Source organism: Aeromonas veronii bv. veronii (assembly GCF_000820225.1).
Taxonomy (GTDB): Bacteria; Pseudomonadota; Gammaproteobacteria; order Enterobacterales; family Aeromonadaceae; genus Aeromonas; species Aeromonas veronii.
This window is the reverse complement of the sequence record NZ_CDDK01000016.1, coordinates 1-56276: the sequence shown is the minus strand read 5'-3', so window position 1 is coordinate 56276 and position 56276 is coordinate 1. Positions and strand designations below refer to the sequence as shown.

At 60.7% G+C, this 56276-nt stretch carries 54 protein-coding genes (1 of these 54 running past the window's edge); 33 read left to right on the top strand and 21 right to left on the bottom strand.

The genetic code is table 11. The annotated features are described in order from the left end of the window. The 3 genes from BN1139_RS06155 to BN1139_RS06145 form a co-directional block, all read left to right on the top strand. On the top strand, positions 1 to 428 hold the 3' portion of the coding sequence (locus BN1139_RS06155; RefSeq protein ID WP_013723492.1) for a DUF2861 family protein. 337 nt of this gene lie to the left of the window's left edge; the window shows 428 of its 765 coding nt (coding positions 338-765); its start codon lies off the left edge, out of view; the stop codon is at positions 426 to 428. 108 nt (positions 429 to 536) lie between these two features. Beyond that, on the top strand, positions 537 to 2738 hold the full coding sequence (locus BN1139_RS06150; protein ID WP_005354451.1) for a glycoside hydrolase: 2202 nt from the start codon (positions 537 to 539) through the stop codon (positions 2736 to 2738). A gap of 95 nt (positions 2739 to 2833) precedes the next feature. Then, a complete protein-coding gene (locus BN1139_RS06145; RefSeq protein WP_041915403.1) occupies positions 2834 to 3364 on the top strand; it encodes a GNAT family N-acetyltransferase in 531 nt (176 codons plus the stop codon). A gap of 88 nt (positions 3365 to 3452) precedes the next feature. On the opposite strand, the gene glnE is transcribed toward BN1139_RS06145, so the two are convergent. The 3 genes from glnE to BN1139_RS06130 form a co-directional block, all read right to left on the bottom strand. Then, positions 3453 to 6326 (bottom strand): bifunctional [glutamate--ammonia ligase]-adenylyl-L-tyrosine phosphorylase/[glutamate--ammonia-ligase] adenylyltransferase, encoded by a 2874-nt coding sequence (glnE, locus tag BN1139_RS06140; RefSeq protein ID WP_005354448.1) that lies wholly within the window; start codon positions 6324 to 6326, stop codon positions 3453 to 3455. A gap of 159 nt (positions 6327 to 6485) precedes the next feature. Then, positions 6486 to 6932, bottom strand: coding sequence for a GNAT family N-acetyltransferase (locus BN1139_RS06135; RefSeq protein WP_005354447.1), 447 nt, complete (start codon positions 6930 to 6932; stop codon positions 6486 to 6488). A gap of 83 nt (positions 6933 to 7015) precedes the next feature. After that, a complete protein-coding gene (locus tag BN1139_RS06130) occupies positions 7016 to 8266 on the bottom strand; it encodes a methyl-accepting chemotaxis protein (RefSeq protein ID WP_005335445.1) in 1251 nt (416 codons plus the stop codon). Positions 8267 to 8367: 101 nt separating this feature from the next. Here BN1139_RS06130 and BN1139_RS06125 point away from each other — a divergent pair, with 101 nt between their 5' ends. The 11 genes from BN1139_RS06125 to BN1139_RS06075 all read left to right on the top strand — a co-directional run bounded on the left by BN1139_RS06125 (position 8368) and on the right by BN1139_RS06075 (position 22425). Next, a complete protein-coding gene (locus BN1139_RS06125) occupies positions 8368 to 9120 on the top strand; it encodes a potassium channel family protein (RefSeq protein WP_005354446.1) in 753 nt (250 codons plus the stop codon). A 146-nt stretch (positions 9121 to 9266) separates the two neighbouring features. Then, positions 9267 to 9872, top strand: coding sequence for a TIGR04211 family SH3 domain-containing protein (locus tag BN1139_RS06120; protein ID WP_005335443.1), 606 nt, complete (start codon positions 9267 to 9269; stop codon positions 9870 to 9872). A gap of 314 nt (positions 9873 to 10186) precedes the next feature. After that, entirely contained in the window at positions 10187 to 13351 is a 3165-nt protein-coding gene (putA, locus tag BN1139_RS06115; RefSeq protein ID WP_005354445.1) for a bifunctional proline dehydrogenase/L-glutamate gamma-semialdehyde dehydrogenase PutA, read from the top strand. 221 nt (positions 13352 to 13572) lie between these two features. Beyond that, positions 13573 to 14352: an NAD(+) diphosphatase gene (nudC, locus tag BN1139_RS06110; RefSeq protein WP_005354438.1), complete on the top strand. Its 780-nt coding sequence runs from the start codon at positions 13573 to 13575 to the stop codon at positions 14350 to 14352. Between the two features lie 182 nt (positions 14353 to 14534). Further along, on the top strand, positions 14535 to 15602 hold the full coding sequence (hemE, locus tag BN1139_RS06105; protein ID WP_005354434.1) for a uroporphyrinogen decarboxylase: 1068 nt from the start codon (positions 14535 to 14537) through the stop codon (positions 15600 to 15602). A gap of 111 nt (positions 15603 to 15713) precedes the next feature. Then, positions 15714 to 16643 (top strand): ROK family protein, encoded by a 930-nt coding sequence (locus tag BN1139_RS06100; RefSeq protein WP_005354429.1) that lies wholly within the window; start codon positions 15714 to 15716, stop codon positions 16641 to 16643. 60 nt (positions 16644 to 16703) lie between these two features. Beyond that, positions 16704 to 17714 (top strand): erythrose-4-phosphate dehydrogenase, encoded by a 1011-nt coding sequence (epd, locus tag BN1139_RS06095; RefSeq protein WP_005335438.1) that lies wholly within the window; start codon positions 16704 to 16706, stop codon positions 17712 to 17714. Positions 17715 to 17775: 61 nt separating this feature from the next. Next, complete coding sequence (locus BN1139_RS06090; RefSeq protein ID WP_005335436.1) at positions 17776 to 18939, top strand: phosphoglycerate kinase; 1164 nt, start codon at positions 17776 to 17778, stop codon at positions 18937 to 18939. A gap of 115 nt (positions 18940 to 19054) precedes the next feature. Then, positions 19055 to 20134: a class II fructose-bisphosphate aldolase gene (fbaA, locus tag BN1139_RS06085; RefSeq protein WP_005354425.1), complete on the top strand. Its 1080-nt coding sequence runs from the start codon at positions 19055 to 19057 to the stop codon at positions 20132 to 20134. Between the two features lie 159 nt (positions 20135 to 20293). Further along, positions 20294 to 21598 carry an NAD(P)/FAD-dependent oxidoreductase gene (locus tag BN1139_RS06080; RefSeq protein ID WP_005354421.1) on the top strand — a complete coding sequence of 435 codons (1305 nt, stop codon included), beginning with the start codon at positions 20294 to 20296 and terminating at the stop codon, positions 21596 to 21598. A gap of 236 nt (positions 21599 to 21834) precedes the next feature. Further along, complete coding sequence (locus BN1139_RS06075; protein WP_005354418.1) at positions 21835 to 22425, top strand: hypothetical protein; 591 nt, start codon at positions 21835 to 21837, stop codon at positions 22423 to 22425. Between the two features lie 55 nt (positions 22426 to 22480). Here the strand turns inward: BN1139_RS06075 and BN1139_RS06070 are convergent, their stop codons facing one another. From BN1139_RS06070 to cutA, 4 genes are all read right to left on the bottom strand, one after another. After that, complete coding sequence (locus tag BN1139_RS06070) at positions 22481 to 22894, bottom strand: hypothetical protein (RefSeq protein WP_005354404.1); 414 nt, start codon at positions 22892 to 22894, stop codon at positions 22481 to 22483. Between the two features lie 70 nt (positions 22895 to 22964). After that, on the bottom strand, positions 22965 to 23456 hold the full coding sequence (locus BN1139_RS06065; protein WP_005354401.1) for a GNAT family N-acetyltransferase: 492 nt from the start codon (positions 23454 to 23456) through the stop codon (positions 22965 to 22967). Continuing rightward, a complete protein-coding gene (locus BN1139_RS06060) occupies positions 23446 to 25245 on the bottom strand; it encodes a protein-disulfide reductase DsbD (protein WP_005354398.1) in 1800 nt (599 codons plus the stop codon). The genes BN1139_RS06065 and BN1139_RS06060 overlap by 11 nt, the downstream gene beginning before the upstream one ends. Beyond that, a complete protein-coding gene (cutA, locus tag BN1139_RS06055) occupies positions 25242 to 25559 on the bottom strand; it encodes a divalent-cation tolerance protein CutA (RefSeq protein WP_005354395.1) in 318 nt (105 codons plus the stop codon). The genes BN1139_RS06060 and cutA overlap by 4 nt, the downstream gene beginning before the upstream one ends. Positions 25560 to 25803: 244 nt before the next feature. Here cutA and BN1139_RS06050 point away from each other — a divergent pair, with 244 nt between their 5' ends. Next, on the top strand, positions 25804 to 26160 hold the full coding sequence (locus BN1139_RS06050; RefSeq protein ID WP_005354392.1) for a hypothetical protein: 357 nt from the start codon (positions 25804 to 25806) through the stop codon (positions 26158 to 26160). A gap of 162 nt (positions 26161 to 26322) precedes the next feature. Here BN1139_RS06050 and BN1139_RS06045 read toward each other — a convergent pair whose 3' ends face one another. After that, entirely contained in the window at positions 26323 to 26769 is a 447-nt protein-coding gene (locus BN1139_RS06045) for a PACE efflux transporter (protein ID WP_005335423.1), read from the bottom strand. A gap of 125 nt (positions 26770 to 26894) precedes the next feature. Between BN1139_RS06045 and BN1139_RS06040 the strand changes: the two genes are divergently transcribed. Next, on the top strand, positions 26895 to 27776 hold the full coding sequence (locus BN1139_RS06040) for a LysR family transcriptional regulator (protein WP_005335421.1): 882 nt from the start codon (positions 26895 to 26897) through the stop codon (positions 27774 to 27776). Positions 27777 to 27782: 6 nt separating this feature from the next. Here BN1139_RS06040 and ygfZ read toward each other — a convergent pair whose 3' ends face one another. After that, a complete protein-coding gene (gene ygfZ / locus BN1139_RS06035; protein ID WP_005354387.1) occupies positions 27783 to 28691 on the bottom strand; it encodes a tRNA-modifying protein YgfZ in 909 nt (302 codons plus the stop codon). A gap of 111 nt (positions 28692 to 28802) precedes the next feature. Here ygfZ and BN1139_RS06030 point away from each other — a divergent pair, with 111 nt between their 5' ends. Both BN1139_RS06030 and BN1139_RS06025 read left to right on the top strand, forming a co-directional pair. Then, complete coding sequence (locus tag BN1139_RS06030; protein ID WP_005335417.1) at positions 28803 to 29072, top strand: FAD assembly factor SdhE; 270 nt, start codon at positions 28803 to 28805, stop codon at positions 29070 to 29072. A 19-nt stretch (positions 29073 to 29091) separates the two neighbouring features. Next, on the top strand, positions 29092 to 29484 hold the full coding sequence (locus BN1139_RS06025; protein WP_005354384.1) for a protein YgfX: 393 nt from the start codon (positions 29092 to 29094) through the stop codon (positions 29482 to 29484). Positions 29485 to 29638: 154 nt separating this feature from the next. On the opposite strand, the gene nadB is transcribed toward BN1139_RS06025, so the two are convergent. Further along, positions 29639 to 31246, bottom strand: coding sequence for an L-aspartate oxidase (gene nadB, locus BN1139_RS06020; RefSeq protein WP_005354382.1), 1608 nt, complete (start codon positions 31244 to 31246; stop codon positions 29639 to 29641). Between the two features lie 182 nt (positions 31247 to 31428). Here nadB and rpoE point away from each other — a divergent pair, with 182 nt between their 5' ends. The 10 genes from rpoE (at position 31429) to pdxJ (ending at position 40195) form a co-directional block, all read left to right on the top strand. Then, positions 31429 to 32010 (top strand): RNA polymerase sigma factor RpoE, encoded by a 582-nt coding sequence (rpoE, locus tag BN1139_RS06015; protein WP_005335411.1) that lies wholly within the window; start codon positions 31429 to 31431, stop codon positions 32008 to 32010. Positions 32011 to 32032: 22 nt separating this feature from the next. Then, entirely contained in the window at positions 32033 to 32635 is a 603-nt protein-coding gene (locus BN1139_RS06010) for an RseA family anti-sigma factor (RefSeq protein WP_005335409.1), read from the top strand. A gap of 21 nt (positions 32636 to 32656) precedes the next feature. Then, positions 32657 to 33637, top strand: coding sequence for a MucB/RseB C-terminal domain-containing protein (locus tag BN1139_RS06005; RefSeq protein WP_005335407.1), 981 nt, complete (start codon positions 32657 to 32659; stop codon positions 33635 to 33637). 93 nt (positions 33638 to 33730) lie between these two features. Beyond that, positions 33731 to 34192: a SoxR reducing system RseC family protein gene (locus tag BN1139_RS06000; protein ID WP_041202805.1), complete on the top strand. Its 462-nt coding sequence runs from the start codon at positions 33731 to 33733 to the stop codon at positions 34190 to 34192. Positions 34193 to 34308: 116 nt separating this feature from the next. After that, a complete protein-coding gene (gene lepA, locus BN1139_RS05995; RefSeq protein ID WP_005335396.1) occupies positions 34309 to 36102 on the top strand; it encodes a translation elongation factor 4 in 1794 nt (597 codons plus the stop codon). A gap of 3 nt (positions 36103 to 36105) precedes the next feature. Then, a complete protein-coding gene (gene lepB, locus BN1139_RS05990) occupies positions 36106 to 37029 on the top strand; it encodes a signal peptidase I (RefSeq protein ID WP_005335395.1) in 924 nt (307 codons plus the stop codon). Beyond that, positions 37030 to 37701: a ribonuclease III gene (gene rnc, locus BN1139_RS05985; RefSeq protein WP_005335394.1), complete on the top strand. Its 672-nt coding sequence runs from the start codon at positions 37030 to 37032 to the stop codon at positions 37699 to 37701. Between the two features lie 61 nt (positions 37702 to 37762). After that, the gene (gene era, locus BN1139_RS05980; protein ID WP_005335393.1) at positions 37763 to 38662 is read left to right on the top strand and encodes a GTPase Era; all 900 of its coding nucleotides are present in this window, start codon (positions 37763 to 37765) and stop codon (positions 38660 to 38662) included. Continuing rightward, the gene (recO, locus tag BN1139_RS05975) at positions 38663 to 39373 is read left to right on the top strand and encodes a DNA repair protein RecO (RefSeq protein ID WP_005335391.1); all 711 of its coding nucleotides are present in this window, start codon (positions 38663 to 38665) and stop codon (positions 39371 to 39373) included. A gap of 84 nt (positions 39374 to 39457) precedes the next feature. Next, a complete protein-coding gene (gene pdxJ, locus BN1139_RS05970; RefSeq protein ID WP_005340919.1) occupies positions 39458 to 40195 on the top strand; it encodes a pyridoxine 5'-phosphate synthase in 738 nt (245 codons plus the stop codon). Positions 40196 to 40315: 120 nt separating this feature from the next. Here pdxJ and BN1139_RS05965 read toward each other — a convergent pair whose 3' ends face one another. From BN1139_RS05965 to kbaZ, 8 genes are read right to left on the bottom strand one after another with little or no spacing between them, the layout of a single operon-like run. Then, the gene (locus BN1139_RS05965; RefSeq protein WP_005354373.1) at positions 40316 to 41170 is read right to left on the bottom strand and encodes a tagatose bisphosphate family class II aldolase; all 855 of its coding nucleotides are present in this window, start codon (positions 41168 to 41170) and stop codon (positions 40316 to 40318) included. Continuing rightward, positions 41161 to 42360 (bottom strand): N-acetylglucosamine-6-phosphate deacetylase, encoded by a 1200-nt coding sequence (gene nagA / locus BN1139_RS05960; protein WP_005354372.1) that lies wholly within the window; start codon positions 42358 to 42360, stop codon positions 41161 to 41163. The genes BN1139_RS05965 and nagA overlap by 10 nt, the downstream gene beginning before the upstream one ends. Further along, the gene (gene agaF, locus BN1139_RS05955; RefSeq protein WP_005354371.1) at positions 42360 to 42800 is read right to left on the bottom strand and encodes a PTS galactosamine/N-acetylgalactosamine transporter subunit IIA; all 441 of its coding nucleotides are present in this window, start codon (positions 42798 to 42800) and stop codon (positions 42360 to 42362) included. The genes nagA and agaF overlap by 1 nt, the downstream gene beginning before the upstream one ends. Positions 42801 to 42848: 48 nt before the next feature. After that, the gene (gene agaE / locus BN1139_RS05950) at positions 42849 to 43727 is read right to left on the bottom strand and encodes a PTS N-acetylgalactosamine transporter subunit IID (protein WP_005354370.1); all 879 of its coding nucleotides are present in this window, start codon (positions 43725 to 43727) and stop codon (positions 42849 to 42851) included. After that, the gene (gene agaW, locus BN1139_RS05945) at positions 43717 to 44490 is read right to left on the bottom strand and encodes a PTS N-acetylgalactosamine transporter subunit IIC (RefSeq protein WP_005354369.1); all 774 of its coding nucleotides are present in this window, start codon (positions 44488 to 44490) and stop codon (positions 43717 to 43719) included. Before agaW ends, agaE begins: the two co-directional genes overlap by 11 nt. Positions 44491 to 44505: 15 nt before the next feature. Next, positions 44506 to 44979, bottom strand: a complete 474-nt coding sequence (agaV, locus tag BN1139_RS05940; protein WP_005335358.1) for a PTS N-acetylgalactosamine transporter subunit IIB — start codon at positions 44977 to 44979, stop codon at positions 44506 to 44508. Next, positions 44979 to 46148 (bottom strand): SIS domain-containing protein, encoded by a 1170-nt coding sequence (locus BN1139_RS05935; RefSeq protein ID WP_005354367.1) that lies wholly within the window; start codon positions 46146 to 46148, stop codon positions 44979 to 44981. The genes agaV and BN1139_RS05935 overlap by 1 nt, the downstream gene beginning before the upstream one ends. 12 nt (positions 46149 to 46160) lie before the next feature. After that, positions 46161 to 47474, bottom strand: a complete 1314-nt coding sequence (gene kbaZ / locus BN1139_RS05930) for a tagatose-bisphosphate aldolase subunit KbaZ (RefSeq protein WP_005354365.1) — start codon at positions 47472 to 47474, stop codon at positions 46161 to 46163. Positions 47475 to 47748: 274 nt separating this feature from the next. Here kbaZ and BN1139_RS05925 point away from each other — a divergent pair, with 274 nt between their 5' ends. Together BN1139_RS05925 and cysQ are read left to right on the top strand one after the other, a co-directional pair. Continuing rightward, entirely contained in the window at positions 47749 to 48609 is an 861-nt protein-coding gene (locus BN1139_RS05925) for a DeoR family transcriptional regulator (RefSeq protein WP_005354364.1), read from the top strand. 47 nt (positions 48610 to 48656) lie between these two features. Further along, a complete protein-coding gene (cysQ, locus tag BN1139_RS05920; protein WP_005354353.1) occupies positions 48657 to 49412 on the top strand; it encodes a 3'(2'),5'-bisphosphate nucleotidase CysQ in 756 nt (251 codons plus the stop codon). A gap of 80 nt (positions 49413 to 49492) precedes the next feature. Here the strand turns inward: cysQ and BN1139_RS05915 are convergent, their stop codons facing one another. The 3 genes from BN1139_RS05915 to BN1139_RS05905 all read right to left on the bottom strand — a co-directional run bounded on the left by BN1139_RS05915 (position 49493) and on the right by BN1139_RS05905 (position 51991). Beyond that, entirely contained in the window at positions 49493 to 49789 is a 297-nt protein-coding gene (locus BN1139_RS05915; protein ID WP_005354350.1) for a YciI family protein, read from the bottom strand. Between the two features lie 24 nt (positions 49790 to 49813). After that, positions 49814 to 50377: a septation protein A gene (locus tag BN1139_RS05910; RefSeq protein WP_005354349.1), complete on the bottom strand. Its 564-nt coding sequence runs from the start codon at positions 50375 to 50377 to the stop codon at positions 49814 to 49816. A gap of 90 nt (positions 50378 to 50467) precedes the next feature. Beyond that, positions 50468 to 51991 carry an aminotransferase class V-fold PLP-dependent enzyme gene (locus tag BN1139_RS05905; protein ID WP_005354348.1) on the bottom strand — a complete coding sequence of 508 codons (1524 nt, stop codon included), beginning with the start codon at positions 51989 to 51991 and terminating at the stop codon, positions 50468 to 50470. 175 nt (positions 51992 to 52166) lie between these two features. Between BN1139_RS05905 and trhA the strand changes: the two genes are divergently transcribed. The 3 genes from trhA to BN1139_RS05890 form a co-directional block, all read left to right on the top strand. Next, positions 52167 to 52802 (top strand): PAQR family membrane homeostasis protein TrhA, encoded by a 636-nt coding sequence (trhA, locus tag BN1139_RS05900; protein ID WP_005354346.1) that lies wholly within the window; start codon positions 52167 to 52169, stop codon positions 52800 to 52802. 127 nt (positions 52803 to 52929) lie between these two features. After that, a complete protein-coding gene (locus BN1139_RS05895; protein WP_005335335.1) occupies positions 52930 to 54591 on the top strand; it encodes a putative transporter in 1662 nt (553 codons plus the stop codon). A 231-nt stretch (positions 54592 to 54822) separates the two neighbouring features. Beyond that, the coding region (locus BN1139_RS05890) for a retention module-containing protein (protein ID WP_041980287.1) at positions 54823 to 56276 on the top strand (1454 nt) is incomplete at its 3' end.

Below are 56276 nucleotides of genomic sequence, written 5' to 3'. Positions count from 1 at the left end.
GTGACCGACTGGCAGGTGCCCAGTGGGAGGCGGAAGAGAACTCCGGAGTCAGGGTTGTCGGGTCCGATCTACCGACGCCTTTGCCAGCCGGGCTCTATCAGCTGCGGCTGACGGTGGCGGGCCAGCGTTGGCAGGTGGCGCTGCCACTGCCTGCGGTGCAGGATCTGGACTGGCTCTCCCGCTCGCCGCAGGCGGTGGCCAATCCCCCCGCCAATCCCGCTTCCTGTACGCCGCTCTGGCTCGATCAGGCGGTACTGGCCCGCCCGCAATTCTCCCTGCTCTGGTGGCACCGCATTGCGCCCGATGAGCCGGTGAAATGGCCAGCCATTACCCCCAACAGCTGGCGCACCCTCTCACTGGTGCAAACCAGCCAGCGCGGCCAGCTGGTGTTGCAGCTGAGCCACAGTCAGGCGGGGCCGGTTGAGTAATGGTCGTCGTGATGGTCAGGTGCACGCAATCCTGACATTGGCCTGACAATCGCAGGCGGCCAATCTGCTGAAATGGCGATTCCCGTGTGTTATCAGGAATCACCGACCATGACTCTTCTTCCCGTGCTAACGAGCCGGATCCGCCCGCTGCTGCTGTTGGCGCCGCTGTTCTCCCTGCCTGCCGAGGCGCTGACCCTTGCCAACGATCAGTGGCGCATCGAGCTGGATCCCGCCACCCTGGCGGCCGAGGCTGTGCTGCCATCGGGCAAGCACCTTCTCATCTCTTCCCCCGGCCCGCGTCAGCCGGTCACCGTGCTGCAGCAGGAGGGGGAGCGTGCCAGCTGGCTGACCCGTGCCGATGGCGAGGTGCGGGCCTTGGCTCGCCTCGAGGGCAACCGTCTGATCCTCACCCTGAGCCGTGCGAGTGCTGGCGAGCTGGTGTGGCCGCGGGTACCGGCAGGGGCGCAGGCGCTGATGCTGCCGATCCACGAGGGATTCCGCATTCCGGCTACGCACACTGCGTGGCGCAAGGCGCTGGCGCAGGAGTATCAGGGGATCAACACCACGGATAATCTGACCCTGCCGGTGGTTGGGCTGGATCACGGCGATCAGCAGTTGGCGATCCTCTTTGCCAACCCTTTCAACAACCGGCTCACCTTTGCTCCGAAGAAAGATGGCATTGCCCTCACGGCGACCCACAGCGTCAATCGCCTTAATCAGGCTGCCCCCTATGAGGTGGCGGTGTCGCTGCAGCCGGGCAACGACTGGCTGGCGGCGGGCAAGGCCTATCGCCACTGGTTGCAGGCTCGGGGCGAGCTTGTCTCGCTCGAAAGCAAGCTGGCGGCAGTAAAGGATGGCAGGCGGTTGATTGGCGCCTCTCACCTCTACCTCTGGGGCGAGCGACTGCTGGTGCCACAGGATGTGAAGAGTTGGCCCGCTCTGCGCCGCCTGATCCCTGCCGACTGGCTCAAGGGGGAGAGCAAGCGTGCGCTGCAAGCGCCCGATCTGGCCCGCAACCGCTACCTGCAAAACCGGGTGCTGGCCGGAGTTGAGCAGGCGCTGGCGCTGCGCCATCCGGGTCAGCAACCGGCTGATTTCGCTGCCCGGCGCGCACTGGCGGCCAGGCAACTGGGGGCTGCGCTTAACGAGCCGCAGAGTTGGGGTGATGGCAGCTCGGCCAAGATGATCTATGCCCTCAAACAGGCAGATCTTCCCAGACTTTGGCTGGGGCTGCCCCAGTGGACCGCCGGTTTTGCTGCGTCAGAGGGGATTGAACTTGCCAAAGCGGCGGGCTATCTCATCGCTCCTTACGACTCCTACGATACCGCGCTGCCGGAGGGGAATCGCCAGCAGAGCTGGCTCACCGCCCAGATGGGGCAGGATATCTACCTGCGCTGCGGCATCATGCAGGAGAACGGGCGGCGCAAGAGCGGCTTTCAAAACAGCGGCGTCTACACCAATCAGGCCTGTGTGCGCCCGGTGATGGAGCAGCGAGTGCCCAAATTGCAGCAGGCGAGCCACTACAACAGTTGGTTCCTCGATGTGGCGGCGACCGGCATGGTGTTTGACGATTTCGACCCGGCCAAGCCGACCAGTCAGGCGCAGGATGCACAGAACCGGATGGCGGGAATTGCGTGGATTGCCAGGAGTCAGGGTGTACTGGTGGGCTCCGAGGAGGGCGGCTCGGTTGCCAACCGCACCGCGGCCTTTGCCCACGGCCCCCAGACCAGCGGCTTTGGCTGGCAGGATCCCGATATGCGCCGCAACAAGCGCTCTCCCTACTATCTGGGGGTCTGGTATCCCGACTATCAGCCTGCATTTTTCTTTCGCCAGAGCCACCTAAAACCTGAGTATCAGGGGCTCTACTTCGATCCGGCGCTGCGGTTGCCGCTGCTCCAGAGCGTCTTTCACGACAGCATAGTGACCACCCACCACTGGACGATGGACAGCCTCAAGTTCAGGGAGAGCCGTCAGGTGACCGAACTGTTGCAGCAGCTCTACAACGTGCCGCCGTTGCTCAACATGAGTCTGGATAGCGCCAGCGTGCGCATTCCCTACCTCAGGAGGCTCGATGCCTTCTTCCGCCCGCTGCATGAGCGGCTCTACAACCAGCCCCTCACCGGTTTTCGCTGGCTCGATAAAAGAGGTGTGGTGCAGCAGAGCGAGTTTGCCGATGGCACCAGATTGGTGGCCAACTTCGGCCCGGCCACCGAGCTGGCGGGGATAAAACTGGCCGCTCAAAGCGTGTTGGCGCTGTTGCCCGATGGCAGCCAGCAGCAGTTTGTCTCGCAACCGGATGGCGCCCGCTAATCTGGCGTTCTGGCTTTTATTTCATTAGAGGATGATGTGGCGGAACTTTTTATGTATAGATGAACGTTCTGCAAAATGGATTAGAGGTAGTTCTGATGATTGAGAGTGAAGTGATTAGAGAGGTAAACCATCCGGCGTGGCCGCTGGTCTGGCAGATCTATGGCGAGAGTTTTCCCCGCTACGAGCAGCGCCAGTCACAGCATCAGCCCCAGAAGATGCGGGATCCTCGCTATCACTGCCAAATCTTTTATCAGGACGGCCTGCTGCTCGGTTTTATCTTCTGGTGGGCGTGCGGCGAGCAGATCTATATCGAGCATCTGGCCATCAATCCGGCGTTGCGCGGCCGCAACTACGGCAGTCGCCTGCTGGCCGAATTTTGCGAGCAGGCAGGCAAAACCGTCATTCTCGAGATCGATCCGCCAGAGGATGAGATTGCCATTCGCCGTCTGCGCTTCTATCAGGGGCTGGGTTTTTGTCTCAACGACTATGCCCATGTCCACCCGCCCTATCATCCTGATTATCAAGGACATACGCTGAGGGTGTTGAGCTATCCGGGGCTCCTTGAGGAAGAGGCCTATCAGCGTTTCAACAGCATGCTGGTGGAGACGGTGATGGATCACGGCTGAGCAGCCGCAAGAATGCTGTTTTACCGATAAGAGAAGGGCCCGCCTGAAGCAATTCAGGCGGGCCCTTTTTCATTGCCGCTGGCGGTAATTACTCCCCCAGCAGGGTTCGCCAGACGGCGAGTACATGGCTGCGTTCACTCTGCAGCTGATCGTCGCTCACCTTGCGGGAGATCTCCGAGAGGTTGAGGCGATGGCCGAGGTTGCGGATCTCCAGATAGGCCTGCTTCAGCCCCTCCGCCTGCTCCAGGGTCAGCACCCCCGCCATCACGCACTCATCGAAGATGCGCACGTTATCGGACCAGCGGGTGAGGGCATCGGGTTCGCCGCAGGCGTGGGCCAGCACCAGATACTGGGCGATAAACTCGATATCCACCATGCCGCCGGGGGATTGCTTGAGGTCGAACTCGCCGGCACCGGCCTTGAGCAGGTGGTCCCGCATCTTGTGGCGCATCTCGCGCACCTCGCGGGCCAGAGTCGGCAGATCTCGCTCCTTGGCCAGCACATCGCGGCGGATACGGGCAAACTCGGCAACGATGGCGTCATCGCCATAGATGGGGCGAGCCCGTACCAGCGCCTGATGTTCCCAGGTCCATGCCTCGTTTTGCTGGTACTGCTCATAGGCCGACAGCGACGAGACCAGCAGGCCGGAGTCGCCGGAGGGGCGCAGCCGCATATCGATCTCGTAGAGAATGCCGGAGGGGGTGCGGGTGCTGAACAGGTGCAGGATCCGCTGTGCCAGACGCAGGTAGAACTGACGGCTGTCGATGGGTTTGCGCCCATCTGTGTAGCTGTTGGGGTCGCCGCCGTGCAGAAACACCAGATCGAGATCCGAGCCGTAGCCGAGCTCGATGCCGCCCAGCTTGCCATAGGCCACCACCGCGAAACCGCGCTGGCCGCTCAGCGCCACCTCGGGCGGCACCCCGTAGCGCTCGCTCATCTGGGCCCAGGCCTGATTGACCACCTCTTCGGTGATCGCCTCCGCCAGCCAGGTGAGGTGGTCGCTCACCTTCATCAGCGGCAGGGCGCCAGCGATATCGGCCGCCACGATGCGCAGCAGCTGCACCTGCTTGAACTGGCGCAGCGCTTCCATCTGCTGCTCCACGTCCTCTTCGGGGATGCGCAGCAGGAACTGGCGCAGCTGGGGTTTGTACTGATCGAGCGGGGTGGGGTGGTACAGGTGCTGGGGATCGAGCAGCTCGTCCAGCAGGATGGGGTAGCGGGCCAGCTGCTCGCTCACCAGATGGCTGGCGTCGCACAGCCGCACCAGCTGGCGCAGGGCGCCAGGGTTCTCCGCCAGCAGCTGCAGATAGGCGCTGCGGGTGAAGATGCGGGTCAGCAGCTCGCATACCCGCTCGAACAGGCGGGAAGGTTGCTCGCTGGCGACCACCAGCCGCAGCAGCTCTGGCATCAGCCAGTCCAGCGCGATGCGTCCCTGCGGCCCTACCTGACGGCGCTTGTACTCCTCCTTGAAACGCAGCAGCGCGGCGCAGAGTGGGGCGGGCTCGGCCACCCCCTGCGCAGTCAGCAATTTTTCCAGCTCGGCGGCGTCGAGCTCGGTGCGCCAGAGATCGAGCCAGAGCTGCTCCAGATGGGCGGGTGCCTCTTTCTCTTCCCCCACCACGGCGGCGAACTCCTGATGGACGGCCGCCATCTCCTCATCGAGATGAGCCATAAAGGCGCCCCAGTCAGCAAAACCGAGGGCGGCGATCAGCCGCTGGCGATCCCGCTCCTCGGTGGGCAGGGTCTGGGTCTGTTGATCGCCGATCTCCTGCAAGATGTTTTCGACCCGGCGCAGGAAGCGATAGGCATCCAGCAAGCGATCGCAATGGGCAGATTCGAGGGCGCCACATTGGGCGATGGCGGCCAGTGCTTCGGGCAGGTGACGCACCCGCAGTGCAGGTTCACGACCGCCGCGAATAAGCTGCAGCGCCTGGGCGATAAACTCCACTTCACGAATGCCGCCAGCCCCCAGCTTGATGTTGCCCTCCAGCCCCTTGCGGCGCACCTCGGCGGCGATCATCGCCTTCATCTGGCGCAGGCCGTCGATGACGCCAAAGTCGATATAGCGGCGAAACACGAAGGGGCGCAGCATCTCGGCCAGCTCCACCGCGTGCTCGCACTGGGGGCCCAGTACCCGCGCTTTGACCATGGCGTAGCGCTCCCAGTTGCGGCCGTGGTGCTGGTAGTAATCTTCCATGGCGGCGAAGGAGATGGCGAGCGGCCCCGCATCGCCAAAGGGGCGCAGTCGCATATCGACCCGGAACACCTGACCATCCTGCGTGGGCTGGTGGAGGGCGTTGATGATGCGCTGGCCCAGCTTGATGAAGAATTGCTGGTTGGCGAGCTCGCGTCGCCCGCCAACCGTGTAGCCGTTCTCGGGGAAGGTGAAGATAAGGTCGATATCCGAGGAGAAGTTGAGCTCGCCACCACCCAGCTTGCCCATACCGAGAATGAGCAGCGGCTGCGGGTTGCCATTGCCGTCCATCGGGGTGCCCAGCTCGCCACACTGTTTGGCGTAGAGCCAGTCGCGAGCAGAGCAGATGAGGGCATCCGCCAGTTTGGTGAGGTGGATAAAGCTCTCTTCCACTTCAGAGTGGCCCAGCAGCTCGCGCCAGGCGATCACCAGCATGCGGCTGCGGCGGAACTGGCGCAGGATGCGCTTGAGCGCCTCTTCATCGCTTACCTCGGCGAGCAGGGCGGTCAGAGCGCGCTGGTAGGCGGGCCAGCGTTCGGCCTGTTCAAGATCCCCGGAGGCGAGCAGTTCGGTCAGCAACTCCGGCTGTTTGAAGAGAGAGTCGGCGACAAAATCGGAGAGGCCAAGCAGGGTCAGCAGGGTCTGGCGAACGGGCTCGGGCAGCGAGCCATAGTCGGGGGCTAGCTCGACCAGTCGCTGCCATTGGCGCTCGGCCTGTTCTTGCAGCAGGGGGGAGAGGGCGGAGAAAGAGGGAGAGTGCTGGGCCACGGTTGCCGTCCTTGTGGTTCACGACAGAGGGTTAACGACACGAGGTTAACAACGCTGCCGGTTCAAAATGGTGGCTGCCAATCTAGCACTGTCAGGCCCCCGCGTCACAGCGCAGGGGCGAGAAGCATGATCCGGTGGGAATTATTGGCCGCCAGTCAATCAGGTGCGCTGGTAGATGGCAGGGTTGTAGATCTCCATCAGGCTGTCTGGACTTGCTGGGGGCGCAAAGCCAAAACCGGCATAGAGGCCGTGAGCATCAGAGGTGGCGAGAGCGAGACGCCGTAATCCCTGCAACTCGGGATGGTCGACAATGGTTGCCACCAGTGCCTTGCTGTAACCCCGGCCGCGGTACTCAGGCAGCACGAAGACATCGGCCAGATAGCCAAAGGTGGCCTTGTCGGTGATGACCCGGGCGAAGGCAACCTGCTGACCATCGACATAGCCGCCAACGCAGAGGGAGTGGTTGATGGCCCGCACCACAGTGCTGTGGGGAATACCACGGCACCAGTAAGCCTCTTGGGAGAGAAAACGGTGGATCAGCGGCACATCGAGCTGCCCCTTGTCGTCACTGAGCTCGAGTGGTGGGTGCGTTGCATTCTGCTGCATATTGGCTCCTTGCCGTGCGCTGGAAATGAGAAAGGCCCCCTCAAGGGGCCTTCCAGTCTAACCGGATTGGGGCATGAAAACAGTCAGACGAGTTTGAAGGACTGGATCTGGCTGTCGAGCTCCTTGCTGTGCTGCTCGACCAGTTCGGAGGCCTCTTGCAGTTCGCGCAGCACCACGACGGAGCCTTCGGCGATCTGCTTGACCTGCTCCAGATTGCCGCGCATCTCTTCGGCGACCGAGCTCTGCTGCTCGGAGGCCGCGGCGATGTGGCGGTTCATGTCGGCGACACCCTGTACCCGCTGCACTATGGTGGCGAGCTGGGTACCGGCCTGGGTCACCTGTTCCACCCCCTTGTCGGCCTGCTGTACGCTTTGGGCCATCAGCTCGCCAGCCTGATGGGCATTGCCCTGCAGCTGTTCGATCATCTTCTGGATCTCGACGGTGGCGGCCTGAGCCCGGTTGGCCAGCTCGCGCACTTCGGAGGCCACCACGGCAAAGCCACGACCCGCTTCACCGGCGCGAGCCGCCTCGATGGCGGCGTTCAGTGCCAGCAGGTTGGTCTGCTCCGAGATGCCGCGAATAGTGTCGACCACAGAGCCAATGCGCTCGACCCCCTGCTCTACTTCGTTGACCACGGTGGCGGAGCGCTGGATGTTGCCGGAGAGGGTGTCTATGGTGCTGACGGTGTCGGCGACGCAGCGGCTCCCCTCTTCCGCCAGCTGGCTGGTTTCGGCGGTGGCGTGAGAGGCCTGATCCGCATGGGCGGCCACTTCGCGAATGGCGCCGACCATCTGGCTCATGGCGCTGGCCAGCTGTTCGATCTGGGTGAACTCTTCGTTGATCGCTTCGTTGGCCTCTTCCATGCAAAGGGTCACCTGGGAGGCGATGTCGTTGAGCTCCTTGCAGGCGGCGCGCTGGTTGCCAAACACCTCTTTGAGATTCTCCTGCGAGTGGGAGACCGCCTTGGCGATGTCACCGAATTCATCACGAGACTTGAGCAGTACCTTGTGGCTGAGGTCCCGCTTGGCGAAGCGCTCCAGCAGGCCCACCAGATAGTGCACCTGCTTGACCATCAGGCGGGAGCCGGTGAGCAGCAGGATCACGAACAGCAGCCCCATGATGGCGGTCTCCATCAGGCCGGTCCAGAGCAGGCGATTGGAGATCGCATCCGCCTTGGCGGGATCGAGCCCTTCGCTGAGCAGGGTCGCTTCCAGATTGTTGGCGTCAAACCAGAGTTTTGTCAGTAGCAGGAGGGTACTGAACACCATCAGCAGCACCACTTTGGGTACCAACCGGATGTTGCTCATTCTTTTCTCCAGCAGGTTCAGCTGCATTGTCATTCTCCTTTTAAAAGCCGTTTTTTCCTTTGCCCTCAGGACTATCGGCATTATCTTCTCTTTTATTAATTTGCACTGTGCTTAAAGTTGGAAAATGTATGCGACATCACTTAACTCATCTGCGGGCGATGGATCTGCTGATGGCATTTCTGTCGATTATCTCGGTTGTGCTGGTGACGGCCCGCTGGTGGGGCCATGAGAGCCTGACACCACAGACTCTGCAGCTCTTCTATGACCTCGACAGTCTGATCTGCTACTTCTTCCTCGCGCACTTTGCTTATGGCTGGATCCGGGCCTCCGATCGCAAGGCCTATTTCAAGGCCAACTGGATCTATCTGCCGGGTAGCCTGCCGATGGCGGAGCAGCTGCGCTGGGCGCGGTTGATCCAGCTGTGGCGGGTCTATCAGCTGTTCAAGGAACACCCGGATCTCTGGGCCATGTTCCGTCGCGAGCGCAACGAGACCACTCTCTCCGGCATCCTGTTTCTGTTCTTCCTGCTGCTGGGGGTGGGGTCCGGCGTCATGTACTGGATTGAGTCAGGCCAGCCCGGCAGCCAGATTGAGACACCCTATGACGCGTTCTGGTGGACTCTGGTGACCCTCTCGACAGTGGGTTACGGGGATCTGGTGCCCAAGACCGAGGAGGGGCGGTTTGTCGCCAGCTTGCTGATCCTGTTCGGGGTCGGTCTGTTCGGTGCCATCAGCGGTTTTATGGCCAGCCTGTTTTTGCAGCCCAACAAGGGGGATGGCGAGACCGACAAGTGGCGCCATCACTACAACAACCAGCAAGAGGAGCTGCTGCGGGAGATCCGCGCCCTGCGCAGCGAGGTGCAGGAGCTGAAAAACAAGTGAGACCGCAGACGGGCAAGTTGCGAGGTGACTCGCAACTCTGCGCTCTTTAATCCGGGGGAGGTGCTTTTTCTTCGCTTGTCCTTTAACCTGCTGGCGGCTTAACATTCAACCTCTTGTCCAAACCTGAAAAAGAGAACCGATCGACCATGCGCGCCCTTCTCGGGATTTTGATCTGCTTGTGTGCCCAACAGGCACTGGCCGATACCCGTTATGTTTCAGACAACATCTTTACCTATATCCACAATGGCCCGGGTACCCAGTACCGGATCCTTGGCAGCGTCAAGGCTGGTGAACCGCTGGAGGTAAAGGCGGTGAACAGCGAGGCCGGTTTCACCCAGGTGGTGGACGGTCGTGGCCGCGAGGGGTGGATCAAGAACAGCGAACTGCAGAGCCAGATCAGCCTGCGCGAGCGTCTGCCCCAGGTGGAAAAAGAGCGCGATGAGCTTAAAGATCGCCTGCAGAACCTTAACGGTGACAACGAGAAACGCTTCACCGAGAAGGATGGTCAGATCGCTGCCCAGAGCAAGGAGATCGCCGCCCTCAAGGCCCAGCTGGTCAGTCAGGGTGAGGAGATGAGCAATCTCAAAGAGCAGAATGATGCCCTGACCCAAAGCTACGACAACCAGGAGCACGACATGCAGATGGACTGGTTTATCCGTGGTGGCGCCATGGTGGGTGCCGGTATCCTGCTTGGCATCCTGCTGCCCATGCTGCCCCGTCGTCGCAGCCGCGGCGATCGCTGGATGAACTGACAGCATCTGGCTGAATGAATTGTTGAGAAGGGTCGCCGTGGCGGCCCTTCTTTTTTTGGGGTGTATTGGGCGGAATGCGTGGCTGCTTTGCGATAGAGCGGCGGCAGATCGTATACAAAATGAAGTCAGATGACCCTCACGCTTGCTGGCGTATTGGCTTCAAAAGGGAGTTCATGGGGTGAATGAGCGATCTTTGTTAAAGAATGGCAACAAATTCATTTCATATAGGGTGCAACATTGTATACATTATCGGCGTTTCGGCGGCGCGTCCGCCTTTGTCGATATCAGCCCTAGGGCGTACAGGAAGACCCCATATGTTCAAAGCTACTCAAGTGCTTGCCGCTGACTATATCCCCTCCGATCTGGCCGCCCTGCGCGAAGCCATCACCCAGAACTACGTGGTGGATGAAAATGCCTATCTGGCCGAACTGTCGGCCATGCTGCCGGGGGATGGCGCCTCGCTGGAGCAGGTGACCCAGCGTGCCCGTACTCTGGTGACCAAGGTGCGCAAGGAGAGCGGCTCCGGTGACGGTATCGACGCCTTCCTGCAGGAGTACAGCCTGGATACCCAGGAGGGGATTATCCTGATGTGTCTGGCCGAGGCGCTGCTGCGCATTCCCGATGCCGAGACCGCCGACGCCCTGATCAAGGACAAGCTCTCCGGCGCCAACTGGTCCTCCCATTTCCGCAAAAGCGACTCTACCCTGGTCAACGCCTCCACCTGGGGGCTGATGCTGACCGGCAAGATCATCAAGCTCGACAAGAAGCTCGACGGCAACCCGGCCAACCTGCTGGGGCGCATGGTCAACAAGCTGGGGGAGCCGGTGGTGCGCTCCGCCATGTATGCCGCCATGAAGATCATGGGCAAGCAGTTCGTGCTGGGGCGCGACATGAAGGAGGCGCTCAAGGCGAGCCGCAAATCCCGCGAGCTGGGCTACACCCACACCTACGACATGCTGGGCGAATCGGCGCTGACCATGCAGGATGCCGACAAGTATCTAACTGATTACCGCAACGCCATCGAGGCGGTGGGCAACGAGCGGATCAGCGACGGCGGCCCGGCCCCCTCCATCTCCATCAAGCTTTCGGCGCTCCATCCGCGCTATGACGTGGCCAACCGCGAGCGGGTGCTCGGCGAAATGTGCGAGCGGCTGGTGGGGTTGGTGCGTCTCGCCCGCGACAAGGATGTGGCCATCAGCATCGATGCCGAAGAGATGGACCGCCTCGAGCTCTCTCTCGATCTGTTCGAGCAGCTCTATCGCTCCGACGCCAACCGTGGCTGGGGCAAGCTCGGCATGGTGGTGCAGGCTTACTCCAAGCGCGCGCTGCCGGTACTCTGCTGGCTCACCGCGCTGGCCCGCGAGCAGGGTGACCTCATTCCGGTGCGACTGGTAAAAGGCGCCTACTGGGACAGCGAACTGAAATATGCCCAGCAGGCGGGCCTGCCCGGCTACCCGCTGTTTACCCGCAAGGCGGGTACCGATATCTCCTACCTCGCCTGCGCCCGCTACCTGCTGAGCGAGCCGACTCGCGGCTTTATCGCCCCCCAGTTCGCCACCCACAACGCCAATACCGTGGTCAGCATTCTGGAGATGGTGGGTGATCGCCAGTTTGAATTCCAGCGTCTGCACGGCATGGGGGAGGAGTTGCACAACGCCGTGCTGAACGACAATCCCGGCCTGCACTGCCGCATCTATGCGCCGGTCGGCGCGCATAAGGATCTGCTGCCCTATCTGGTGCGCCGCCTGCTGGAGAACGGGGCCAATACCTCCTTCGTTCACAAGCTGGTGGATCCCAACACCCCGGTGGACTCGCTGGCCGAGCATCCGCTGCGCACCCTCAAGCGCTACTCCGGCTTTGCCAACGACCGCATTCCGCAGCCGGTGAACCTCTTCACCGACCGCAAGAATTCCAGCGGCGTCAACATGAATATCCTCTCCATCCAGCGCCCCTTCTTCGCCCGCTTGAAAGAGCTGGAGAGCAAGCAGTGGCTGGCGGGCCCCATCGTCGATGGCGAGACCCTCAAGCGCAGCGAGGCACGCACCGTGCTGAGCCCGCAGGATGTGAGCCTCACCGTCGGCAAGATCCACTGGGCCGACGAGCAGGCGGTGGAACAGGCTTTGGCATCTGCCCACGCCGCCTTCCCGCGCTGGCGCGAAACCCCGGTGAGCGAGCGTGCCGCCGCACTGGAGAAGCTGGCAGATCTGCTGGAAGCGAACCGCGAGCAGTTTGTCTCCCTCTGTACCCGCGAGGCGGGCAAGCTGCTGCAAGATGGCATCGACGAGGTGCGTGAAGCGGTGGATTTTTGCCGCTACTACGCGGTGCAGGCCCGCAGCCTGATGGGGCAGGCGACCCTGCTGCCCGGTTACACCGGCGAGCAGAACGAGCTGTTCCTGCAGGGGCGCGGCGTCTTTGTCTGCATCAGCCCGTGGAACTTCCCGCTGGCGATTTTCCTCGGCCAAATCGCCGCTGCGCTGGCCACCGGCAATACCGTCATCGCCAAACCGGCGGAGCAGACCGGCCTTATCGCACATCTGGCGGTGACGCTGGCCCATCAGGCCGGTATTCCGGGCGACGTACTGCAATTGTTGCCCGGTGACGGTGCTACCGTGGGGGCCAAGTTGACAGCCGATCCGCGCATCGGCGGCGTCTGCTTCACCGGCTCCACCGAGATCGCCAAGCTGATCAACATGACTCTGGCCCAGCGCGATGGTGCCATCCTGCCGCTCATCGCCGAAACCGGTGGTCAGAACGCCATGATCGTCGACTCCACCGCCCTGCCGGAGCAGGTGGTGCGCGACGTGGTGAGCGCTGCCTTCCAGAGCGCCGGTCAGCGCTGCTCGGCCCTGCGGGTGCTCTATCTGCAGGAGGAGATTGCCGAGCGGGTGCTGGAGATCCTCACCGGCGCCATGCAGGAGTTGAAAGTGGGCAACCCGGCCGAGCACAACACCGACGTCGGCCCGGTGATCGATGCCGATGCCAAGGCGGGGCTGGATGCCCATTTGGCCCGGATGATCCCGCGAGCTCGCCTGATTGCCCAGGCGCCGATGCCCGCCGCGACCATGGAGGGACACTTCGTCCAGCCGACCGCGCTGGAGATTGGCTCCATCCGCGAGCTGGCCAAGGAGCAGTTCGGCCCCATCCTGCACGTGGTGCGCTACGCCACCCGGGATCTGGACAAGGTGATCAGCGACATCAACGGCACCGGCTACGGTCTGACGCTCGGGATCCACAGCCGCAACGAATCCCACGCCGAAGAGCTGGCGAGCCGCATCAATGTCGGTAACGTCTACATCAACCGCAACCAGATCGGCGCCATGGTCGGGGTGCAGCCGTTCGGCGGCCAGGGGCTCTCCGGCACCGGCCCCAAGGCGGGTGGCCCCCACTATCTCGGGCGGTTTGTTACCGAGAAGACCCGTACCATCAACACTACGGCGGTGGGCGGCAACGCCTCCCTGTTGGCGATGGGCGATGCCTGATCCGCGTCGATAGAGGCCGGATAAGGGATGCCGGATAACAACGGGCCGCCTTCGGGCGGCCTCTTTATTTGCACCATCCGTTTTTTACGAATGGGACAATCGGCCACAGCGGGGTCGTCAGCGACCCGTGCTGGTCGTAAGATGGGAGCCATTCGCGTGGCGTTTGCCCCTTGGCGGGCCCGCCGTAGCCAGGGTTTTGTTTTAACGAGAGTGTTTATCTGATGTCATTAACCGAACAAGCCCGCTGGTTCGTGCTGGGGGGCGATCATCTGGTACTGCTCGATCAGCAGGGAGAGGTGCCACAAGGAAGTAAAGCGTGCCTGCCCACAGCGCTGGCTGACGCCCATTTCGAGCGTTTTGATGAGTGGCAGGGGCTGCCCTGCTATCTGCTCGATCTGGGTGATGAGGCCGACACGAGCGCTATGAGCCCGCTGCGCCAGCTGATGGTGGCGGGGGATGAAGAGGGGTTTCGTCTCGCTGGCCGCGCCTGGCAGCTCGCCACCTTCCGCCGCACCCACCGCTTCTGCGGCGAGTGCGGCGCTCCCATGACCCCGAAGGCGGGGGAGTGGGCGCAGGTGTGCCACCTCGGCCACACGGCCTATCCGCGTATCTCCCCCTGCATTATCGTGGCGGTGCGCAAGGGGCCGGAGATCCTCTTGGCGGCCCATCGCCGTCACTATCAGGCGGACGATCCCATGTATACCGTGCTGGCCGGCTTTGTGGAGGCGGGAGAGAACCTCGAGCAGTGCGTGGCGCGGGAGGTGTTCGAGGAGAGCGGCATCCGGGTGCGCAATGTGCGCTATGTGGCGAGCCAGCCCTGGCCCTTCCCCCACAGCCTGATGATGGGCTTTACCGCCGACTACGAGAGCGGCGAAATCCGGGTGCAGGATGACGAACTGGTCGCTGCCGATTTCTTTACCGCCGACCGCTTGCCGCGTTTGCCGCCCCACGGCACCATCGCCCGGCGGCTGATTGAGCGTTCGCTGGCGGGCGAGGGGTAACGAGGCGCTTATCTTTTCGCCAATCTTTTTGCACTTCTTGTTACAAGAGGGGCGGTCAGGTTTGCGCCCCTTCACATCTTTTCAACCGCGCGTCCATTTGCCACGTTTTGGGCAGTCCGATCCGGTGGGCAAAGTGGTATTATGGCCGCCATTTTATGCGTGATACGAACTCGGGAACTGGGATGAAAGAGCTGAAGAACGATCGATACCTGCGCGCCCTGCTGCGTCAGGATGTAGACATGACCCCGGTATGGATGATGCGCCAGGCTGGCCGTTATCTGCCGGAATACAAGGCGACTCGCGCCCAGGCGGGGGATTTCATGTCCCTGTGCCGCAATGCCGAGCTGGCCTGTGAAGTCACCCTGCAGCCGCTGCGCCGCTACCCGCTCGATGCCGCCATCCTCTTCTCCGACATCCTGACCGTGCCCGATGCCATGGGGCTGGGTCTCTACTTCGAGCAGGGTGAAGGCCCGCGCTTCGAGCGCCCGATCACCTCCATGGCCGATGTGCAGGCGCTGCCCATTCCGGATCCGGAAGATGAGCTGGGCTACGTGATGAACGCGGTGCGCACCATCCGCCGCGAGCTGAAGGGCGAAGTGCCGCTGATCGGTTTCTCCGGCAGCCCATGGACCCTGGCCACCTACATGGTGGAGGGGGGCAGCTCCAAGGCATTCACCAAGATCAAGCAGATGATGTACGCAGAGCCGCAAACCCTGCACCTGCTGCTCGACAAGCTGGCCGACAGCGTGATTAGCTATCTCAACGCCCAGATCAAGGCGGGTGCGCAGGCTGTCATGGTGTTCGACACCTGGGGCGGCGTGCTCACCCCTCGCGATTACCGCGATTTCTCCCTGCAGTACATGCACAAGATTGTCGATGGCCTGATCCGCGAGCACGACGGTCGCCGCGTGCCGGTCACCCTGTTTACCAAGAACGGCGGTCAGTGGCTGGAGCAGATCGCCGCCACCGGTTGCGATGCGCTGGGTCTGGACTGGACCACCGACATTGCCGACGCCAAGCGTCGGGTCGGTGACAAGGTGGCGCTGCAGGGCAACATGGATCCCTCCATGCTCTACGCGACCCCGGCTCGCATCCGTGAAGAGGTCGCCTCCATCCTGGCCGGTTTCGGTCACGGCAATGGCCATGTATTCAACCTGGGTCACGGCATCCATCAGGATGTGAACCCGGAACATGCCGGTGTGTTCGTCAACGCGGTACACGAGCTCTCCGCCCAGTACCACGGTCGCTAAGGCCGGGGTGAGAGAAGAAGAGTGTGTTTGATATCCGGGGCCGCAAGGCCCCGTTTTACATTAAAGAATGGCGCTGCGACACGAGAGCGTGGCGCCAGTGCAGGAGGCAAGATGAGCAGCAAGTCACTGGATTGGGGTATCGATCTTGGCGGTACCAAGTGTGAATGCGTGGTGCTGGAGGGCGACGAGGTGCTGCTGCGCCACCGCATCCCCACCGAGCGGGCTGGCGGTTATGACCATATGATTGGCCAGATCGCCAAGCTGGTAGCGCAGTGCGCCGAGAAGATTGGCCAGCGTCCGACCGTCATCGGCATGGGCACGCCGGGGGCGCGGGATCCGCAGACCGGCCTGATGAAGAACTGCAACACCACCGAGCTCAACGGCAAGCCATTCAAGGAGGATCTGGAGCGCAAGCTGGGTGTGCCGGTGCTGATCGCCAACGATGCCAACTGCTTTGCGCTGGCAGAAACCCATCTCGGTGCAGTGCGCCAGCACCATCCTGATGCGAAAGTGGTGTTCGGCATCATCATGGGCACCGGGGTCGGCTCCGGCATCGTCATCAACGGCCAGATCCTCAACGGCCACCACGGCATCGCCGGTGAGTGGGGCCACAACGTGCTTTCCCCTGATGGCCCCGAGTGCTACTGCGGCAAGCGTGGCTGCGTCGAGACCCTGATCAGCGGCCCGGCGCTGGAGGCCTGGTACGAGGCCAAGGCCAAGCGCCACCTCTCGCTTGCCCAAATCGCGGCCGCCACGGCTCACGATCATGTGGCCAAGCTCACCATCGACCGGCTGCACCTGCTGTTTGGTCAGGCGCTGGCCAATGTGGTCAATATTCTCGACCCAGATGTGATCGTCATCGGTGGTGGGGTGGGCAATGTGCAGAGCCTTTACAGCGCAGGACGGCAGACAATTTTGCCCTTCCTCTTTAATCCCCGTTTCAGTGCCCCCATTATTGCTCCAGCCCTTGGCGACAGTGCCGGGGTATTCGGGGCCGCACTGCTGGCCCGCGGTGAATTCAAGGAGGCCCTGCTGTCGTAGCCGGGGCTCCCGGGCGGCCGGTGCGCCGCCCTGTTGCTGGTTCAAGGAAACGGATTCTCGATGATCAAGATTGCCATCAATGGTTACGGGCGGATCGGTCGCAACGTGTTGCGAGCCCTCTATGAAAGCGGGCGCGACAAGACCATCAAGATCGTCGCCATCAACGAGCTGGCGGCCCCCGAGGCCATGGTGCACCTGACCCGTTACGATACCAGTCACGGTCGCTTCCACCATCCGGTGCAACTGGCGGGCAACAGCATGCTGGTGGGGGAGGATCTCATCTCCCTGTTTGCCGAGCGGGATCCGTCAAAGCTGCCGTGGCGGGCGCTGGGGGTGGACGTGGTGCTCGATTGCACCGGGGTATTTGGCTCGCGGGCCGATGCCGAGCTGCATCTGGCGGCGGGGGCGGGCAAGGTACTCTTCTCCCACCCGGCGGATGCCGATGTGGATGCCACCGTGGTCTACGGGGTCAACCATCATACCCTCACCGGAGCGGAGCGGATCGTCTCCAACGCCTCCTGTACCACCAACTGCGTGGTGCCGGTGATTGAAACATTGCATCGAGAATTCGAGATAAATTGTGGTACTATTACGACAATTCATTCGGCCATGCATGATCAGCAAGTCATCGATGCCTACCACAGTGACTTGCGCCGAACCCGCGCTGCCAGTCAGTCCATCATTCCGGTGGACACCAAGCTGGCAAAGGGGCTGGAGCGTATCCTGCCCCACTTCGCCGGCAAGTTCGAGGCGATCGCGGTGCGGGTGCCGACCATCAATGTAACAGCGATGGATCTCAGTATTACTGTTCGTAAAAAAGTGACAGTTACTGACGTAAATCAAGCCCTGCAACGGGCATCCAGAGGTACATTACACGGTATTCTGGATTACACGGAAGAACCGCTGGTCTCCGTAGACTTCAATCATGATGCACACTCCTGCATCATTGATGGTACCCAGACCCGGGTGAGCGATGCCAACCTCGTCAAGATGTTGATGTGGTGCGATAACGAATGGGGCTTCGCAAACCGGATGCTGGATACCACCCGGGCCATGATGGCCGCAGGCTGAGCCTGCCCCGGGCGAAAGGTTACTGTTTTTAACATTACCTGGAAAATATAGAGGACTGAATATGTCTGTTATCAAGATGACTGACCTGGATCTGGCGGGTAAACGCGTTCTGATCCGTGCTGACCTGAACGTACCGGTAAAAGACGGCAAGGTCACCTCCGATGCACGTATCGTTGCGACTCTGCCGACCATCAAGCTGGCTCTGGAAAAGGGCGCCAAGCTGATGATCACCTCCCACCTGGGTCGTCCGACCGAGGGTGAATACAACGAAGAATTCTCCCTGGCTCCGGTTGTCAACTATCTGAAAGACGCTCTGTCCTGCCCGGTTCGCTTGGCCAAGGATTACCTGGATGGCGTAGAAGTCGCTGCCGGTGAGCTGGTTGTGCTGGAAAACTGCCGCTTCAACAAAGGCGAGAAGAAGAACACCGAAGAGCTGGCCAAAAAATACGCCGCCCTGTGTGACGTCTTTGTAATGGATGCGTTCGGTACTGCTCACCGCGCCGAAGGTTCCACCTACGGTGTTGCCCAGTTCGCTCCGGTCGCTTGTGCCGGTCCGCTGCTGGCGGGTGAACTGGAAGCCTTGGGCAAAGCCATGCTGAAGCCCGAGCGTCCGATGGTTGCCATCGTTGGCGGCTCCAAGGTCTCCACCAAGCTGACCGTTCTGGAATCCCTCTCCAAGATCGCTGACCAGCTGGTTGTCGGTGGTGGCATCGCCAACACCTTCATCGCTGCTGCCGGTCACAACGTCGGCAAGTCCCTGTGCGAGCACGACCTGATCGACACCGCCAAGAAACTGGCTGCCGAGACCAACATTCCTGTGACCACCGACGTGGTTGTAGGTGCCGAGTTCTCCGAGTCCACTCCGGCGACCATCAAGTCCGTCTCTGACGTGACCGACGGCGACATGATCTTCGACATCGGCCCGGATTCTGCCAAGGCCCTGGCTGACATCATCATGAACGCCAAGACCATCCTGTGGAACGGTCCGGTTGGTGTGTTCGAGTTCGACCAGTTCGCTGAAGGCACCAAGGTTATCGCTGAAGCCATCGCTGCTTCTCCGGCCTTCTCCATCGCTGGCGGTGGTGACACCCTGGCTGCCATCGACAAGTTCGGCATCGCTGACAAAGTCTCCTACATCTCCACTGGCGGCGGCGCCTTCCTGGAGTTCGTAGAAGGCAAGGTACTGCCGGCTGTTGCGATTCTGGAACAGCGCGCCAAAGCCTAATTGACCCGGAACGGGGGGCAAAAGCCTCCCGTTTCGTTTATCATGTGCCCGCTGTGCCGGTTCATGATGAACCCCCCATTTTTTATTAACGGCATACGAGACAGGACGATTAAACATGTCTAAGAAAATTTTCGACTTCGTAAAACCCGGCGTGATCACTGGTGATGACGTTCAGAAAGTGTTCGCCATCGCTAAAGAGAACGGCTTTGCTCTGCCGGCCGTAAACTGCGTTGGTACCGACTCCGTGAACGCCGTACTGGAAGCTGCCGCCAAGGTTAAAGCGCCGGTTATCGTTCAGTTCTCCAACGGTGGTGCCGTGTTCACCGCCGGTAAGGGTCTGAAGCTGGAAGGTCAGAAAGCTGCCATCCTTGGTGCCATCTCTGGTGCCAAGCACGTTCACGCTGTTGCCGAAGCCTACGGCGTGCCGGTAATCCTGCACACCGACCACGCAGCCAAGAAGCTGCTGCCGTGGATCGACGGTCTGCTGGAAGCGGGCGAGAAGCACTTTGCTGAAACCGGCAAGCCGCTGTTCTCCTCCCACATGCTGGATCTGTCCGAAGAGTCTCTGGAAGAGAACATCGACATCTGCTGCGAGTACCTGACCCGCATGGCCAAGATGAACATGACTCTGGAGCTGGAACTGGGTTGCACCGGTGGCGAAGAAGACGGCGTCGACAACAGCCACATGGATCAGTCCGCTCTGTACACCCAGCCGGAAGATGTTGCTTACGCTTACGAGCGTCTGTCCAAGATCAGCCCGCGTTTCACCATCGCTGCCTCCTTCGGCAACGTACACGGTGTATACAAGCCGGGTAACGTCAAGCTGACCCCGTCCATCCTGGACGCTTCCCAGAAGTTCGTTTCCGAGAAGTTCGGAATCCCTGCCAAGTCTCTGGACTTCGTATTCCACGGTGGTTCAGGTTCCACTCTGGAAGAGATCCGCGAGTCCATCTCCTACGGCGTAGTGAAGATGAACATCGACACCGACACCCAGTGGGCAACCTGGGAAGGTCTGCTGAACTTCTACAAGAAGAACGAAGCTTACCTGCAAGGCCAGCTGGGCAACCCGGAAGGCGCCGACAAGCCGAACAAGAAGTACTACGATCCGCGCGTATGGCTGCGTGAAGGTCAGACTTCCATGATCGCTCGTCTGGAGAAAGCATTCTCCGACCTGAACGCCATCGACGTACTGTAATTCGTTACCGCACCTTGATTGCATGAAAAGGCGCCCTTCGGGGCGCCTTTTGCATTTCTGTGATCCGCACCAGTTGGTGAGTGGAGGGGGAACTGGGTATTATCGAAACAACTTTGCTTATTTTATTAAACAATTTGCAACCAAGGCAGGATGCTGAGCATGCAGGCAGGAAAGCACAACGGATATCAGGAGCACGTCGCCTCCTACTACGCGGCCACCCGCAACGACTCGCAACAGTGGCCCGAGCTGGAGGGGGAGCACAAGGCTGACGTCTGCATCATCGGCGGCGGTTTTACCGGTCTCAATACCGCCATCAATCTGGCTGATGCCGGTTACAAGGTCGCCTTGCTGGAGGCCAACCGTATCGGCTGGGGCGCCTCCGGGCGCAACGGCGGTCAGCTTATTCGCGGTATCGGTCACGATACCAGCCAGTTTGTCCGCTGGATTGGTGAGGAAGGGGTGCGCGAACTCGACCTGATGGGGCTGGAGGCGGTGCAGCTGGTGCGCGAGCGGGTTGAGCGTTTCAATATCGACTGCGACCTCACCTGGGGTTACTGCGATCTGGCCACCCGTCAGCGCCATCTGGCAGGTTTCGAGGAGGATCTCGACCATCTGGCGAGCCTTGGCTATGAGCACGAACTCAAACTGGTGCCGCGGGAAGATATCCATAGCGTGGTGGGGTCGGATCGCTATATCGGCGGCCTTATCGACATGGGCTCCGGCCATCTCCATCCCCTCAATCTGGCGCTCGGCGAGGCGCGAGCCGCAGCCAGCCTCGGGGTTTCCCTGTTTGAACACTCCCGAGTGACCCATATCGATTACGGCAAGCAGGTCGAGGTGACCACGGCTCATGGGCGGGTCACCGCCGATTATCTGGTGATCGGCTGCAACGCCTATCTCAACGACCTCAATCCAGAGCTGGGAGGGCGGGTGCTACCTGCCGGCTCCTACATCCTCGCCACCGAGGTGCTGGATCGCCGCTTGCGCCAGCGCTTGCTGCCGCAAAACATGGCGGTGTGCGATCAGAACGTAGCGCTCGACTACTACCGCCTCTCTGCCGATGGCCGTCTGCTGTTTGGCGGCGCCTGCAACTATTCGGGGCGAGACCCGAAGGATATCAAGGCCTTTATGCTGCCCAAGATGCAGCGAGTCTTCCCCGAGCTGGCTGGCACCGCCATCGAGTTTCAGTGGGGCGGCATGATCGGGATCGGCGCCAACCGGCTGCCGCAGATTGGCCGTCTCAAGGAACACCCCAACGTGTTCTACGCCCAGGCCTACTCGGGTCACGGCCTCAATGCCACCCATATGGCGGGCAAGCTGGTGGCCGAGGCGATCCGCGGCGAGAGCCGGGGCTTCGATCTCTTTGCCAGCGTGCCCCACATCACCTTCCCCGGCGGCCCGGCGCTGCGCTCCCCGCTGCTGGCACTGGGAATGTTGTGGCACCGGATGAAGGATATCTTCTGACTCCGATTGTCAGCCTGTGCAGTGATGGCTGAACTAAGCCCCCTTGCCAGCCCTTGTTTATTGCGGGTTGGCACTATCATTCCGCCTGATAGACCAAAAGATGCATTCGCGCCAATTTCGTTCGGTTGGCGCTATCTTTTAGGTGTGAGAGCGGTTATCTGCCAAGGGGCAAGGGGTTGTCAGATTGCCGCAATATTTGCCGAGAAAGGGCCGAGGACGGGGAGAGGAGGGCCAAGATGGAGATAAATGTGGTCGCGTCAGGCGGGCTCAGCCCGCTGGCGCAACAGCAGGGTTCTCCCGCTGTGCAGGCACAGGAGCGGGCTGTGACCTCGCCATCAACGGGCGGCGACAGCCGGATGGTGCGCGACCTTGGCGCCGTGCTGGACGAACTGGGACTGTCACCGCAAGGGGAGAGCCGCGGCGGTGGCACTGTTTCAATCAGGGATTCGCTGGAAGCGTTCATCAACACCATGATGGGCTCCCTGCAACAGCAGCAGGAGCAACAGTTGGCATTGCAGCAACAACAGCGGCAAGAGCAGGAACAGCGCAAACTCGCCATCGCCGACAGCAGCGAAAACCCGCTCAAGCGGGATCTGGAGCGCCTGCTGGAGACGCTGGATCAGCAGGGCAGACAGGAGAAAGAGAGCGAGCAAGGAGCCGAGCGTGAAGCGGTCAACCCCTTGCAGAGCCAGCTGACCAAGCTGCTGGAGAGCAGTGGTGCGGCAGAGAGCGGGGTCACCCTCAAGGAGGTGCTGTCAGGGTTGGCCAGCAAGCTGCCGAACGAACCTGCCGAGCGAAAAGGGTATCGGGTCGATACCCAGGTTTGAGCTGGTTGGCAACGGCAGTCCCGCCGTTGCAGAGACATGAGGGGCTTGTTGCCCTTTATTGCGCCGGTTCCGCCAGCCGCCAGCCCTGTTCGTCCTTCATCATCCACACCTCGGCCTCTTGCGGCAGCACCTGGCCCGCCTCGAACTCGCCATATTTGCGCTCGAGCTCCATCAGCCCCATCTCCTGCTGGAAGGGGCCAACCCGGTCGTAGACCAGATCCTCGTCGTGCAACACCTGCAACTGATCGAGCCCCTGCTTGAAGTGGAGCTGGTAACTCACCTTGACCAGATAGACCCCCTCCATCCGCTCCTCCTTGCCGAGGATGGTGAAGTCGCTGATATCGAACAGGTTGGCGTCTATCTCGGCCAGCAGCTTGGCGGTGACCTGCTGGCGGATATCCTCTTCACCGGGCCCTGCACTGCAGCCATAAAGCCAGAGGGCTAGCAGGGGGATGAACCACTTTTTCATCAAAACTCCGGACAAGTACAAAACGAGAGGGGCGATTGTGCCACGCGAATGCGCGGCGGCAAACCTCGGCTCACGGTTCCAGTGAACGTTCCAGCACGATGGCTTCGGCCCGATAACCAGCCAGCTCGCGGCGATAGCACTCGGTGAAGCCTCTGCGCAGCCAGAAGGATAGAGCACTCTCATTGCTGGCAATCACTGACAGGCGAAGCCGGGTAGCCCCCCATGAGCTTGCCAGCGTGCAGGCGTGAAGATAGAGCGACTGACCACGGCCACTCCCTTGCCAGGGTTCCCCCACCAGTAACAGACCCAGATAGGCGGTGTCTGGATTGGGGTAGCCGCGCAGCAGATCAATGACAGCGGTGAGTTCTCCCTGCTCCCAGCGGCCGATGAGATGTTTGTCGGAGAGAGGCAGGCCGGGTGGGCAGGCGACAAGTTCCTCTTCTCCTGCCTGTGCAGAGAGAGGGGCATTGCTCACCGCCGCCTGATAGGAGGGGGCCTGCTCGAACAGCCTCTGCAAGGCAGGTGCATCGCTTGTCTGCAGCCGACGCAACTCAGTGTGCATCACTTACCATCTCGAGATGTTTGGCAAAGGGGATAGGCCCCATAAAACCGGTGACCCGCTGCCCTGTCAGCTCCTTGCCCTCGCGGTCGAAGAAGATCAGGGTCGGCAGCCCCAGCACATTGAGACCGTTGAGCAGCTCGATATCGGCATCGTCGTTGGCGGTAACATCCGCCTGCAGCAGCACCATCTGGCCGAAGCGCTCGCGCACGGTTGGGTCACTGAAGGTCTTGTGCTCGAATTCTTTGCAGGCGACGCACCAGTCGGCGTAGAGGTCGAGCAGCACCGGCTTGCCGCGGGCGGCGGCCAGCTGCACCTTCAGATCATCCAGCGTCTTGACGCGGATAAACCGCGGCGCCGTTTGACTGGCATCCGCCGTGACGGCAGCAGGGGGGGCCGGTTGCAGCAGATCCTTGCCCACCACCACAGCGCTGATCATCGCCAGCAACAGCACGAAGCCGCGCACGCTTTTGGCCACCGAGTGGGGCTGATGCTGGTTGTGGTGATAGAGATAGCCGCACAGCAGCAGCCCCCAGCCGAGCCAGGCGAGAGTGGCAATCTGATCGCTCCAGAGCCGTGACAGCAGCAGGATGGGCACTGCCAGCAGGGCAAAGCCAAACAGCTGCTTGACCACATCCATCCATGCGCCCGCCTTGGGCAGCAGCTTGCCACCCGAGGTGCCGAGCAGCAGCAGCGGCAGCCCCATCCCCAGTGACAGCGCGTAGAGCGCCGCCCCGCCGAGCCAGAGATCGCCGCTCTGGGCCACGTAGATCAGTGCCCCCGAGAGTGGCGCCGTGGTGCAGGGGGAGCAGACCAGCCCGGAGATCATCCCCATGATGGCGACCCCGACGACAGAGCCGCCCTGCTGACGGTTGGAGAGGCCGGAGAGCCGCGTTTGCAAACTGCTCGGCAACTGCAGGGTATAGAGTCCGAACATGGAGAGGGCCAGCAGCACGAACATCACCGAGAGGGCGATCAGCACATAGGGGTGTTGCAGCGCAGCCTGGAATTTCAGCCCTGCCGAGGCCACTACCAGCCCCAGCAAGGTGTAGGTGACCGCCATCCCCTGCACATAGACAAAGGAGAGCAGGAAGGCGCGACCTGTGGAGAGGCGATGGCCAGCACCGGCGATGATGCCGGTCAGGATTGGGTACATGGGGAAGACGCAGGGGGTGAAGGCGAGCCCCAGCCCCAGCGCGAAGAAGGCGACGATGCTGAGCCAAAAACCCTGATTACCGAGGGCGGCGGCCAGCTGATCCTGCTGGCTAACCGGTGCGACGCTTTGTGCCGTATCAGCAGTGGACGCTGTGGTTGTCGTGACCAGCGGGGCCACGTCGATCAGTTTGTCGGTCGGCGGGTAGCAGAGGCCGTCGGTACAGCCCTGATAGCGCACCCGCAGGGTGGCATTTTCCCCCACCTCCTTTAGCGGCACCACGATGCTCACCTGCTGGTAGTAGACCCGGGTCTTGCCGAAGAAGTCATCCTCGTGCTCGGTGCCTTCCGGCAGGGTCGGCTCGCTGAAGGTGAGGTTGTTCCCCTTGAAACGCAGGCTGTGGCGATAGAGGTAGTAATCGTCGGCGATGTGGAGGGTCAGCAGCAGCTGATCGCCGCGCTGTTCGCTCTCGATCTGAAAGGCCTCATCGACCTGCAAAAATTTGGGTTTGGCGTTGGCCTCAATGCCCAGCGAGCTGAGCAGATCGGCGCCGCTGGCGTGGGCAGGGGAGCTGCCCACCGCTGTCATCAACAGGGCACAGAGCAGCAGCAGGGGGGAGAGCAAGCGGGTGAACGTCATGAGGTCTCCCCATTGATCCAGTCGAGATAGGCAGGTAGTCCGGCACTCACCGGCAGGGCCAGCAGCTCGGGCACCTCATAGGGGTGATTGGCTTGAATACATGCCTGCAGCTCGGCAAAGCGCGATTGACGGGATTTGATGATGAGCTGGATCTCGGTGGCGCGCTCCACCTTGCCTTGCCAACGATAGACGGAGGTAATGCCCGGCAGTTGATTGATGCAGGCGGCCAGCCGCTGGTTCAGCAGCTGTTTGCAGAGAAGGTCGGCACTGGTTTGATCTGGGCAGGTGCAGAGCACCACAATGGCGTCGGTCATAAAGCGGATCTTCACCTCGTTGGGGTAAACCGGGCAGGCGCCCTTGCCGTCTCATCCCTTTACGCGGATGAAGGTGAAAAAAGCGCCCGAAAAACAGCGGCTACTATACCCCAGAGGCGCTTCAAATAGCATCTGTAGCCATTTGTGAGCCAGCGCCAAAAATTTGTGGGGGGCATGAGATAGACGCTGTCATGGGGACAGGGCAGAATGAGCTGGCTTGTTCCCAATTGACGTAAGGAAATGTATGACCCAACAGAATGAGCAGCAGAGAAACCGCATGTTGAGCCTGCTGCGCGAAGGTGAGCGCCGCATGTTGGTTCAATTGGCCGGGCTGCTGCGCACGACCGCCGATGAAATCAATGCCGAGCTGGAGAAAGAGGAGCTGATGGCCACCCTGGAGCAGCCCATCACGGTGGAGTATCTCAACGGCGTGGTGCAGCACCATCTGTTCGAGCGCAAACACAAGGGAGATATGGCGGTTGCCCAGCAGATCCTGAGCGATTATCAGAGCGAGCTGGAAGCGCTGCAGACCGCTCAGGCCCAGCCTGAAGAGGCTGTCGCAACTGACGAGAGCGGCGAAGAACTCAAGGCCCAGGCCTGAGCGACGGGCAGGCCTGAATCCTTACCTCTGAATCAGCCGGCCTGCCAGCGCTGATCCCTGTTGTGGCCCCATCATGTCTGCCATGGTGGGGCCGTGTCGTTTCTTCTGTTGCCTTCTCTTGTTGACCTTCGCTTCTCGGTTCCGGCCCAATCGATTTGCGCCTTAGCGCGCCTCTTGGGGCATGCCGTGCGGCACTTCGCGGGGGATGGGGAACACCTTGTCATAGCCCCAGTTGTAGACGAAGGCATAGATCAGGTAGAAAACGACGAAGCCCAGATCCAGCACCAGCGCCTCCAGCATGCTGACGCTCAGCCACCAGGACATGACCGGCAGCGCGACGATCAGCAGACCGCCCTCAAAGCCGAAGGTATGCAGCACCCGTTGCCACAGGGTCTTGTGGGTATGGCCCTGATATTTGAGCAGCAGCTTGTCGACCCCGATGTTGTAGATGTAGTTCCAGACTGTGGCCAGCACCGAGAAGAACAGTGCCAGCGGGCCCATATGGTTGAGCCCTACCCCGGTAACCCAGCTGGCCAGCGGGGCGGCAATCAGCAGGCCAATAAATTCAAAGCCAATGGCATGGCGCAGGCGATCGTTACGGGTACGCATAAGTCACTCTCTCAATCAGATTTATTCACGGATTGCTGGTTAATCTATAGATCTTTAGCGATAGATTCATGTTGGTATCCATCGCTAAAATAGATGGATGAGAGGGCTTGCCGGAGGGCAATAAGATGACGCCATCACTGGAACAACTGAGGATCTTGCTGGCGGCCGCCGAAACCGGCTCGTTTTCCGCTGCCGCCCGCAAGCTGGGCAAGGCGCAGTCGGTGGTGAGCAGCGCCATCGCCAATCTGGAGATCGATCTGGCGCTCACCCTGTTTGACCGCAGCGGCCGCTATCCGCAGCTGACGGAGGCGGGGGCCCGCATGGTGCAGGAGGCGGGGATCCTGCTGGCGCAGAGTGAACGATTGCAATCCATTGCCGGGGAGCTGGCGGCCGGGGTGGAGACGCGCCTCACTCTGGCCATCGATGATGACTCCCACCTGCCCTGGCTCGGCACCCTGCTGGAGGAGTTCGCCACTCGTTACCCTACCGTAGAGCTGGAGCTGCTCTTCCCGCTGATGGAAGATGTGACCGAGATGCTGGTGACCGGTCGGGCCCAGCTTGGCATCAGCTATCAGAAGGTGCATCCGCAGCGGGAGATTGTTGCCCATTCGCTGGGGGAGGTGACCATGCCGCTGGTGGTGTCACCGGATCATCCGCTGGCCCGCAAGCAGCCGCTGCGGGAGGTCGATCTGCAGGGGGCACGTCAGCTGATGGTCACCGGCCGACGGGAAGGGAGCGAGCGCCAGCGTTTTCGCATCTCGGCTCAGGTGTGGTGGGTCGAGGGGGATCTCGGGGTGCTGGAGCTGGTCAAGCGGGGCCTTGGCTGGTCCGCCATCCCGGAATTTCTGCTGCATCAACCGCTGAAGCGGGGCGAGGTTGTTGTGTTGGAGCCGGACTTTATCGCCAGCCACGCGCTGGCGCTGGAGCTGCAGTGGCATCGCGCCCGCCCGCTGGGGCAGGCGGGGCGCTGGCTGAAGGAGGCACTGCTGGCGCGGGTGCCTCGCTAGCCGACCTTACTCGGTCAGGGCGTAAGGCAGGGGTTGCAGGGTGAGGCGGGAGCCTTCGTCCTGCTTGAGGCGGAATTGGGCGTCAGCCTCGGTATCTTTCGGCAGTACGGCGGTGAGCCACACCTGCCCGGCCTGTTGCCAGGCGTTGAGCACCATGCCGCTGCGGCGCCAGTTGTCACCCAGTTGCAGCTCCAGAGTATCGCCGCTGGCAACTGGCTCGCCGGTAGTCCCCGCCAGCAGGAACAGGGCGCGGTTGTTGGCGCCGCGATACTTGGCGCGGGCCACCGTCTCCTGCCCCATGTAGCAGCCCTTGTTGAAGCTGATGCCGTCCAGTGCCTGCAGGTTGAGCATCTGCGGGATGAACTCCCCCTGATGCACCGCCTCCATGTGCGGCAGGCCCGCCTTGATCTCGAGCCCCCACCAGAGTGACTCGTCACCTTGCGGCAGGGCGTCGGCTTGCTGATTGCTCACCAGCAGCCAGCGATCCTGCTCAATCTTCACCGCCATGCCGCCGTCGATAAGACCGCTCTGCAGAAGGCCAAACTGCGCGGCGATCCACGCATCGCTGCCTGTACCGGCGATCCCGGTGGCGTGACGCTCATCGGCGGCGATCTCGACCTTGGAGAAGACGGCAAATTTCTTCAGCTCCGGCAACTGACGTTCCAGCACTGAAGGGCTGGTCAGCAGCAGCAGGCTGTCGTCGAGGCAGAGCAGGCGGAAATTGCTCCACAGCTTGCCCTTGGGATCACAGTGGCCGCCCGCGGTCTGTTGCCCCGGTTGCAGGGCGTTGACATCACAGGTGACCTGACCTTGCAGATATTTGACGCGATCCTGGCCGCTGATACGGGTGATGGCCAGCTTGGTCAGGGAGAAGCGGGTCGGCTCGGCAGGAAAAACAGGTGGTTGCAGGCTCACGATGGTATTCCAGAGAGAAAGTATGTGAGCTGCATGGTAAAGACGTAACTAATGTTTGTCAGCCGGAAAATCCAGCTGGTACCATCCCCCGGTCTTTGTAAGGAGAGTGCCATGTTGAGCCCAGTTGAAAAATCCCGCCTGAAGTGGGCCTGCCGTCGCGGTATGCTCGAGCTGGATGTGATCTTTATGCCCTTTTTCGAACACGAGTTCGACTCCCTGAGCGAAGCCGATCAGCAGACCTTTATCCGCCTGCTGGCGAGCGACGATCCGGATCTGTTCAAATGGTGCATGGGTCATGGTGTCCCTGCCGATCCCGCATTTGCCGCCATGATCCCGATGATCCTGGAGCGCAATCAGGCGCGCCACGACCGCCAGGGGTAATACCGTGGAGCGGGTGATCATGACGGTTCACCCCTCCCGCCATCAGCAATATTTGCTGGTGGCCCTCTTTCTGTTGCTGCTCTGGCCGGTGGCTGGCCTGATTGCCGGTTGGCAGTGGGCGCTGTTGCTGCCCGTCTGGCTGGTGGTGCTCTGGCTGAGCTGGCGGGCGCTTGCCGAGCCCCCGTTCGAGCTTGTCTGGGATGGCCAGTGGCTACAGTGGCAAGGTCGTCGCTATCAGCTCGACAAGAAAAGCCGCATTCTGCCCGGTGTGCTCAGGCTAGCGCTTTGTCCCGATCCGCAAGAGAGTGGAGCCGTGTTGCCACGGCAACTGTGGCTCTTCTCCGACGCCCTTCCCCCCGAACATTACCGCCTGCTGGCGCGAGCCATCCACTTTCTGCCGTCTCGGCGCTGACGCCTGCTTCCCGTGATGACCATGCGCTGATTTACCGCGATAAGCTGCTGCGATGCGGCTGGCGGCACTCTTTTTGTGGCTGAAAAGCGGTTGAAAACAAGTGACCCCGCCGGGGCGGGGTCACTGATTGCTGTAACGCTTGGCTGGAAGGGGATTAATCCCGCTCCGGGGTCAGCACGGTTGGCTTTGAGTCCGGCAGCATATCCGGATAATCCAGGTTGTAGTGCAGGCCGCGAGACTCCTTGCGCTGCAGGGCGCAGTTGACGATAAGCTCGGCCACCTGCAGCAGGTTGCGCAGCTCCAGCAGGTTGTTGGAGACGCGGAAGTTGGCGTAGTACTCCTGCACCTCCTGCTTGAGCAGGTCGATGCGGCGCTTGGCGCGGGCCAGGCGTTTGTTGGTACGCACTATCCCCACGTAGTCCCACATCATCAACCGCAGCTCGTGCCAGTTGTGCTGGATCACCACCAGTTCGTCGGAGTCTTCCACCTTGCTCTCGTCCCATACCGGCAGGCGCGGCGGCTCCACACTCATCGGCAGCTTGGCCAGAATGTCGGCCCCCGCCTGATGGGCATAGACCACGCATTCCAGCAGGGAGTTGGAGGCCATGCGGTTGGCGCCGTGCAGACCGGTGTAGGTCACTTCACCTATGGCGTAGAGGCCGGGGATATCGGTCTGGCCGTTGTTGTCGATCATCACGCCGCCACAGGTGTAGTGGGCGGCCGGCACGATGGGCATCGGCTCCTTGGTGATGTCGATGCCGACCGCGAGGCAGCGCTCATAAATGGTCGGGAAGTGCTTGATGATGAAATCGGCCGGTTTGTGGCTGATGTCCAGATACATGCAATCCGCCCCGAGTCGCTTCATCTCGTGGTCGATGGCGCGGGCGACAATATCGCGCGGTGCCAGCTCGGCCCGCTCGTCAAACTCCGGCATAAAGCGGCTACCGTCCGGGCGGCGCAGATAGGCCCCCTCGCCACGCAGAGCTTCGGTCAGCAGGAAGTTGGGGTCGTCCGGGTGGAACAGGCTGGTGGGGTGGAACTGGTTGAACTCCAGGTTCGCCACCCGGCAACCGGCCCGCCATGCCATGGCGATGCCATCGCCAGAGCTCACATCCGGGTTGGAGGTGTACTGGTAGACCTTGGAGGCGCCGCCGGTAGCCAGTGCCACGAAACGGGCGCGGATCACCTCGACCTGCTCGGCGTTGCGGTTCCAGACGTAGGCCCCCAGCACCTTGTTGCCCGGCAGGTTGAGCTTGCGGGTGGTGATGAGGTCGACTGCGTTGAAGCGCTCCATCAGCTGGATATTGGGGTGAGCGCGCACCTGATCGATCAGGGTCAGTTGCACCGCCTTGCCGGTGGCGTCGGCCGCGTGGAAGATGCGGCGATGGCTGTGGCCCCCTTCCCGGGTGAGGTGGTACTGAGACTCGCCGTCGGCGTTCTCCTCCTGATCGAAGGGGACCCCTTGCTGAATGAGCCACTGGATGGACTCGCGGGCGTGGCGAGCGGTGAACTCGACCACTGCCGGGTCACACAACCCGGCGCCCGCGTTGAGCGTGTCGCTCACGTGGGATTCGATGCTGTCAGTTTCGTCGAAAACGGCAGCGATGCCTCCTTGCGCATAGAAAGTGGCCCCTTCACTGATGGGCCCCTTGCTCAGAACCAGGACTTTGGCGTGGTCTGCCAATCGCAACGCGAGGGACAAACCAGCGGCACCGCTGCCAATGATCAGTACATCGCAAAGGTATTCAACACTTGCTTTCATAAGTATCATTGGCCTGGATTAAGAACTGGCACCATGGTAGCCCAAGCGAGGGCGAGGATGCAGCCTGCATCACATTTTTTTCAATTGAAGCGAACTTTCTCTGATTCTCCCTGTCTGAACTTGTGCGCTTAGGAAGGGCCGGAAAAGAAAAACGATAACCTGATGGGGGTTTTACGGCTCTGATGAGCGACCAGAATCTACTGGACGAACAGCTGGTTGAACGGGTCCAGCGCGGCGATAAAGCAGCTTTCAACCTGTTGGTAAAAAAATACCAGCATAAGGTGGTCAACCTGGTTGCCAGGTATGTCAACAATCCCGGTGATGTGCCCGATGTGGCGCAAGAGGCCTTTATAAAAGCCTACCGTGCATTGCCGACATTCCGTGGCGAAAGTGCTTTTTACACTTGGTTGTACCGAATTGCCGTGAACACGGCGAAGAATTATCTCACCTCCCAGGGGCGCAGGCCGCCCAGCAGTGATGTGGAGGCTGACGAAGCGGAGTCTTATGGTGGTGGTGAAGCCTTGCAAGAGGTCTCAACCCCCGAAAACCTGGCGCTGACTGACGAGATCAAACGCACCGTGTTTTCAGCCATAGAGGCATTGCCGGAAGACCTGAGGACAGCTATCACCCTTCGCGAACTGGAAGGGCTGAGCTACGAAGAGATTGCCGAAATCATGGATTGCCCAGTGGGTACGGTCAGATCCCGTATCTTCCGGGCGAGGGAAGCAATCGATAAAAAGCTGCAACCTCTGATCGAGAATTAACTGGGGAAAGACGGGTTAACTTATGGCAAATAAAGAGCAAATCTCTGCCCTGATGGACGGTGACCTGAGTGACGCAGAGGTACTGAACGAGCTGGAGATGGACTCCGACTTGCAAGATACCTGGGGTCGTTACCACCTGATCGGCGATGCCATGCGGGGTGACCTGCCGGTCAATCTGCAACTGGATCTCAGTGACAGCATCATGGCCGCGCTGGAAGATGAGCCCACCATACTGGCACCCAAGCCGGTCGAGACGGCTCCCGTGCTGCAACCTGCCGTTGCGCCGGTTAAGACTGATTCCAATGTGGTTCCGTTGTTCCGCCGTGTCGGTCAGCAACTGGGTCAATATGCCATTGCGGCATCCGTGGCCGCTGCCGTTATCTTCGGGGTGCAGCAGTATCAGGGACAGGATGGCGTTCCGGCCAATCCGGTGCTCAATACCATTCCAATCGGTGGCAGTGCGGCGCCGGTGAGTGTTCACTATCCGCAACAGGATGGCGCCCGTGCCCGTCAGCAAGGGCTGACCGAACAGCAGATGCAGGAGCAGCGGGAGCGGATCAACGCCTTCCTGCGTGACCACCAGTTGCAGCAGCGCCTGTTGCAAGACAGACAGATCCAACAATAACGAATTGTCAGGGATACAAACGTGCGCCAGTCCAGCCGTATTTTGCTGGCCTCTCTCCTGCTGATTAGTGCCAAGGCCTCGGCCGACGATAAGTCGGCCGAGGCCTTGTTGCAGCAGATGCAGAGTGCCGTGCAGCAACAGAATTTCGAGTTGTCCATGGTCAAGGCCCGTCAGGGGCGTCTTGAACCGATCCGGATCAGCCATGCCGTGATCAACGGCAAGGAAGTGGCCCACCTCAGTTACCTCGACGGCAAGGCGATCGAGTATCTCCAGCGCCAGAACGAATACACCTTCTTTGAAAACAGCCACGATCCCTACACCCTGAAGGATGCCCGCTTCCCCGGCATCTGGTCGACCCTGGTGAAGATGCCGCTGGCGCAGGTGCTGGAGAGCTATGATCCAGTGCTGGCCGGCCGCAGCCGGGTCGCCGGTGTGGTGGCACAGGTGGTGAGGCTGGTGCCTAAAGAGGCCGATAAATATGGTTTCGTGCTCTGGATTGACGAGCAGAGCCACTTGCTGCTGCGGATCGACATGGTCGAGCGGGAAGGCAATCTGGTGGAGCAGGTACTTGGTGTCGAACTGGATCTGCAGAGCAAACCGGCCCCCTGGCTGGTGAAGCTGGCCAACAGCAAGCAGCCCCCGGCGCTGGCGCTGGAGGATGCCTATCCGGCGCCGCAACAGCAGTTGAACTGGCAGATCACCTGGTTGCCCGATGGCTTCAAGGTGCTGTCGCAAGACCGGCACCAGCTGGTGACCACCAGTATGCCGGTGGATTACATGATGCTCTCCGATGGGCTGGTGGATCTCTCGGTCTACGTCTCCCGGGTCGATCCCAAGCAGGCGGTGCGCCAGCAGCTGATCCGCCAGGGGGCGACTTCGCTGGTGAGCTATGTCAACGAGGTGGGGGTCGAGATCACCGTGGTCGGTGAGGTGCCTGCCGAAACCGCCAAGCGCATCGCCGAGTCGGTCCAGCCGCTGGCCCGCAACGAAGCGGTGCAGTAACGGGGGATGCGGGGTTCTTCACCGCTTGCCGAGCGTGGCGAGTCGTGGTCAGATCCCCTGATTGTGTGAACCCGAGGTGTTGCCGTGAATGAGATGAGTGAAGAGCTGGCGACCGTGGTGGCCATTGAGGGTGACCATGCCTGGGTGGAGTGTGAGCGTCGCTCCGCCTGCAGTGGTTGTCAGCAGCAATCCAACTGCGGTACCGGCACCGTGGCCAAGGCATTTCCCCTGAAAGCTCCCCGCTTGCGAGTCAGGCTGACCGCCGAGGTGCGGGTTGGCCAGCAAGTGAGGCTCGGTATCCCGCAGGAGAGTCTGCTGCGCGGGGCTGCGCTGGTCTATGTGCTGCCGCTTTTCTGTCTGTTGGCCGGCGCCTTGCTGGGGCAGCTCTGGCTGACGCCGCTGCTCTCGGGCGGGGAGGGGATCACCATTCTCTGCTGCCTGCTGGGGGGCGTGCTGGGCTTTTTACTGGTTCGTTACTTTTCCAACCGCCTGGATCAGGGGCGCTACGGCCCGCAGATGCTCGGCGTGGTCGTCCCTGTCCGCATCCTCCCCTGACCGAACAGGCGCTATTTCACTGGCGCTGGCGACTAAAGAATGGCCGTCAGCCGGGTTATCCAGTAAAATCGCGCCTCCATAACTGACCTTAACTAATTTTGAGTGACTCTTGCTCGATGAAACACATTCGTAACTTTTCGATTATTGCGCACATCGACCACGGTAAATCGACCCTGTCGGACCGTCTGATCCAGACTTGCGGTGGCTTGTCCGACCGCGAGATGCAGGCTCAGGTGCTTGACTCCATGGATCTGGAGCGCGAGCGCGGCATTACCATCAAAGCACAGAGTGTGACCCTGAACTACCAGGCACAAGACGGTAACACCTACCAGCTGAACTTTATCGACACCCCGGGCCACGTGGATTTCTCCTACGAGGTCTCCCGCTCTTTGGCGGCCTGTGAAGGGGCGCTGCTGGTGGTGGATGCCGGCCAGGGGGTTGAGGCACAGACTCTGGCCAACTGCTATACCGCCATGGAAATGGATTTGGAAGTGGTGCCGGTGCTGAACAAGATTGACCTGCCGGCTGCAGAGCCGGAGCGGGTTGCCGAGGAGATCGAAGACATCGTCGGTATCGACGCGGTCGATGCGGTGCGCTGCTCCGCCAAGACTGGCCTGGGTGTTGACCTGGTGCTGGAAGAGATCGTTGCCAAGATCCCGGCACCGGAAGGTGATCCGGATGCCCCGCTGCAGGCGCTGATCATCGACTCCTGGTTCGACTCCTATTTGGGCGTTGTCTCTTTGGTGCGGATCAAGAACGGTTCCCTGAAGAAGAACGACAAGATCAAGGTGATGAGCACCGGTCAGGTGTGGGGTGTCGATCGTATCGGTATCTTCACGCCCAAGCAGGTGGATACCCAGGGGCTGGGCTGTGGCGAGGTAGGTTGGGTTGTCTGCGGTATCAAGGACATCCACGGCGCGCCGGTGGGCGATACCCTGACTCAGGCCAAGAATGGTGCCGACAAGGCGCTGGCTGGCTTCAAGAAGGTGAAGCCGCAGGTTTATGCGGGTCTGTTCCCCATCTCCAGCGATGACTACGAGTCGTTCCGTGACGCCCTCGACAAGCTCTCCCTGAACGATGCCTCCCTGTTCTTCGAACCTGAGAGCTCTACTGCACTGGGCTTCGGCTTCCGTTGCGGCTTCCTCGGCATGCTGCACATGGAGATCATTCAGGAGCGTCTGGAGCGTGAATACGATCTGGATCTGATCACCACGGCGCCGACCGTAGTGTACGAGATCGAGCTGACCGACGGTTCCACCATCCATATCGACAGCCCGGCCCAGATGCCCGCCATCACCAGCATCAAGGAGATGCGCGAGCCGATCGCCGAGTGTCATATCCTGCTGCCGCAGGAGTACATGGGCAACGTGATCACCCTCTGTATCGAGAAGCGTGGCGTGCAGACCAACATGGTCTACCACGGCAAGCAGGTGGCACTGACCTATGAAATCCCGATGGCGGAAGTGGTGCTCGACTTCTTCGACCGTCTGAAGTCCACCAGTCGTGGTTACGCCTCGCTGGACTATGGCTTCAAGCGTTTCGAAACCTCCGACATGGTCCGTCTGGACATCATGATCAACGGTGAGCGGGTCGATGCCCTGGCCATCATCACCCACAAAGACAACGCCCAGTATCGCGGTCGTCAGGTGGTGGAGAAGATGCGCGAGCTGATCCCGCGCCAGATGTTCGATATCGCGATTCAGGCGGCCATCGGCAACCAGATCATCGCTCGCAGCACCGTCAAGGCTCTGCGTAAAGACGTAACTGCCAAGTGTTACGGTGGTGACGTGAGTCGTAAGAAGAAACTGCTGAACAAGCAGAAAGAAGGTAAGAAGCGGATGAAGTCCCTCGGCCGTGTCGACGTGCCGCAGGAAGCCTTCCTCGCGATTCTCCACGTCGGAAAGGATTAATAGATGGCAAGCACGTTTTCCCTGATCCTGGTGGTGGTCTGCGCGATCACCGGTGTTATCTGGTGTCTGGACAAGATGATTTGGTCCAAGCAGCGCGCCGCCAAGATTGCCGTGGCTCGTGCCCATGGCGGTGCCCACCTGGATGAGAAGACCCTGGCCAAGGTGGCCCCCGTGCCGGTCTGGATTGAGCAGACCGCCGGGGTCTTCCCGGTCATCACCTTTGTGCTGATCCTGCGTTCGTTCATTTTTGAACCGTTCCAGATCCCGTCAGGTTCCATGATGCCCACCCTGCTGGTGGGCGACTTCATCCTGGTGGAAAAATTTGCCTACGGTCTGCGGGACCCGGTGACCAACACCAAGTTCCTCGAGACTGGCGAGCCCAAGCGTGGCGACGTGGTGGTGTTCAAGTATCCCCTTGAACCGCGCGTTGACTACATCAAGCGGGTGGTCGGCATGCCGGGTGATCGGGTCATCTATCGCAACAAGGAGCTGATGATCCGGCCCAAGTGCGAAGAGCAGGAAGGGAAAACGTGTCCGGGCTTCAAGAAGCTCGACGTCAAGTTTGAACAAAGAGGCGAATTTACCCAGATGGGGATCCCCCTTGATCGCTATACCGAGCAGTTGGGCGATGTCTCCCACGAGACCCTGCGCAATCCGCTGATGCCCGACATGGTTGGCCGTTACTATCGCCAGCCCGGCACCTACCCCGATGAGTGGGTGGTACCGGAAGGCCAGTATTTCGTGATGGGCGACAACCGCGACAACAGCACCGACAGCCGCTTTTGGGGCTTTGTGCCCGAGCAGAATCTGGTCGGCAAGGCGGTCGCTATCTGGATAAGTTTTGAATTCGAGCGCGAAGAAGGCTCCCTGCTGCCAAGTTGGGTACCGACAGGTGTGCGCTTCAACCGCATTGGCGGAATCAAGTAAATGAATATCAAGATGAACAGACTGCAGTCCCGTCTCGGGCATGTCTTTGCGGATCTGGAACTGCTGACCCGGGCGCTGACTCACCGCAGCGCCGGTTCCCGTCACAATGAACGACTGGAATTTCTGGGGGACTCCATTTTGAGTCTGGTGATTGCCGACGATCTGTTCCACCGCTTCCCGCAAGCGGCGGAAGGGGATCTCAGCCGGATGCGCGCCACCTTGGTGCGCGAGAAGACCCTGGCCGAACTGGGCCGGGAGTTTGACCTCGGGGATCACCTGATCCTCGGCCCCGGCGAACTCAAGAGCGGCGGTTTTCGCCGCGAATCCATTCTGGCCGACACGGTCGAGGCGGTGATCGGTGCCGTCTATCTGGATACCAATCTTGAGACGGTGCGGACACTGCTGCTGAGCTGGTATGCCAGCCGCCTGGAAGAGATCAAGCCGGGCATCGAGCAGAAAGATCCCAAGACCCGTCTGCAAGAAATTTTGCAGGGAAGCCGCAAATCCCTGCCGACCTACACCGTGACCAACGTCAAGGGCGAGGCCCACAACCAGGAGTTCACCGTCCAGTGTGACGTGGAAGGTCTGGATGGTCCCCTCGTCGGGGTCGGCACCAGCCGTCGCAAGGCCGAACAGGCCGCGGCGCAGCAAGCATTGGAAAAACTGTCATGACAGATACTACCTATTCAACAAGGCGCGGTCTTTTGACACAACAGGCATTGGAAACACTGGCATGACAGATACCACCTACTGCGGCTTTGTCGCCATTGTGGGCCGCCCGAATGTGGGCAAGTCCACCCTGCTCAACAAGCTGCTTGGCCAGAAGGTCAGCATTACCTCGAAGAAGCCCCAGACCACCCGTCACCGGATTTTGGGGATCGACACCGAGGATAACTACCAGACCATCTATGTAGATACCCCGGGTCTGCACATTGAAGAGAAACGGGCCATCAACCGTCTGATGAACCGTGCCGCCACCAGTTCGCTGGGTGATGTGGCCATGGTGGTGTTCATGGTCGACGGTACCCACTGGACCAAAGACGACGAGATGGTGCTGGGCAAGCTGCGCAATCTCAAGTGCCCTGTGGTGCTGGCGGTCAACAAGATTGACAACGTCAAAGAGAAAGAAGATCTGCTGCCCCACCTCGAGTGGCTGGGCCAACAGATGAACTTCGCCCATATTCTGCCCATCAGTGCCGAAAAGGGCACCAACGTGGAGAAGATCCGCGAGTGGGCCAAGGATCTGCTGCCGGAAAACGTCCACTTCTTCCCGGAAGATTACGTGACCGACCGCTCCTCCCGCTTTATGGCCTCCGAAATCATCCGCGAGAAGCTGATGCGCTTCACCGGTGAGGAGCTGCCCTACTCGGTGACGGTGGAGATCGAGCGCTTCAAGGTGGAAGAGAACGGCCTCTACCACATCCACGGCCTCATTTTGGTCGAGCGCGATGGCCAGAAGAAGATGGTTATCGGCAACAAGGGCGAGAAGATCAAGACCATCGGCACCGAGGCGCGCCTCGACATGGAACGTCTGTTCCAGAACAAGGTGCACCTCGAGCTGTGGGTCAAGGTCAAGTCGGGCTGGGCTGATGATGAGCGCGCCCTGCGTAGCCTCGGGTATGGTGACGACTGATTGCTGACCCCGGCTTTCGTCATCCACAGTCGGCCCTATCGGGAGACCAGCCAGCTGGTCGAAGTCTTCACCCAGGATAGTGGCCGATTTACTCTGGTGGCTCGCGGTTCTCGCGGGCCACGCTCCCCTCTCAAGGGGCTGCTGCAACCCTTTACCCTGCTCACCATCGCCTGGCGCGGCAAGGGTGATCTCAAGAACCTCACCCAGGTCGAATGCCCGGATCACTCCCTGCGACTCGGGGGCGATCGCCTCTTCTACGGCCTTTATCTCAACGAGCTGGTCTACTACCTGCTGGAAGCGCACACCCCGTTCCCCGAAGTGTTCGATGCCTATGCCCGTGCCATCATGGCGCTGGCCGACGGCGAGACGCCGGAGCTGCCGCTGCGTCGCTTCGAGTTCCTGCTGTTGCAGGCGCTCGGTTATGCGGTGGATTTCGAATACACGGCGGACGACGAGTCGCCCATCGAGCCGACCCTGCTCTATGGCTTCGAGCGTGAATTGGGCTTTGTTGCTTGCGAGCGGGCGCCGGATCCCCGTACCCTGTTTCTCGGTGCCCACCTGCTCGCCTTTGCCGAGGGACGTTTCGATACCCCTCCCTTGCTGCAGGCGGCCAAACGTTTCAGCCGATTGGCACTGCAACCCTATCTGGGCAAGCGCCAGCTAAAGAGCCGGGAGCTGTTTTTAAAACGCAAAGCCAGTATGCAAGGCTGACACAGATTACAGACATACGGATATTGGCGCGGGGTGATTCGCTGACCGCGCAGTCAACAGATGAAGCCTTTCAAGGAGTTCTCAATGAGTGAAATCTATCTGGGTGTGAACATCGACCATATCGCCACCCTGCGCAACGCCCGTGGCACCCAGTATCCGGATCCGGTACAGGCCGCCTTCGTGGCCGAGCAGGCCGGGGCTGATGGCATTACCGTGCATCTGCGAGAAGATCGTCGCCACATCACCGACCGCGATGTGGAGATCCTGCGCCAGACTATCCAGACCAGAATGAATTTGGAGATGGCGGTGACCGAAGAGATGATCGGCATCGCCTGCCGCATCAAGCCTCACTTCGTCTGTCTGGTGCCGGAGAAGCGTACCGAGGTGACCACCGAGGGCGGTCTGGACGTGGCCGGTCAGCTGGCCAAGGTGACTGATGCCGTTGCCCGTCTCTCCGCGGTGGGGGCTCAGGTATCCCTCTTTATCGACGCCGATCCCATCCAGATCGATGCAGCTGCCGAGAGTGGTGCTCCCTTTATCGAGATCCACACTGGCCGTTACGCCGATGCAACTACCGATGCCGAGCGCAACGCCGAGTTCAAGCGCATCGCCGCCGGTGCCTCCTATGCCGCTGGCAAGGGGCTCAAGGTCAATGCCGGCCACGGTCTGCACTACCACAACGTCAAGGCCATCGCCGCCATCCCCGAGCTCTATGAGCTCAACATCGGCCACGCCATTATCGGCCGCGCCGCCTTCGACGGTCTGGCCAAGGCCGTGAGCGATATGCGCCTGCTGATGCAGGAAGCCCGTCAGGGGATCTGATCCGCTGGATAGGTCAGCGGCCTGATACTGGTCGCCAAAAACAACAAGGGACGCCACGGCGTCCTTTGTTGTTTTTAGCTGAACCAAGTCAATCACGGTATGGCGAGTCAACTCTCGTGATCACAGCTTTCCATCGCTCATGCACATACGGATTTTCGCCTCGACGACCTCCTCCATGGCAGCCATGGCGGGCACCAGATACTGGCGCGGGTCGCTGGCATCCGGATGAGAGCCAAGGAAGGCTTTCATCGCATCGGCGAAGGCTATCTTCAGTTCGGTCGCAACGTTGACCTTGCAGATCCCGAGCTCGATGCAGCGGCGCACATCGGCTTCCGGCACACCTGAGGCACCGTGCAGCACCAGCGGAATATCCACCTGCTCGCGAATGGTGGCGAGGCGGGCGAAGTCGAGGCGGGGCTCCTCCTTGTAGAGGCCGTGGGCGGTGCCGATGGCCACCGCCAGCGAGTCGATACCGGTACGGCGGACAAACTCGGCCGCCTTGAGCGGATCGGTAAATTTGGCGTGAGCGGCATCGACGATGAGGTCATCCTCCTGACCGCCCAGCTGGCCCAGCTCTGCTTCGACGCTGGCCCCCATGCGGTGGCAGAAGGTCACCACACTGCGCACCTTCTCGATGTTCTCTTCAAACGGAAAGTGCGAGGCATCGATCATGGCGGAGCGAATACCCGCTTCGACCTTGTTGTGGATGTCCTGCTCGTCTTCGTGGTGATCCAGATGCAGCACCAGCGGGATACGGTACTCATGGGCGGCGGCCTGACAGATGGAGACCAGATACTCGACCCCGGCATGGCGATAGGTACCAGGGGTGCCAGCCAAAATCACCGGAGAGCGCATGCGAGCGGCGGTGCGAGCCACCACCTGCACGGTTTCCAGGTTGTGGATGTTGAAAGCCGGTACGGCGTAGCCGCGGCGCTGGGCATCTTTGAGCATTTCATGGGAAGAGATCAGATACATAGTGACTCCTGAGCGTCCTGATTGACGCGAGATCCTGAGAAAAGGGAGGAGAGCTGGGTCGGGTTTATCTCCCGGCCAGCCACCCAGATGTGTTGTTGATTGAGTTCAGTGGTGAGGGCGAGCAGGTTGGCCTGTTTGCCAACCGCTAGTGAACCGAGACGATCGGCAATGCCGAGCATCTTTGCTGGTGCCAGCGAGGCCATTGCGATGGCTTCATCGAGCGGCACATCCGCCAGCTGCACCATGTTGCGTACGGCGCCAAGCAGGGTGAGGGTGCTGCCCGCCAGACCGCCGGTGTCGGTGCGTACCACGCCGTTTTTCATCTCGACCCGATAGTTGCCAAGCAGATAGTGACCGTCGGGCATACCGGCGGCTCGCATCGCATCCGTGACCAAGAGCAGGCGCTGGCCGGCGCAGCAGTGACAGAGCTTGAGCACGCTCGGGTGGAGATGATGGCCATCGGCGATCAGCTCCAGCCAGGCAGCGGGATGGACAAGACCTGCACCGACCATGCCGGGTTCGCGGTGGTGCAGGCCGCGCATGCCGTTGAAGCAGTGCACCAGCCCGGAGGCGCCCGCTGCCAGCGCCGCCATGGTGGTGTCGTGATCCGCCGTCGAGTGGCCGAGCATCACCCGGATGCCGTTTGCTGCAAGATGGTGAATGGCTGCGATGGCATTGGGCTTTTCCGGTGCTAGTGCGACCACCTTCAGGCTGCCGCGCGCCAGCTGTTGCAGGTGGGTCAGTTCGGCAATATCCAGCTCCCGAAACAGCGCCTGATCGTGGGCGCCCTTGTTGTCCGGAGTGAAGTAGGGGCCTTCCAGATAGCAGCCGAGCAGCTCGGCGCCCGGCATGCCGCGGGCAACACCATCGGCGATGCGGGCAAGAGCTTGCTCTATCTCGGGGAGTGGGGCGGTGACCGTGGTGGCAAGAAAAGCACCGACCCCTTCTGCAGCCTTGGCCATCGACAAAGTAGCCAAGGTATTGTCCTCGCTATCCATGACATCGACACCGGCACCGCCGTGGACATGACCATCGATCAGCGCAGGCACCAGCAGTTCGGCATCCCGCGCCGGATCGCCATCCGTGATGGGAGCGATGGCGGTGATGATGCCACCTTCATGGGTCAGCTCCTGATGTTCCAGCCAACCCTGTTCGGTCAGCAGGCGACGGGCACGGATCCGTGAGGCCATCAGATGCCCTCCTCGACGAGAGCGGCATCTGTCTGACGCTCTTTGCTCATCTCATCCGCCAGAGAGGTGAGCCCCCGGTGGCCACAATCAAGGGCCTGCCGGCGGAATTCACGGGCGCTGAGGCCATCGCGTTCCAGCGCCATCTCCAGCAGCAGTTGCAGGTTGGTACCGGTAATAACCTCCCGCTCTGGCTGGTGCAGTGAGAGGGTTGAGGCGACCCGAAACGGGGTGCCGCCGAGCAGATCGGTCAGGAAGACCACGCCATCCCCCTTGTCGACCTCTGCCAGCGCCGCTTCGCACTGTGCCTGTAGCAGGGCGGTGGTGGAGCTCTCGGGAAAGTCGATGGCGATAACCGCTTCCTGTTCGCCGAGGATCTGCAGCATGGCGCGCTCCAGACCGCTGGCGAAACCGCCATGACCACAAATAATGATGCCCAACATAGTCTGTTCCTTTACTGCAAAGGGGGCCGGCTTGCTGCCGGCTCCGGATTAGAGGAAACCGGCGAACTTGCCGACGATACCGAGTACCACCGTGATGACGATTAGGCGCAGCGGGCTCCAACCTTTGCGGATCAGGGCGTACATCGCCAGGGTGTAGAGCAACGGCAGGAAGGCGGGCATCAGCTTGTCGAGCACATCCGCCTGCAGTTTGACGACTGCATCACCGGCAGTGATCTCGAGCGTGGTGCCAAGACGCACATAGGTGGCGACCAGCGCGCCGATCACCGTCATACCGACGATGGAGGCGGCATGGCCCACCTTGCGGGTATTGGCCTTGATGACCGGAATGGCCGCTACCCCCATGCGGTAGGCGTAGTGCGCCAGACCAAAACGCAGGCCGAAGTGGACCACGTTGAACAGCAGGAAGAAGACCACGGCACCCATGATGGAGCCTTGCAGCGCTAGGTCTGCCCCTATGCCGCCGCAGATGGGGAGCAGGGTGAGCCAGAACATGGCATCGCCAATCCCGCCGAGCGGTGCACCGACGGCGATCTTGGTGCTCTGGATGCTGTTGACGTTCTGCTTGGAGCGCTCCATCGCCAGCACGATCCCCATCACGAAGGTGACCAGGAAGGGGTGGGTGTTGAAGAAACCCATGTGCCCTTTCATGGCCCGGGAGAGATCCCGCGGATTGGTGTGGATCTTCTGCAGTGCCGGCAGCAACCCATAGAGCCAGCCGGAGGCCTGCATCCGCTCATAGTTGAAGGAGGCCTGCAACAGCAGGGAGCGCCAGGCAAAGCGGTTGATATCCTGCTTGGTCAACTCGGCGCCAAGCTGCTGATCTTCATAGGTGTCGTCGGATTGTGGCCGGGTATTGTGCGGTTCAGCGCTGGAGATGATCCGCGCAGCTGTGTTGTTAGATGCCATCTTCGGTTTCCTCCTGAACAGGACGAGCTTGCGGGGTGGTGGTGCGCATGAAGTCGATCAGGGCCATGGCCAGCGCGGCGGCGGCGATGGCCAGTACCGGCAACTGGAGCCAGGCGGCAGCAACGAAACCGAGGATGAAGTAGGGGATATAGACGTTCTTCATCATGATCTTGAGCAGCACGGCAAAACCGATGGCGGGCATGATGCCGCCAGCAACGCCGAGGCCGTCGATGAGGCGGGCAGGTAGCACGTCGATGGCCGCCTTGGCATGTTCGGCCCCGAAGTAGGTAGGCAGGAAGGCACAGAGGAAGTAGAAAGTGCCCAACGCCAGCAGTGCCAGGTAGTTGACCCGCTCGATACCGCGCACGTCAGCCGCTTCGGCCATGCGATCGCAGCGGGACATCACCCCCGACATCACCGAGAAGAGGAAGGTGATCCCCATCTGCACGGCAACGGCGAAGGGAACGGCAACCCCGACCGCCACATCCGGTTTGACCCCAGTGGTGATGGCGAAGGTGGCGCCGACTATGGTGCCGATAATGACGTTGGGCGGTTGCGCCCCCGCTAGCGGGGCCAACCCCATCCAGACCAGCTCCAGGGTGCCGCCTACCAGAATGCCGGTGGGCAGGTCGCCGAGGATGAGGCCAACCAGCGGCCCCAGCACCACGGGACGGTGGAAGTGGGTCAGACCGTTGAACAGGTCGAGTCCGGCGAAAAATGCCAGGATGCCAAGCAGCAGACCTTGTAACAAACTGATTTCCATCACAATTGTCCTTAATCAGAGCAAATTGAAAATGTCCTGTGCCGGTTCGGTCGGCACGCCCTGGACATAACACTCGACACGGGCGTCCCGCAGGGCGCGAAATGCGGTGATGTCCTGTTCGTCCACGGATACGGTCTTGTGGATTTGACGCTTGCCGTCGGCGTAATGCATGTTGCCGACGTTGATCCGGGAGATGGGGACACCTCCCTGAACCAGGGTGTTGAAATCGGTAGGGTTTTTGCAGACCAGCAGAATCTTCTGGCGATCCGCCGCCTTGTGGATGTTGTCGATCACTTTCTGGAGCGGCCAGAACCGCACCGCAATGCCTTCGGCCAGTACCATCTCCATCAGGTTCTGCTGGATGGGGTCCTCTGCCACTTCGTCGTTGGCGACCAGCACCAGATTGGCACCGGCAAAGCCGACCCACTGGACACCGACCTGACCGTGGATCAGACGCTCATCGATCCGGCTCAATACGATATTGGGCATCACAGCACTCCTTCTTGGTGGAACGGATAGATATTGACCCCCTGTACGACCCGGTTGACCTGACCGGTGGGGCAGGGATTGTCCGGGCTGATCCCCAGTCCCAGCGAAGTATGGAAGGCGTAGTACTGGGCATAGAGCAGGTAGCAGAAGGCGAGCTGGGCATCGTCGCCATGCAGGGTGGCGGGCAAATAGATGTGCTCCCCCTCCTCGATGGAGGGATGGTGCTGGTCGGCGATGGCGACCACCTGGGCGGCCTTGCCATCGCTTCGCAGCTCGCGCAGCAGATCCAGATCGTATTGTCGGGTGTAAGGGTCGTTGGAAATGAGCAGCACAATGAGCGTCTGTTCGTTGACGACCGATTTCGGGCCGTGGCGAAAGCCGGTGGGGGAGTCGAACATGGCGACCAGATGGCCGGCGGTCAGCTCCAGCAGCTTGAGTGCCGCCTCCTGCGCCACCCCTTGCAGACTGCCGCTGCCAAGATAGATGACCCGCTCGGGCAACGGCTCGTTCCAGGCCGGTACGCGCTGCACAACCTGCTCCAGAATGGTGTCGCTGGTAGCGACCAGTTGCTCGCAGCGCTGGCGGTTGAACCGCTCTGGCAGGAAGAGAGCCAGACAGCTCAGCATCATGCTGGTCAGGCTGCTGGTCATGGCGAAGCTGCGATCATTGGTCTGGGGTGGCATCAGCAGGGCCAGAGAGTGGGCATCTTGCTGGCAGCGGCGATAGAGCGCCCCTTCACCGTTGCAGGTCAGCACCAAATGGTGGCAGTGGCTGAGCAGCTGGCTGGCCAGTTCGACCGCCGCCACGCTCTCGGGGCTATTGCCGGAGCGGGCAAAGGAGATAAGCAGGGTCGGGCAATCTTCGGCCAGATACTCGGCCGGATCGGTGACGATATCCGTGGTGGCGATCGCCTCGACCCGGGCATGCAGGTGGGCCGAGAGATAGGGGGCGAGCGCCCGACCGGCAAAGGCGGAGGTGCCAGCCCCGGTCAGGATGATGCGCAGCTCTTGCCGGGCGAGCAGGGGGGTCAGAAAACGGGTCAATGCTGGACGGCACTCCTCGACCATGGCGAGGGTCTCGCGCCAGGTGACGGGTTGCTGGCGAATTTCACGGGCAGTCGCCAGGCCATTGGCACTGCGCAACATCTCTTCTGGATAACCAAGGATCATGTCTGCAACTCCTTATACAACAGGGTCGAGCTGGGAATGGCGGCGAGAGGCCGCAGTGCAGGCGCTGGCGTAGTGCCGCAGCACCTCCTGCACCTGATCGAGAATGAGGTCATGGGGATTGGCCGAGAGCGAGCCCTGACGCACCTTGCGATACTGCAGGGGCAGATGCTGGCTGAGCAGTGGCAAGGGGATGGGCTCCGCCGCCAGATTGGCCAGCAATCTGGCGTAGCACTCATCGACCCGGCTATCGGGCCAGTAGTAGCGAATGCGATCCGAATAGCTGTAGCCACGGGCCAGTCGACACTCGTTGGCACTGCCCTGATAGTGGCTGCTCCAGAAGTCGGGGCGCTCCAGCATGGTCTCTTCCATCACCTTGCGCAGACCTGAACAGGCCTTGGCAACCACCAGTTCCTCCTCGATGGCGGCAAGGGCAAACAGCGCTTCGCGCAGGGCGAAGGTGAGGGCGGGGCCGACTTTGAGAATGGCAAAGTGGTCGCGTACCAGCTGGCGGTAAGCCTCGGGAGTCTGGTAATCGGTGGAGTGGGCCTCGAACACCATGTGGGGATAGGCTTCGATCATCCGGCTAAGGGGCACCGCTTTTTCGGGCCGGTAATCGATGACGCGGGTATGGTCAAACTCGACGCCGGGTTGCACCACCAGACCGATCACCCTCGGCCAGATATGGGCCAGCCCTGCCTTGCTGAAGGCCTGTTGGTGGGCCTCGAGGGTATGGCGCGCCGCCTCCGGCGTGGTGACCGCCAGCTCGGCAAGATCTTCATGGGCACCGCCCGGCACCGGCACCTCGGTGCCAATCACATAGACCAGATCGCTCTCGCCAAAAGTGGCCAGACAGGTTTGCTCGGCGATCTGCGCCAGCCGTGCCGCCCTTTCAGCGACCAGCTCGTCGGTCAGGGGAACGGGATCGCCCTGACAGGACATGCTGCAGTCGAGGTGGATCTTCTTGAACCCGGCCGCGACATAGCTGGCGATGAGATCCCCGGCATGGGCCATGGCCTGCTCGGCCGGTTCCCCCTGCCAGCGGTTGGGACCCAGATGGTCTCCCCCTAGAATGAGGCGCTGCGCCGGAAAGTGACACTGTGCCGCCAGCTCGTAGAGACGATCGCGAAAGTCGGCGGGGGTCATGCCGGTATAGCCGCCAAACTGATCCACCTGATTGGATGTGGCCTCGACCAGCAGCAGCTCATCCCCTTCGGCGGCCAGCCGCAGCGCGGCCTCCAGCACCAGCGGGTGAGCGGAGCAGACGGCGTAGATCCCGGTCTGTTCTCCCTGTTTATGTCTTTCGACCAGTGCCAGCATGGATTTCATTTTGATGTTCCTTGGTTGCTGCGGATGGAAAGGTTCTTTCGATTTCTTTTCTTTACGGTAGTGGGGAGGAAAAGAAAACGAAACAAAAGAGTCGTTAGATCTTGAGATGGATCACAAAAAGAAAGGTATCGAAAGGTTGTGAATGATGGGTAAAGATGGGGAGCGTGGTGGTAAAGCGTAATGAAGGCTTGATTTGGCACCTTTGCTGAGCGTTAATATGCAAACGTAACGAAGTGAAAGCGATCTTTCACTACAGCATTCCGGCAGAAGAACTATGCAAACAAGCGAAAAAGGTGCGCTCGGAACCAGCGAGCGGCGGGAGCGGATTATTCAGCAGCTGCGCAGCAATGGCAGCGTTCAGGTCAACGAGCTGGCGACTCACTATCAGGTCTCTACCGTGACCATCCGCAACGATCTGGCCTTTCTGGAGAAGCAGGGGGTGGCCGTGCGCGCTTACGGCGGCGCCCTGCTGTGCGAGCTTGGCCAGACGGTGCCGGAGCGCACCATTGCCGACAAGAGCGTGCTCAATACCCCGGTGAAACAGCGGATCGGTGCGCTGGCGGCGACCCTGGTGCCCTCCGGTTGTCGCCTTATCCTCGATTCGGGGACGACAACACTGGAGGTGGCGCGTCATCTGAAGGGACATCAGGAGATCCTGGTGATGACCAACGGCATGAATGTGGCGAATGAATTGCTCGAAGCAGAGGGGGTGGAGCTGCTGATGACGGGCGGGCATCTGCGCCGCAAGTCTCTCTCCTTCTACGGTGCGCAAGCGGAGCAGTCCCTGCAAAACTACCACTTTGACATGCTGTTTCTCGGGGTGGATGGCATCGATCTGGAGCGCGGCGTCAGCACCCATCATGAGGACGAGGCGCGCCTTAACCGCTGCATGTGTCAGGTGGCCGAGCGGATTGTGGTGGTCACCGACTCCACCAAGTTTGGCCGGCGCAGTCTGCACAAGATCATCGATACCTTGCGTATTCACACCCTGATCACCGACGATGCCGTGCCTGCCGATATCCTTTCCGGCCTGCGCAATGCCGGTATCGAAGTGCTGTTGGTACCAGCCGATGGCAGCAAGGGGCAGGAGAAGCAGGGGCAATATAATCCAGTACAATCAGCTATAAGCGGTTGATGACAAACGCGATAGACTGGGTTTCTTACTCACTGATCGAGCCTGTTATGTACCACCCCGATATCACCGAACTTGAACCTGTCGCCCGAGCGGCGGGAGCGGCCATCATGGCCATCTACAGCCAGCCCTTCGCGGTGGAGTACAAGAGCGACGAGAGTCCCCTGACCGCGGCCGACAAGGGTGCTCATGAGGTGATAGTGCAGGCGTTGGCACAGCTGACTCCGGATATTCCCGTACTGTCTGAGGAGTCGGGGCCCGAGGTGATGGCGGCGCGCCACGGCTGGTCCCGCTACTGGCTGGTGGATCCCCTCGATGGCACCAAGGAGTTTGTCTCCCGCAACGGCGAGTTCACCGTCAATATCGCGTTGATCGAAGAGGGGGCGCCGCGTTGGGGGCTGGTCTATGCACCTGTGCTGGGCAAGCTCTGGTATGGCGGAAAGGGTCTCGGTGCCTGGCGCATCGTCGATGGCAAGCGCGAGCCTATACAGACTCGGCCTCATCGTGAAGGCGAGGCGTGGCGAGTGGTGGGCAGTCGCAATCACCTGTCGCAGGAGACCCTCGATTTCTTGGCTCCTTTTGGCGAGATCGAGCTGGTTTCGATGGGCAGCTCCCTCAAGTTCTGCATCATTGCCGAGGGGGACGCCGAGCTCTATCCGCGCCTTGCCCCCACCTGCGAGTGGGATACCGGCGCGGCGCAGGCGGTGCTGGAGGGGGCGGGTGGCAGCGTCACCCAACTCGATGGCTCGCCGCTGCGTTACAACAAGCCCGACATTCTCAACCCCTGGTTTGTCGCCAAGGCATAAACGAGATATCGGGATGCAAAAAGGCCGGACTGGAATGAACTTCCAGTCCGGCCTTTTTTATTTCGCTATTCGCTTTGCGGTCAGAAAACCTTTTTGAACGGCTTGATGGTCACTTTGGCATAGACGCCAGCTGCCACATAGGGATCGGCATCGGCCCAGGCTTGGGCGTCCGCCTGCGAGGCAAACTCGGCGATGACGGTGCTGCCGGTAAAGCCTGCATCGGCCGGATCCTCGGCATCGATAGCCGGGTTGGGACCCGCGGTCAGCAGGCGACCTTCATCCTGCAGGGCTTGCAGTCGGGCCAGATGGGCAGGGCGAACTTGCTTGCGCAGTGGCAGGCTATCGGGGACATCTTCGGAGTAGATGAGATACCACATGAGACAATCCTTTTCTGATGAGGGTTACTTTTTGGGTTCGTCTTTTTGCTGGGACAACTGCTCGGCAGGGATGTGGCGGTAGAGATAGACGCCGCTCAGCAGGGTAAAGACCAGCGTCATCCCCAGCAGACCGAACACCTTGAAGTTGACCCACATCTCCTGCGGCAGGTTGAACGCCACATAGAGGTTGAGCAGGCCGCAGACGGTAAAGAAGCCGACCCAGCCGAGATTGACCTTGTCCCAGACTGCATCGGGCGCTTGCAGCTCCTTGGCCAGCATCTGTTTGATCAGGTTCTTGCCAAAGCCGTAGCGGCTGATGAGCAGACCCAGTGCAAACAGTACGTTGATGACAGTCACTTTCCACTTGATGAAGGTGTCATCGTGGAAGAAGACGGTGAGGCCGCCGAAGAAGCCAACCAGCAGGAAGGTAAAGAGCTGCATCTTCTCGACTTTGCGATAGCGGATCCAGCTATAGGCGAGCTGCAGACCGGTGACCACTACCAGTGCGCCGGTAGCCATGTAGATGTCGTAGAACTTGTAGACCGCAAAGAAAACGATAAGTGGAATAAATTCAATAAATTGCTTCATGTCTGGCGCCTAGTCCTCAAAGATGGCCTGCAAATTTCGCCCAGTCTACCTGCATGGCGGACAACGGCAAATGAATAAGACCGCTCATTTTTACGCCGGTTCCGCGCTGTCGCCAAACAGTTGGCGTGCAATGGAGATCCCCAGTCGCTGCTGATCGGCCAGCAGGTCGCGGATATGGCGCTCTTCAATCAGAGGGTTGAGCAGCACGGCGCGCAGCAGGGTGAGCGGTTGGGCACCGTAGCGTACCACCGCTCGTTGGGTGCGGGAGACAAAGCTGTGCCCCTCGGCCCGCTGGGCTTTTTGCAGGGACACGTTGAAGTCGTTGATCTGCGCATTGGCCGTCTCATCTAGCACCTTGCCCTGCAGATGGGGCGGGATGCAGCGATAGGAGAGCAGGTTCATCACCGGTGCCGACATCAGCTCGAAGGCGGGATTGCTGGTGATGAGCTCGGCCATCAGCCGGGCCCGGTCGTAGTTGGCTTCGATAAGCTCGGCATAGCCTTGCTGGCCGAACAGCTGGAAGGCGGCATCCAGATAGAGGGCATTGGCCGGGCGGGTGCCCTCCAGGGTAAAGCGGCCCTGATCGAACGAGGTGGCACGAATGGCGTAGGGCGCCTCTCGCTTGACCGCCATCATCAGGTCGGGCTGGCGGCAGAGCAGCATGCCTGTACCAAGCGGCACCAGCAGTTGCTTGTGGCCATCGAGGGTGACGGTGTCGGCCTGCTCTATTCCGGCCAGCAGACCTTGATAGCGGGGGGAGAAGAGGGTCGGGCCGCCCCAGGCCGCATCCACGTGGAAGTGGATCTGCTCGCGCTCGGCGATGGCGGCCAGCTCAGGCAGGGGGTCGATGGAGCCAAAGTCGGTACTGCCAGCCACGCCGATCAATGCCAGTACTTTCAATTTCTGCTCTTTGCACTGGATCAGCGCCTGCTCCAGCGCAGCCAGACTGAGCCGGTTCTGTTCGTCAGTCTCAAGGCGCCAAACGCTGCGGGCGCCCAGCCCCAGCAGATCCATCCCCTTGTCGAAGGAGTAGTGCATCAGCCGGGAACCCAGAATAACGGCGCCGCGATAGCCCTGCTCATAGAGGGCGAACAGGTTGTCGCCACAGGCGCGGTTGCGGGCCAGCCACAGTGCCGTGACGTTGGCGATGGTGCCGCCGCTGGTCATGACGCCGAGGGCGGCATCCTTGGCATGCATCTGCTCGCCGTAGAAGGCATCGTCCCTGCCATAGATGAGGCGGTGCAGCTTGGCCAGCACCTCCCGCTCCAGAAAGCTGAGCAGGCGGGAGGACTCCATCTTCATCGGATTCTGGTTGAGCATCACCAGCAGGCGTGACAGCTCGGCGGTATAGGCCGGCAGTGGCGCCGTCATGTGGCCCATGTAGCGTGGCGAGGTGAGGTGTGAGGCGCCGGGCACCAGAGTAGCCAGCCGCGCCAGATACTCCTCGATAGGTTGGCCGACTGCAGGCATGCGGGATTGATCGAGCTGGTGGGTGAACAGGTCGCGCTGATAGGGGGCCTGACTGTCGTCGGAGTGGTGGAAGCTCTCCAGCAAGGTGTTCATGGCCTCGCCAAAGGCGGGATCCGCTTGTGCAAACAGCTCAGTCAACTTCATCAGGTTCTCCAGACCAGGTCACCGGGGTAGGTGTCTATGCCGCTTGTCTCGGGCATCGGCGGCAGAGCATACACCAAAGGTTGGCAGGTGACAGCCACTCCATTTTTTAAGCGAACACTTGTACTCCGAAATGGCGCTGGGTAGAGTGAGCCACAGTTATTGTGGAGTCGATGTTATGAGTGGTGTGATGGATTACTCCCCCCGGGAGGAGCTGGCAAACCGGCTGAGCCACGGTGCGGGATTGTTGCTGGGGATTGTCGGGTTGGTGCTGTTGCTCATCAAAGGATGGGGGCAGGGCACGCAGGCGCTGGTGAGTTACAGCCTTTATGGCGGCAGTCTGGTGCTGCTCTATCTCGCCTCGACCCTCTACCACAGCATGGGGTCAGGGCGGGCCAGACGCTGGTGCAAGGTGTTTGATCACTGCGCCATCTATCTGCTGATTGCCGGCACCTATACCCCCTTCCTGCTAGTCGCGCTCGACACGCCGCTGGCGAAGGGGTTGATGGTGGTGATCTGGGCCCTGGCGCTGGCTGGCGTGGTGTTCAAGCTGGTGTTTATCAACCGCTTCAAGAAGTTGTCGCTTTTTACCTACCTGATGCTGGGTTGGCTGTCGCTGGTGGTCATCTACCAGCTCTATATCCATCTGGCCGGTGAGGGGCTGCTGCTGCTCGGGCTTGGCGGCCTTATCTACAGCCTCGGGGTCATCTTCTATGTGGCCAAGCGGATTCCCTATAACCACGCCATCTGGCATCTCTTTGTGCTGGGTGGCAGCGTTTGTCACTTTATGGCCATTTACGGCTACGTCGCCTAACGTCTTGCAACTAGCCCTTAATTGGTATTTTTAGCGCGTAAAAGGATAAATTCGTGCGGTATCACACAGTTGGCATCAGCGTTTGCTGACAAGCTAGGGCCAGTTCAATTCGCAAAGGATGCACGAAATGAGTGAAATCGCGCTTTCCATCAGCATGTTGTCGCTGGTGGCAGTGCTAGGACTCTGGCTGGGAAACTGGCGAGTCTATGGCGTTGGGTTAGGAATAGGGGGGGTGCTGTTCGGTGGCATCATTGTGGGTCACTTTGCAGGTGCCTCCGATCTCGCGCTGGATGCACAAACGCTTCACTTTATTCAAGAATTTGGCCTGATCCTGTTTGTCTATACCATCGGCATCCAGGTCGGGCCGGGTTTCTTCTCGTCATTGCGCAGTTCGGGTCTCAAACTCAACGCCTTTGCCGCCTTACTGGTCATCCTTGGCTGCGTGGTGGCCGCTGGCTTGCATCAATTTTTCGATGTGCCGTTGCCGGTCATTCTGGGGGTCTTCTCCGGTGCCGTCACCAATACGCCATCCCTCGGTGCGGGCCAGCAGATCCTGGCCGAGCTGGGCGCCGCGCCCGGTTCTACCGGTTTGATGGGGATGGGCTATGCGGTTGCCTATCCGTTTGGTATCTGTGGCATTTTGCTCACCATGTGGCTGGTCAGGGTCTTCTTTCGCATCAAGATCGACGATGAAGCCGCCCAGTTCGAGCTACAAACCGGTAAAACCAAGGAGAGCTTGCAGACCATCAACATCGCGGTGCGCAATCCCAACATGCACGGCCTGATGCTGAGCGAGATCCCGAGTCTCGACGAGTCTGATGTCATCTGTTCACGGCTCAAGCGTGGCGACGAGCTGATGGTGCCACGGCCGGAATCCCGTATCGAACTGGGTGACTTGCTGCATCTGGTGGGTGAGCGTCACGCGCTGCACAAGGTGTTGCTGGTGTTGGGGGAGGAGGTGGAGACCTCGCTCTCGACCCGCGGCACCGATCTGCGCGTCGAGCGGGTTGTGGTGACCAACGAGCAGGTTCTTGGCAAGAAGATCCGTGATCTGGATATCAAACAGCGCTATGACGTGGTGATCTCGCGCCTCAACCGTGCCGGTATCGAACTGGTGCCGACCAGTCAGACCAGCCTGCAGTTTGGCGATATTCTCAACTTGGTTGGCCGTCTCGACGCCATCGAAGCGGTGACCAATGTGGTCGGCAACGTGCAGCAAAAACTGCAGCAGGTGCAGATGTTGCCGGTATTTATCGGGATCGGTCTCGGCGTATTGCTCGGTTCCATCCCCTTCTACCTGCCCGGTTTCCCGGCCGCTCTTAAATTGGGTCTGGCGGGTGGGCCGCTGGTGGTGGCGCTGATCCTGTCGCGGATCGGCAGCATCGGCAAGCTCTACTGGTTCATGCCCCCCAGTGCCAACCTGGCGCTGCGGGAGATCGGCATTGTACTTTTTCTGGCGGTGGTCGGATTCAAGTCCGGTGCAGGTTTCGTCGATACCCTGATCAACGGTGATGGCCCGGCCTGGATGCTCTACGGCATGGCGATCACCCTGATTCCGCTGCTGGTAGTCGGTGTGCTGGCGCGACTCTACGGCAAGATGAACTACCTCACCCTATGCGGTTTGCTGGCCGGCTCTATGACTGATCCTCCCGCGCTGGCCTTTGCCAACGCCATGCACCCGACCAGTGGCGCCAGTGCGCTATCATACGCCACTGTCTACCCGCTGGTGATGTTCCTGCGGATCATCTCGCCACAGCTGCTGGCTATCATCCTCTGGGCGGGAGCCTAGGGTTAATCCTGACGGGAGCATGCTTTGTCATGCTCCTGTCATTACTTTGTAATCTATTGATAATTTTGGTTTTTGCCATTCTCACAACCTCGTTTTACACACTTCTGTCTGGCTGAACAGTTCAGCCTCAAATCGGTCTATCCTTTCGAATTTTCGAGCTGGTTATTTTTTCCCTCAGTCTGCAAAGTAGGCTGTGGCTTATTGCATTCAAATCAGGATTCAGGAGAGAACATGATCACCAATGCCGTTACCTTGGAACAGGGCGTAACCGTAACCCAACTTAAAGGACAAATTTATCTGGTTGCCGCTGATGGCAGCCGGAAGCTGTTGGCTGAAGGTGATGTACTGCCGAAAGGGGCGGTGATCATGTCGCCGGATGGCGCCAGTTTCATGGGCGGCGGACAGTCGTTCAATGTGCAACCAGCCAGCGAACAGAGTGAGCCTGCCGAAGAGGGAGATGCTCCCCAGCTGGCGCAAAACGGCGCTGCAGGTACTCCTGATGATATCAATGCCCTGCAACAGGCCATTTTGGGCGGTGCGGACCCGACCCAGGCCTTTGAAGCCTCTGCCGCAGGCGGTGCACCTGCCGCCGGTGGTGGCGGTATTGGGGGCGTCGCCGGTGCCAGTGGCAACGGCGGTTTTGTCACCATCGATCGTACTGGTTCCGCAACCATTGCTGAAGCCACCTTCGATACCACCTACAACGCCAATGGTGAGCCACCGTTGGGTGCTGCTGGCGAGGATGAAGTATTTGACCTGACTCCGCCCACCATTTCCGTAGTTGCGCCAGATAACACCAATGACACCACTCCGACCCTGACCGGAACCACGGATGCTCCCGTTGGCAGCATCGTCACCCTGCTGGTCACCGATGCCAACGGCAATCAACAGACTCTGACCGCTATCGTTACACCCGGCGGTACCTTCACCGTGGATGTGGTCACCCCATTGGCCGAGGGCACCTATACCGTCACTGCCACAGTGACCGATCCTGCGGGGAATACCGGCAGTGCGACTGATTCAGGGAGTGTGGATGTAACAGCTCCAGCGATCACCGTTGATGCGCCCGACAATACCAATGACACCACCCCGACCATCACTGGTACTAGCAATGCGGTTCCAGGCAGCACGGTCACTCTTGTGGTGACCGATGCCAATGGCACTCAGCAAACCCTGACTACCACCGTGCAACCGGGTGGTGGTTACAGCGTGGATGTCACCACTCCGTTGGCGGAAGGCAGCTATCAAGTAACGGCCAGCGTCACCGATCCGGCCGGCAACACCGGCACTGCGACCGACGATGGTAGCGTGGATAGCAAGGCCCCTAACCTGACCATCGCGCTTGATGCCAATATCACCGACGACGACGTCATCAACGCCGCCGAAGCGGGTCAGCAGATCCCGGTCAGTGGTACCGTGAGCGGCGAGTTCAAGGTAGGCGACATCGTTACCCTGAACGTCAATAACACCGCATACACCGGTCCGATGGACGCCAATGGCCGCTTCACCATCTTGGTGGCGGGCAGTGACCTAGTGGCCGATAAAGACCAGAGCATCGATGCCAGCGTGACCAGCACCGATGCGGCGGGCAACAGTGCCACTGCGACCGACAGCGAAGGCTACAGCTTGGATACTGCCGCCCCGAGCGTGGTGGTCAACATCGTTGACGAGCAACTGACCGTGGG

What these genes read in the sequence shown, in the direction of transcription:
- BN1139_RS06150 (WP_005354451.1), top strand. Translation starts at nt 537, where the DNA reads ATGACTCTTCTTCCCGTGCTAACGAGCCGGATCCGCCCGCTGCTGCTG.
- BN1139_RS06145 (WP_041915403.1), top strand. Translation starts at nt 2,834, where the DNA reads ATGATTGAGAGTGAAGTGATTAGAGAGGTAAACCATCCGGCGTGGCCG.
- BN1139_RS06135 (WP_005354447.1), bottom strand. Translation starts at nt 6,932, where the DNA reads ATGCAGCAGAATGCAACGCACCCACCACTCGAGCTCAGTGACGACAAG.
- BN1139_RS06130 (WP_005335445.1), bottom strand. Translation starts at nt 8,266, where the DNA reads ATGCAGCTGAACCTGCTGGAGAAAAGAATGAGCAACATCCGGTTGGTA.
- BN1139_RS06125 (WP_005354446.1), top strand. Translation starts at nt 8,368, where the DNA reads ATGCGACATCACTTAACTCATCTGCGGGCGATGGATCTGCTGATGGCA.
- BN1139_RS06120 (WP_005335443.1), top strand. Translation starts at nt 9,267, where the DNA reads ATGCGCGCCCTTCTCGGGATTTTGATCTGCTTGTGTGCCCAACAGGCA.
- putA (WP_005354445.1), top strand. Translation starts at nt 10,187, where the DNA reads ATGTTCAAAGCTACTCAAGTGCTTGCCGCTGACTATATCCCCTCCGAT.
- nudC (WP_005354438.1), top strand. Translation starts at nt 13,573, where the DNA reads ATGTCATTAACCGAACAAGCCCGCTGGTTCGTGCTGGGGGGCGATCAT.
- hemE (WP_005354434.1), top strand. Translation starts at nt 14,535, where the DNA reads ATGAAAGAGCTGAAGAACGATCGATACCTGCGCGCCCTGCTGCGTCAG.
- BN1139_RS06100 (WP_005354429.1), top strand. Translation starts at nt 15,714, where the DNA reads ATGAGCAGCAAGTCACTGGATTGGGGTATCGATCTTGGCGGTACCAAG.
- epd (WP_005335438.1), top strand. Translation starts at nt 16,704, where the DNA reads ATGATCAAGATTGCCATCAATGGTTACGGGCGGATCGGTCGCAACGTG.
- BN1139_RS06090 (WP_005335436.1), top strand. Translation starts at nt 17,776, where the DNA reads ATGTCTGTTATCAAGATGACTGACCTGGATCTGGCGGGTAAACGCGTT.
- fbaA (WP_005354425.1), top strand. Translation starts at nt 19,055, where the DNA reads ATGTCTAAGAAAATTTTCGACTTCGTAAAACCCGGCGTGATCACTGGT.
- BN1139_RS06080 (WP_005354421.1), top strand. Translation starts at nt 20,294, where the DNA reads ATGCAGGCAGGAAAGCACAACGGATATCAGGAGCACGTCGCCTCCTAC.
- BN1139_RS06075 (WP_005354418.1), top strand. Translation starts at nt 21,835, where the DNA reads ATGGAGATAAATGTGGTCGCGTCAGGCGGGCTCAGCCCGCTGGCGCAA.
- BN1139_RS06070 (WP_005354404.1), bottom strand. Translation starts at nt 22,894, where the DNA reads ATGAAAAAGTGGTTCATCCCCCTGCTAGCCCTCTGGCTTTATGGCTGC.
- BN1139_RS06065 (WP_005354401.1), bottom strand. Translation starts at nt 23,456, where the DNA reads ATGCACACTGAGTTGCGTCGGCTGCAGACAAGCGATGCACCTGCCTTG.
- BN1139_RS06060 (WP_005354398.1), bottom strand. Translation starts at nt 25,245, where the DNA reads ATGACGTTCACCCGCTTGCTCTCCCCCCTGCTGCTGCTCTGTGCCCTG.
- cutA (WP_005354395.1), bottom strand. Translation starts at nt 25,559, where the DNA reads ATGACCGACGCCATTGTGGTGCTCTGCACCTGCCCAGATCAAACCAGT.
- BN1139_RS06050 (WP_005354392.1), top strand. Translation starts at nt 25,804, where the DNA reads ATGACCCAACAGAATGAGCAGCAGAGAAACCGCATGTTGAGCCTGCTG.
- BN1139_RS06045 (WP_005335423.1), bottom strand. Translation starts at nt 26,769, where the DNA reads ATGCGTACCCGTAACGATCGCCTGCGCCATGCCATTGGCTTTGAATTT.
- BN1139_RS06040 (WP_005335421.1), top strand. Translation starts at nt 26,895, where the DNA reads ATGACGCCATCACTGGAACAACTGAGGATCTTGCTGGCGGCCGCCGAA.
- BN1139_RS06030 (WP_005335417.1), top strand. Translation starts at nt 28,803, where the DNA reads ATGTTGAGCCCAGTTGAAAAATCCCGCCTGAAGTGGGCCTGCCGTCGC.
- BN1139_RS06025 (WP_005354384.1), top strand. Translation starts at nt 29,092, where the DNA reads ATGACGGTTCACCCCTCCCGCCATCAGCAATATTTGCTGGTGGCCCTC.
- nadB (WP_005354382.1), bottom strand. Translation starts at nt 31,246, where the DNA reads ATGAAAGCAAGTGTTGAATACCTTTGCGATGTACTGATCATTGGCAGC.
- rpoE (WP_005335411.1), top strand. Translation starts at nt 31,429, where the DNA reads ATGAGCGACCAGAATCTACTGGACGAACAGCTGGTTGAACGGGTCCAG.
- BN1139_RS06010 (WP_005335409.1), top strand. Translation starts at nt 32,033, where the DNA reads ATGGCAAATAAAGAGCAAATCTCTGCCCTGATGGACGGTGACCTGAGT.
- BN1139_RS06000 (WP_041202805.1), top strand. Translation starts at nt 33,731, where the DNA reads ATGAGTGAAGAGCTGGCGACCGTGGTGGCCATTGAGGGTGACCATGCC.
- lepA (WP_005335396.1), top strand. Translation starts at nt 34,309, where the DNA reads ATGAAACACATTCGTAACTTTTCGATTATTGCGCACATCGACCACGGT.
- lepB (WP_005335395.1), top strand. Translation starts at nt 36,106, where the DNA reads ATGGCAAGCACGTTTTCCCTGATCCTGGTGGTGGTCTGCGCGATCACC.
- rnc (WP_005335394.1), top strand. Translation starts at nt 37,030, where the DNA reads ATGAATATCAAGATGAACAGACTGCAGTCCCGTCTCGGGCATGTCTTT.
- era (WP_005335393.1), top strand. Translation starts at nt 37,763, where the DNA reads ATGACAGATACCACCTACTGCGGCTTTGTCGCCATTGTGGGCCGCCCG.
- pdxJ (WP_005340919.1), top strand. Translation starts at nt 39,458, where the DNA reads ATGAGTGAAATCTATCTGGGTGTGAACATCGACCATATCGCCACCCTG.
- BN1139_RS05965 (WP_005354373.1), bottom strand. Translation starts at nt 41,170, where the DNA reads ATGTATCTGATCTCTTCCCATGAAATGCTCAAAGATGCCCAGCGCCGC.
- nagA (WP_005354372.1), bottom strand. Translation starts at nt 42,360, where the DNA reads ATGGCCTCACGGATCCGTGCCCGTCGCCTGCTGACCGAACAGGGTTGG.
- agaF (WP_005354371.1), bottom strand. Translation starts at nt 42,800, where the DNA reads ATGTTGGGCATCATTATTTGTGGTCATGGCGGTTTCGCCAGCGGTCTG.
- agaE (WP_005354370.1), bottom strand. Translation starts at nt 43,727, where the DNA reads ATGGCATCTAACAACACAGCTGCGCGGATCATCTCCAGCGCTGAACCG.
- agaW (WP_005354369.1), bottom strand. Translation starts at nt 44,490, where the DNA reads ATGGAAATCAGTTTGTTACAAGGTCTGCTGCTTGGCATCCTGGCATTT.
- agaV (WP_005335358.1), bottom strand. Translation starts at nt 44,979, where the DNA reads ATGCCCAATATCGTATTGAGCCGGATCGATGAGCGTCTGATCCACGGT.
- BN1139_RS05935 (WP_005354367.1), bottom strand. Translation starts at nt 46,148, where the DNA reads ATGATCCTTGGTTATCCAGAAGAGATGTTGCGCAGTGCCAATGGCCTG.
- kbaZ (WP_005354365.1), bottom strand. Translation starts at nt 47,474, where the DNA reads ATGAAATCCATGCTGGCACTGGTCGAAAGACATAAACAGGGAGAACAG.
- BN1139_RS05925 (WP_005354364.1), top strand. Translation starts at nt 47,749, where the DNA reads ATGCAAACAAGCGAAAAAGGTGCGCTCGGAACCAGCGAGCGGCGGGAG.
- cysQ (WP_005354353.1), top strand. Translation starts at nt 48,657, where the DNA reads ATGTACCACCCCGATATCACCGAACTTGAACCTGTCGCCCGAGCGGCG.
- BN1139_RS05915 (WP_005354350.1), bottom strand. Translation starts at nt 49,789, where the DNA reads ATGTGGTATCTCATCTACTCCGAAGATGTCCCCGATAGCCTGCCACTG.
- BN1139_RS05910 (WP_005354349.1), bottom strand. Translation starts at nt 50,377, where the DNA reads ATGAAGCAATTTATTGAATTTATTCCACTTATCGTTTTCTTTGCGGTC.
- BN1139_RS05905 (WP_005354348.1), bottom strand. Translation starts at nt 51,991, where the DNA reads ATGAAGTTGACTGAGCTGTTTGCACAAGCGGATCCCGCCTTTGGCGAG.
- trhA (WP_005354346.1), top strand. Translation starts at nt 52,167, where the DNA reads ATGAGTGGTGTGATGGATTACTCCCCCCGGGAGGAGCTGGCAAACCGG.
- BN1139_RS05895 (WP_005335335.1), top strand. Translation starts at nt 52,930, where the DNA reads ATGAGTGAAATCGCGCTTTCCATCAGCATGTTGTCGCTGGTGGCAGTG.